At 70.5% G+C, this 55,875-nt stretch carries 54 protein-coding genes, 1 tRNA gene and 2 pseudogenes (1 of these 57 only partly in view); 29 read left to right on the top strand and 28 right to left on the bottom strand.

The genetic code is table 11. The features are described 5' to 3' along the window. From C7474_RS15515 to C7474_RS15340, 3 genes and pseudogenes are all read left to right on the top strand, one after another. A pseudogene (locus C7474_RS15515) lies at positions 1 to 217 on the top strand (hypothetical protein) (its annotated part extends 407 nt beyond the left edge of the window); the annotation flags it as partial. Between the two features lie 136 nt (positions 218 to 353). Further along, positions 354 to 620 (top strand): annotated as a pseudogene (locus C7474_RS15345) (phospholipase D-like domain-containing protein); the annotation flags it as partial. A gap of 113 nt (positions 621 to 733) precedes the next feature. Beyond that, positions 734 to 1,114: a phospholipase D-like domain-containing protein gene (locus C7474_RS15340; protein ID WP_241965292.1), complete on the top strand. Its 381-nt coding sequence runs from the start codon at positions 734 to 736 to the stop codon at positions 1,112 to 1,114. Positions 1,115 to 1,138: 24 nt separating this feature from the next. On the opposite strand, the gene C7474_RS13735 is transcribed toward C7474_RS15340, so the two are convergent. After that, positions 1,139 to 1,882 (bottom strand): FadR/GntR family transcriptional regulator, encoded by a 744-nt coding sequence (locus C7474_RS13735; protein ID WP_121060887.1) that lies wholly within the window; start codon positions 1,880 to 1,882, stop codon positions 1,139 to 1,141. Positions 1,883 to 1,993: 111 nt separating this feature from the next. Here C7474_RS13735 and C7474_RS13730 point away from each other — a divergent pair, with 111 nt between their 5' ends. The 8 genes from C7474_RS13730 to C7474_RS13695 are packed head-to-tail and all read left to right on the top strand — an operon-like array spanning position 1,994 to position 11,072. Continuing rightward, positions 1,994 to 3,148 (top strand): mandelate racemase/muconate lactonizing enzyme family protein, encoded by a 1,155-nt coding sequence (locus C7474_RS13730; protein ID WP_121060885.1) that lies wholly within the window; start codon positions 1,994 to 1,996, stop codon positions 3,146 to 3,148. After that, a complete protein-coding gene (locus tag C7474_RS13725; protein ID WP_147436727.1) occupies positions 3,148 to 4,107 on the top strand; it encodes an MBL fold metallo-hydrolase in 960 nt (319 codons plus the stop codon). Before C7474_RS13730 ends, C7474_RS13725 begins: the two co-directional genes overlap by 1 nt. After that, positions 4,104 to 5,153: a Gfo/Idh/MocA family protein gene (locus tag C7474_RS13720; RefSeq protein ID WP_121060881.1), complete on the top strand. Its 1,050-nt coding sequence runs from the start codon at positions 4,104 to 4,106 to the stop codon at positions 5,151 to 5,153. The genes C7474_RS13725 and C7474_RS13720 overlap by 4 nt, the downstream gene beginning before the upstream one ends. A 40-nt stretch (positions 5,154 to 5,193) precedes the next feature. Next, positions 5,194 to 6,414 (top strand): CaiB/BaiF CoA transferase family protein, encoded by a 1,221-nt coding sequence (locus C7474_RS13715; protein ID WP_121060879.1) that lies wholly within the window; start codon positions 5,194 to 5,196, stop codon positions 6,412 to 6,414. After that, positions 6,411 to 7,541 carry a type 2 periplasmic-binding domain-containing protein gene (locus C7474_RS13710; RefSeq protein ID WP_121060877.1) on the top strand — a complete coding sequence of 377 codons (1,131 nt, stop codon included), beginning with the start codon at positions 6,411 to 6,413 and terminating at the stop codon, positions 7,539 to 7,541. Before C7474_RS13715 ends, C7474_RS13710 begins: the two co-directional genes overlap by 4 nt. Continuing rightward, positions 7,538 to 8,320 (top strand): enoyl-CoA hydratase/isomerase family protein, encoded by a 783-nt coding sequence (locus C7474_RS13705; protein ID WP_121060875.1) that lies wholly within the window; start codon positions 7,538 to 7,540, stop codon positions 8,318 to 8,320. Before C7474_RS13710 ends, C7474_RS13705 begins: the two co-directional genes overlap by 4 nt. A 47-nt stretch (positions 8,321 to 8,367) precedes the next feature. Next, complete coding sequence (locus C7474_RS13700) at positions 8,368 to 9,570, top strand: fumarylacetoacetate hydrolase family protein (protein WP_121060873.1); 1,203 nt, start codon at positions 8,368 to 8,370, stop codon at positions 9,568 to 9,570. Then, positions 9,567 to 11,072 (top strand): aldehyde dehydrogenase (NADP(+)), encoded by a 1,506-nt coding sequence (locus C7474_RS13695; RefSeq protein ID WP_121060871.1) that lies wholly within the window; start codon positions 9,567 to 9,569, stop codon positions 11,070 to 11,072. The genes C7474_RS13700 and C7474_RS13695 overlap by 4 nt, the downstream gene beginning before the upstream one ends. 116 nt (positions 11,073 to 11,188) lie before the next feature. Here C7474_RS13695 and C7474_RS13690 read toward each other — a convergent pair whose 3' ends face one another. From C7474_RS13690 to C7474_RS13640, 11 genes are all read right to left on the bottom strand, one after another. Beyond that, complete coding sequence (locus C7474_RS13690) at positions 11,189 to 12,142, bottom strand: carbohydrate ABC transporter permease (RefSeq protein WP_241965268.1); 954 nt, start codon at positions 12,140 to 12,142, stop codon at positions 11,189 to 11,191. Further along, entirely contained in the window at positions 12,129 to 13,028 is a 900-nt protein-coding gene (locus tag C7474_RS13685) for a carbohydrate ABC transporter permease (protein WP_241965267.1), read from the bottom strand. The genes C7474_RS13690 and C7474_RS13685 overlap by 14 nt, the downstream gene beginning before the upstream one ends. An 87-nt stretch (positions 13,029 to 13,115) precedes the next feature. Next, the gene (locus tag C7474_RS13680; RefSeq protein WP_121060868.1) at positions 13,116 to 14,474 is read right to left on the bottom strand and encodes an ABC transporter substrate-binding protein; all 1,359 of its coding nucleotides are present in this window, start codon (positions 14,472 to 14,474) and stop codon (positions 13,116 to 13,118) included. A gap of 131 nt (positions 14,475 to 14,605) precedes the next feature. Next, positions 14,606 to 14,929, bottom strand: a complete 324-nt coding sequence (locus C7474_RS13675; protein ID WP_121060866.1) for an L-rhamnose mutarotase — start codon at positions 14,927 to 14,929, stop codon at positions 14,606 to 14,608. Next, positions 14,926 to 16,038, bottom strand: coding sequence for a Gfo/Idh/MocA family protein (locus C7474_RS13670; protein WP_121060865.1), 1,113 nt, complete (start codon positions 16,036 to 16,038; stop codon positions 14,926 to 14,928). Before C7474_RS13670 ends, C7474_RS13675 begins: the two co-directional genes overlap by 4 nt. Next, entirely contained in the window at positions 16,035 to 16,973 is a 939-nt protein-coding gene (locus C7474_RS13665) for a carbohydrate ABC transporter permease (RefSeq protein WP_121060863.1), read from the bottom strand. The genes C7474_RS13670 and C7474_RS13665 overlap by 4 nt, the downstream gene beginning before the upstream one ends. Continuing rightward, positions 16,970 to 17,944: a carbohydrate ABC transporter permease gene (locus C7474_RS13660; RefSeq protein ID WP_121060861.1), complete on the bottom strand. Its 975-nt coding sequence runs from the start codon at positions 17,942 to 17,944 to the stop codon at positions 16,970 to 16,972. Before C7474_RS13660 ends, C7474_RS13665 begins: the two co-directional genes overlap by 4 nt. A 64-nt stretch (positions 17,945 to 18,008) precedes the next feature. Next, positions 18,009 to 19,325, bottom strand: coding sequence for an ABC transporter substrate-binding protein (locus C7474_RS13655; RefSeq protein WP_121060859.1), 1,317 nt, complete (start codon positions 19,323 to 19,325; stop codon positions 18,009 to 18,011). Between the two features lie 238 nt (positions 19,326 to 19,563). Further along, positions 19,564 to 20,448, bottom strand: coding sequence for an amidohydrolase family protein (locus tag C7474_RS13650; RefSeq protein WP_121060857.1), 885 nt, complete (start codon positions 20,446 to 20,448; stop codon positions 19,564 to 19,566). Positions 20,449 to 20,504: 56 nt separating this feature from the next. Further along, positions 20,505 to 21,170, bottom strand: a complete 666-nt coding sequence (locus tag C7474_RS13645; RefSeq protein ID WP_121060855.1) for an RraA family protein — start codon at positions 21,168 to 21,170, stop codon at positions 20,505 to 20,507. After that, a complete protein-coding gene (locus C7474_RS13640) occupies positions 21,157 to 22,338 on the bottom strand; it encodes a mandelate racemase/muconate lactonizing enzyme family protein (protein ID WP_121060853.1) in 1,182 nt (393 codons plus the stop codon). Before C7474_RS13640 ends, C7474_RS13645 begins: the two co-directional genes overlap by 14 nt. A 97-nt stretch (positions 22,339 to 22,435) precedes the next feature. Here C7474_RS13640 and C7474_RS13635 point away from each other — a divergent pair, with 97 nt between their 5' ends. Continuing rightward, positions 22,436 to 23,176 carry a FadR/GntR family transcriptional regulator gene (locus C7474_RS13635; RefSeq protein ID WP_241965266.1) on the top strand — a complete coding sequence of 247 codons (741 nt, stop codon included), beginning with the start codon at positions 22,436 to 22,438 and terminating at the stop codon, positions 23,174 to 23,176. A gap of 11 nt (positions 23,177 to 23,187) precedes the next feature. Here the strand turns inward: C7474_RS13635 and C7474_RS13630 are convergent, their stop codons facing one another. The 6 genes from C7474_RS13630 to C7474_RS13605 form a co-directional block, all read right to left on the bottom strand. Beyond that, positions 23,188 to 24,495, bottom strand: coding sequence for an enolase C-terminal domain-like protein (locus C7474_RS13630; RefSeq protein ID WP_121060851.1), 1,308 nt, complete (start codon positions 24,493 to 24,495; stop codon positions 23,188 to 23,190). After that, positions 24,492 to 25,490, bottom strand: coding sequence for an aldo/keto reductase (locus tag C7474_RS13625; RefSeq protein WP_121060849.1), 999 nt, complete (start codon positions 25,488 to 25,490; stop codon positions 24,492 to 24,494). Before C7474_RS13625 ends, C7474_RS13630 begins: the two co-directional genes overlap by 4 nt. A 124-nt stretch (positions 25,491 to 25,614) precedes the next feature. Further along, complete coding sequence (locus C7474_RS13620; RefSeq protein WP_121060847.1) at positions 25,615 to 26,628, bottom strand: LacI family DNA-binding transcriptional regulator; 1,014 nt, start codon at positions 26,626 to 26,628, stop codon at positions 25,615 to 25,617. A 22-nt stretch (positions 26,629 to 26,650) separates the two neighbouring features. Continuing rightward, the gene (locus tag C7474_RS13615; protein ID WP_241965265.1) at positions 26,651 to 27,103 is read right to left on the bottom strand and encodes a MaoC family dehydratase; all 453 of its coding nucleotides are present in this window, start codon (positions 27,101 to 27,103) and stop codon (positions 26,651 to 26,653) included. Beyond that, positions 27,100 to 28,233 carry an extracellular solute-binding protein gene (locus C7474_RS13610; RefSeq protein ID WP_121060843.1) on the bottom strand — a complete coding sequence of 378 codons (1,134 nt, stop codon included), beginning with the start codon at positions 28,231 to 28,233 and terminating at the stop codon, positions 27,100 to 27,102. The genes C7474_RS13615 and C7474_RS13610 overlap by 4 nt, the downstream gene beginning before the upstream one ends. Then, positions 28,230 to 29,480, bottom strand: a complete 1,251-nt coding sequence (locus C7474_RS13605; RefSeq protein WP_241965264.1) for a CaiB/BaiF CoA transferase family protein — start codon at positions 29,478 to 29,480, stop codon at positions 28,230 to 28,232. The genes C7474_RS13610 and C7474_RS13605 overlap by 4 nt, the downstream gene beginning before the upstream one ends. A 117-nt stretch (positions 29,481 to 29,597) precedes the next feature. Between C7474_RS13605 and C7474_RS13600 the strand changes: the two genes are divergently transcribed. Genes C7474_RS13600 through C7474_RS13585 form a run of 4 tightly spaced genes read left to right on the top strand, consistent with a single transcriptional unit; the run spans position 29,598 to position 33,007 of the window. Further along, entirely contained in the window at positions 29,598 to 30,620 is a 1,023-nt protein-coding gene (locus C7474_RS13600) for a zinc-dependent alcohol dehydrogenase (RefSeq protein WP_121060841.1), read from the top strand. Next, entirely contained in the window at positions 30,617 to 31,375 is a 759-nt protein-coding gene (locus C7474_RS13595) for an SDR family oxidoreductase (protein ID WP_121060839.1), read from the top strand. Before C7474_RS13600 ends, C7474_RS13595 begins: the two co-directional genes overlap by 4 nt. Before the next feature lie 28 nt (positions 31,376 to 31,403). Then, positions 31,404 to 32,255, top strand: coding sequence for a fumarylacetoacetate hydrolase family protein (locus tag C7474_RS13590; protein ID WP_121060837.1), 852 nt, complete (start codon positions 31,404 to 31,406; stop codon positions 32,253 to 32,255). Beyond that, positions 32,252 to 33,007 carry an SDR family NAD(P)-dependent oxidoreductase gene (locus tag C7474_RS13585; RefSeq protein WP_121060835.1) on the top strand — a complete coding sequence of 252 codons (756 nt, stop codon included), beginning with the start codon at positions 32,252 to 32,254 and terminating at the stop codon, positions 33,005 to 33,007. Before C7474_RS13590 ends, C7474_RS13585 begins: the two co-directional genes overlap by 4 nt. 115 nt (positions 33,008 to 33,122) lie before the next feature. On the opposite strand, the gene C7474_RS13580 is transcribed toward C7474_RS13585, so the two are convergent. From C7474_RS13580 to dnaK, 4 genes are read right to left on the bottom strand one after another with little or no spacing between them, the layout of a single operon-like run. Beyond that, a complete protein-coding gene (locus C7474_RS13580) occupies positions 33,123 to 33,542 on the bottom strand; it encodes a heat shock protein transcriptional repressor HspR (RefSeq protein ID WP_121061198.1) in 420 nt (139 codons plus the stop codon). Between the two features lie 50 nt (positions 33,543 to 33,592). Continuing rightward, positions 33,593 to 34,585, bottom strand: a complete 993-nt coding sequence (locus C7474_RS13575) for a DnaJ C-terminal domain-containing protein (RefSeq protein ID WP_121060833.1) — start codon at positions 34,583 to 34,585, stop codon at positions 33,593 to 33,595. 12 nt (positions 34,586 to 34,597) lie between these two features. Continuing rightward, entirely contained in the window at positions 34,598 to 35,179 is a 582-nt protein-coding gene (locus C7474_RS13570) for a nucleotide exchange factor GrpE (protein WP_121060831.1), read from the bottom strand. 10 nt (positions 35,180 to 35,189) lie between these two features. Continuing rightward, positions 35,190 to 37,064, bottom strand: coding sequence for a molecular chaperone DnaK (dnaK, locus tag C7474_RS13565; RefSeq protein ID WP_121060829.1), 1,875 nt, complete (start codon positions 37,062 to 37,064; stop codon positions 35,190 to 35,192). 384 nt (positions 37,065 to 37,448) lie between these two features. Here dnaK and C7474_RS13560 point away from each other — a divergent pair, with 384 nt between their 5' ends. Next, the gene (locus C7474_RS13560) at positions 37,449 to 38,846 is read left to right on the top strand and encodes an MFS transporter (protein WP_121061196.1); all 1,398 of its coding nucleotides are present in this window, start codon (positions 37,449 to 37,451) and stop codon (positions 38,844 to 38,846) included. Between the two features lie 195 nt (positions 38,847 to 39,041). On the opposite strand, the gene C7474_RS13555 is transcribed toward C7474_RS13560, so the two are convergent. Next, positions 39,042 to 40,718, bottom strand: a complete 1,677-nt coding sequence (locus C7474_RS13555) for a BCCT family transporter (RefSeq protein ID WP_199692473.1) — start codon at positions 40,716 to 40,718, stop codon at positions 39,042 to 39,044. 71 nt (positions 40,719 to 40,789) lie between these two features. Here C7474_RS13555 and C7474_RS13550 point away from each other — a divergent pair, with 71 nt between their 5' ends. After that, entirely contained in the window at positions 40,790 to 41,209 is a 420-nt protein-coding gene (locus C7474_RS13550) for a hypothetical protein (protein ID WP_121060827.1), read from the top strand. Positions 41,210 to 41,236: 27 nt separating this feature from the next. Here C7474_RS13550 and C7474_RS15335 read toward each other — a convergent pair whose 3' ends face one another. Continuing rightward, positions 41,237 to 41,827, bottom strand: a complete 591-nt coding sequence (locus C7474_RS15335) for a MarR family winged helix-turn-helix transcriptional regulator (protein ID WP_241965263.1) — start codon at positions 41,825 to 41,827, stop codon at positions 41,237 to 41,239. 115 nt (positions 41,828 to 41,942) lie between these two features. Between C7474_RS15335 and C7474_RS13540 the strand changes: the two genes are divergently transcribed. The 10 genes from C7474_RS13540 to C7474_RS13500 all read left to right on the top strand — a co-directional run bounded on the left by C7474_RS13540 (position 41,943) and on the right by C7474_RS13500 (position 52,838). Beyond that, complete coding sequence (locus C7474_RS13540) at positions 41,943 to 42,650, top strand: hypothetical protein (protein ID WP_121060825.1); 708 nt, start codon at positions 41,943 to 41,945, stop codon at positions 42,648 to 42,650. A 363-nt stretch (positions 42,651 to 43,013) separates the two neighbouring features. Continuing rightward, a complete protein-coding gene (locus C7474_RS13535; protein ID WP_121060823.1) occupies positions 43,014 to 44,741 on the top strand; it encodes a nitrite/sulfite reductase in 1,728 nt (575 codons plus the stop codon). Next, complete coding sequence (locus C7474_RS13530; RefSeq protein ID WP_121060821.1) at positions 44,738 to 45,481, top strand: phosphoadenylyl-sulfate reductase; 744 nt, start codon at positions 44,738 to 44,740, stop codon at positions 45,479 to 45,481. Before C7474_RS13535 ends, C7474_RS13530 begins: the two co-directional genes overlap by 4 nt. Further along, on the top strand, positions 45,478 to 46,395 hold the full coding sequence (cysD, locus tag C7474_RS13525; protein ID WP_121060819.1) for a sulfate adenylyltransferase subunit CysD: 918 nt from the start codon (positions 45,478 to 45,480) through the stop codon (positions 46,393 to 46,395). Before C7474_RS13530 ends, cysD begins: the two co-directional genes overlap by 4 nt. Next, positions 46,395 to 47,708 carry a sulfate adenylyltransferase subunit 1 gene (locus C7474_RS13520; RefSeq protein ID WP_121060817.1) on the top strand — a complete coding sequence of 438 codons (1,314 nt, stop codon included), beginning with the start codon at positions 46,395 to 46,397 and terminating at the stop codon, positions 47,706 to 47,708. The genes cysD and C7474_RS13520 overlap by 1 nt, the downstream gene beginning before the upstream one ends. 48 nt (positions 47,709 to 47,756) lie before the next feature. Further along, complete coding sequence (locus C7474_RS13515; protein ID WP_121060815.1) at positions 47,757 to 48,842, top strand: ABC transporter substrate-binding protein; 1,086 nt, start codon at positions 47,757 to 47,759, stop codon at positions 48,840 to 48,842. Then, positions 48,839 to 49,696: an ABC transporter ATP-binding protein gene (locus C7474_RS13510; protein ID WP_121060813.1), complete on the top strand. Its 858-nt coding sequence runs from the start codon at positions 48,839 to 48,841 to the stop codon at positions 49,694 to 49,696. Before C7474_RS13515 ends, C7474_RS13510 begins: the two co-directional genes overlap by 4 nt. Continuing rightward, positions 49,686 to 50,603: an ABC transporter permease gene (locus tag C7474_RS15190; RefSeq protein WP_199692472.1), complete on the top strand. Its 918-nt coding sequence runs from the start codon at positions 49,686 to 49,688 to the stop codon at positions 50,601 to 50,603. Before C7474_RS13510 ends, C7474_RS15190 begins: the two co-directional genes overlap by 11 nt. Then, positions 50,600 to 51,400: a uroporphyrinogen-III C-methyltransferase gene (gene cobA, locus C7474_RS15185; protein ID WP_199692471.1), complete on the top strand. Its 801-nt coding sequence runs from the start codon at positions 50,600 to 50,602 to the stop codon at positions 51,398 to 51,400. The genes C7474_RS15190 and cobA overlap by 4 nt, the downstream gene beginning before the upstream one ends. Before the next feature lie 64 nt (positions 51,401 to 51,464). Then, positions 51,465 to 52,838, top strand: coding sequence for an FAD-dependent oxidoreductase (locus C7474_RS13500; protein WP_121060811.1), 1,374 nt, complete (start codon positions 51,465 to 51,467; stop codon positions 52,836 to 52,838). Between the two features lie 157 nt (positions 52,839 to 52,995). Here C7474_RS13500 and C7474_RS13495 read toward each other — a convergent pair whose 3' ends face one another. From C7474_RS13495 to C7474_RS13480, 4 genes are all read right to left on the bottom strand, one after another. Then, a complete protein-coding gene (locus tag C7474_RS13495) occupies positions 52,996 to 53,418 on the bottom strand; it encodes an organic hydroperoxide resistance protein (protein WP_121060809.1) in 423 nt (140 codons plus the stop codon). A 71-nt stretch (positions 53,419 to 53,489) separates the two neighbouring features. Then, positions 53,490 to 53,915 (bottom strand): MarR family winged helix-turn-helix transcriptional regulator, encoded by a 426-nt coding sequence (locus C7474_RS13490; protein WP_121060807.1) that lies wholly within the window; start codon positions 53,913 to 53,915, stop codon positions 53,490 to 53,492. 186 nt (positions 53,916 to 54,101) lie between these two features. Beyond that, positions 54,102 to 54,707 carry a dCTP deaminase gene (gene dcd, locus C7474_RS13485; protein WP_121060805.1) on the bottom strand — a complete coding sequence of 202 codons (606 nt, stop codon included), beginning with the start codon at positions 54,705 to 54,707 and terminating at the stop codon, positions 54,102 to 54,104. A gap of 70 nt (positions 54,708 to 54,777) precedes the next feature. Next, positions 54,778 to 55,479 (bottom strand): lysophospholipid acyltransferase family protein, encoded by a 702-nt coding sequence (locus tag C7474_RS13480; protein WP_241965262.1) that lies wholly within the window; start codon positions 55,477 to 55,479, stop codon positions 54,778 to 54,780. A 78-nt stretch (positions 55,480 to 55,557) separates the two neighbouring features. Here C7474_RS13480 and C7474_RS13475 point away from each other — a divergent pair. Beyond that, positions 55,558 to 55,631: transfer RNA gene (locus C7474_RS13475), tRNA-Gly, on the top strand. Positions 55,632 to 55,875: the final 244 nt, after the last annotated feature.

Raw genomic sequence — 55,875 nt, 5'->3', positions numbered from 1 at the left:
GGTCGAGACGGGCTCGTTCCAGATCCCGGCCGACGGCACGCCGACCGGTCCGGGGCGCACCTTCCCCGTCGGCACCTTCATCCAGGCCACCGAAGTGACCCCGGATCCTGCGAGCCTGCCGCCCGGCTACGAGTGGGCAGGCACCACCTGGAGCCCGCGGTCCTACGGGTTCATCCGCGATTACACCGATCCGACGTTCGTCCCCACTGTCACGGTGATCAACTCGGTCGAGCAGTTCACCCGGTACGCCGTGACCAAGACTGTCGCGGGCAACGCCGCCTCGACGGTCCCCGCCGGCACCGTCTTCTCCGGCCACGCCTGGCTCGACGGCGATCGACACGGCCACCGACTACGTGCACGTTGCGTTCTACATCGTGGGCTGGGACGACACGACCCGCGGGTTCTTCGCCGCGATGGAGCGCGCGGTCGCGCGCGGTGTCACGGTGCGCCTGCTCGCCGACCACATCGCGTCGCGCAAGATCCCCGGCGCCGACGCCACCTTCGCCGAGCTCGACCGCATCGGCGTCGCGTGGGCCTGGATGCTGCCGGTGCAGCCTCTGAAGGGCAAGTACCAGCGCCCTGACCTGCGCAACCACCGCAAGCTCGTCGTCGTCGACGGCCGCGTCGCCTTCATGGGCTCGCAGAACCTCATCGCCCGCGACTACGACTCGGAGAAGAACCGCAAGCGCAGCCTCATGTGGCAGGAACTCGTCACGCGCATCGAGGGCCGGCGGTGGCACAGGTCGACGTCGTCTTCCTCTCCGACTGGCTCATCGAGACCGGCGAGGAGCTGCTCGGCGAGCACCGGCCCCCGGCGGCGACCCCGGCATCCGGCGACCTTCTCTGCCAGCTCGTCCCCAGCGGTCCCGCGTACACGACCGAGAACAACCTGCGGCTGTTCTTGTCACTCATCCACGGCGCGACCGAGCGCGTGATCATCAACGCCGAGATGTCGATGATGGTGCGCGGCCGCAGCTTCGTCGCCGCGATGCGCGAGGTCGAGCAGCACTACCGCGATGCCGGCCGTGAACTGACACTCGAGGAGTGGCGGCGGGGGCCCGCGAAGGCGACGTTCCTCGACGGTGTCGCCCGGCTCACGTCCGCGCTGAACTGAACGACGACGCGCCTGCCCGGCCTCTCAGTCCTTGACGGTGGGCAGGCGTCGACGCGTCCACGAACCGAGGATGTGCGCGGCCATCGCGGCTCGGGCACGCGCGGCATCGCCGTCGACGATCGCCGCGAGGATCTCGTCATGCTCGGCGAGTGTCGTCTCGAAGGCGTGCTCGGGATCGATCCCCTGGTAGCGCGCGCTCTCGACGGCGCGCTCGAGCAGCACGAGCGCGATGTTCTGGGCGAGCAGATTGCCCGACATCTCCATCACGACGTGGTGGAAGGCCACATCGGCTTCACGAAACGCGTCGCCGTCGTCGATCACCTCGCGCTGGCGGTCGAGACTCGAACGCAGCCGCGCACCGCTTTCATCGGTGGCGGCGGATGCAGCTGCAGCGGCCATCTCGGCCTCGACGGCGCTGCGCACGACCGACAGGTCGTCGAGGATGCCGAGCGTGTCGTCGTGGCCGATAAGTGAGCGCAGCACCATCGGGTCGAGCAGGTTCCAGGAGGTCATGGGGTTGACGTGCGTCCCCCGCCCCTGCGCGACCGTGACCATGCCCTTCTCCTGGAGTCGCTTCATCGACTCGCGGATGACCGTCCGACTCACGCCGAACTGCGTGCTCAGCACGGCTTCGGGCGGCAGCACCTCACCCGGGGTGACGCGGCCCGAGACGATCGACTCGACCAGTTCGGCGAGCACGGCGGCACCGATCCGATCGATCGGCGCTCGTGCGATCGACCGCTCGGCGGCAGCGCTGGCATCCGTCATGGACGCCACTCTAGGTGCTGTCGTCGCGGAGGTAGTAGCAACCCTCGCAAATCGGCATACATGTGATGTATGCTGTTTCTGTTTCACCAGGCTTCGACGATCAAGGGCGATATGAAGATCACTGGATACCGCACCGTGCGGACCTCCCACGACTGGGGGCGACCCGTCGGTGACGCCAACGGGTTCATCGGCTCCGGCGTGACCGAGCTCACCGTCGTCATCCTCGAGACCGACGCCGGCATCGAGGGGATCGGCATGGGGATGGCGCACGATCTCGACCGCCTCTTCCCCGCACTCGAAGGTCGCGACCCGCGATCGGTCACCGCGCTGTACGACGCGATGCTCGCGCGGGTCTTCAAGTCGGGGCACGGCGGGGCCACGTTCGGTGGCATCGCCGCGTTCGACAGCGCCCTCTGGGACATCAAGGCCAAGGCTGCGGGCGAGCCGCTGTGGCGTCTGCTCGGTGCCGCCGACCGCTTCGTCCCCGGCTATGCCTCCGGCCTCGACATCGCCCTCGACGATACCCAGCTCGCCGCCTTCTACGACACCATGGCCGCTCGCGGTTTCACGAGCGGCAAGCTCAAGGGCGGCCGCGACCTCGTGACCGACCTGCGTCGCCTCGATGTGCTCGAGGGCGCCCTGGCGGTCAACACGCCCCGCCCCGCCCTCATGCTCGACGTCAACGAATCCTGGAACCTCAAGCAGGCCGTGCGGTATATCAGCGCGATCGAGGAGAAGCGCGATCTCACCTGGATCGAGGAGCCTCTCCGGCGCTGGGACGCCGCCGGCCACGCGCGCCTGTCCGCCGCGGTGCGCGCCGCCGTCGCCACCGGCGAGAACCTCACCGGCCTGGAGCAGTACACCCCCCTGCTCGACGCCCACGCGGTGGACATCGTGCAGGCCGGAGCGGTGTGGGGCATCACACACTTCCTCCGCCTCGCCACCGTCGCCCACAGTCACGCGCTTCCCGTCAGCCCGGTGGGCCTCACCGCGAACTACGCCGTCGCCGCGGCGGCCGCGGCCGTGCCGAATCACCTCTCCGCCGAGATCCAAGACCTGGGCGCTCCCCTCGGCGTCGTCCTCGACCAGGAGATCGCCGACGGGGGCGTCGTGCTCGGCGACGAGCCGGGTGCCGGCATCCGGCTCGACGAAGCCGCCATCGACGCGGCGCGCAGCAGTGACGACTGGCAGACCCCGGCCGGCCCGCACGTGCGCTCGGCGCGTGCCGGGCTGCGCCTGGTCTCCGACGACGCCTGGGAGGCGTGATGCAGATCCGGCCCGGGCTCCACCGCATCCAAGCGCCGCTGGGCGAGCGGTTCATCGCGATGTACCTGCTCGAGGGGCCGGCGGGAGCCGTGCTGTTCGACACCGGCGTCGCCGAGAGCGTCCCCGGCACCCTGCTGCCTTACCTCGAGCAGATCGGGTTCAACCTCTCGCGGCTGCGCTGGGTCGTCAGCTCGCACTGCGACTTCGACCACACCGGCGGCAACGCCGCGCTGGCCGCCGCCGCTCCGCACGTCGAGTTCCTCGCCGGCGCGGCCGACGTCGCGATGACCGAGGATGTCGAGACGCTCATCCGCGGGCGCTACGGCGAGTTCGCCGACGACGACGGATTCGACGACCCTGCGGAGACGACGGCGCTCGTGCGCGCGTCGACCGCGCTCGTCGCCGTCGACCGGGCCCTGCACGGCGGAGAGCGGTTCGACCTCGGGGATCGCGTCGTGCACGTGCTCGCCGTGCCCGGACACTCTCCCGGTCATCTCGCCCTGTGGGACCCGCGGAATCGTGCTCTCGTGATCTCCGATGCCGTCCTCGGGGTGACCGTCCCGACCGCGGAAGGCGACCCCGCTTTCCCCCCGACCTACCGGGACACGAACGCCTACGTCGAGTCGATCGCGGCGCTGCGCGCTCTGGATGCGGAGCTGCTCCTCACCGCGCACTACCCGGTCTATGAAGGTGAGGCCGTCGCCGCCTTCCTCGACGAGTCGCTCGGCTACACACTGCGGATCGACACCGTCATCGAGGCGGCGCTGCGGGCCGCCGCCGCTCCGCTGACGACCCTCGACGTGATCGATCGCACCCACGCCGAGCTCGGCCCGTGGGGCGAGGGCGCGCGCGAGTACCTGATCTTCCCGATGACGGGCAACCTCGAACGGTTCGTCGAGGCGGGCAGCGTCGCCGTCGGTCGCCGCGACGGTCGGCGCACCTGGGAGTGGGTCCGATGAGCCGCGTCCGCCTCGGCGCGATCGGCGCCGGCTGGTGGGCCACCAGCAACCACTTCCCCCTCTTCGCCGCACGCGACGACGTCGAGATGGTGGGCGTGTGCGGACTGGGACCCGACCTTCCCGGCATCCGTGACCGGTTCGGGTTCGGATTCGCGACCGAGGACGCCGACGAGCTGCTGGACGCCGGACTCGATGCCGTCGTCATCTCCACGCCGCACGACCTGCACCATCCCCTCGCGGCAAAGGCGCTCGAGCGGGGCCTCCACGTGCTGTGCGAGAAGCCGATGACCCTGCGGGCCGACGAGGCGTGGGACCTCGCCGCGCGGGTCGAGCAGGCCGGCACCGTCTTCCTCGTGCCCTACGGCTGGAACTACAAGCCGTTCACCGTGGCGGCCAAGCGGATGCTGGATGCCGGCCGCATCGGCGAGATCCAGTACGCGCTGTGCCACATGGCCTCCCCCACCCGCGGGCTGTTCGGCAGCGACCCCACCCACATGCTCGAGCGGTGGAACTCGGCGACCGCGCCGAACCCCACCACCTGGTCGAGCCCCGCGCACGGCGGCGGGTACGCGCACGGGCAGATCACGCACTCCTCCGCGCTGCTGTTCTGGCTGACCGGGCTGCGCGCGGCATCCGTCTCCGGCCGCGTCATCGGAGCCGGGTCGCCGGTCGACCTGTTCGACGCGGGCGTCATCCGGTTCGACGGCGGCGCACTCGGCTCGCTGTCGGGCGCGGCGACCCTCGCCGACGGCGACAAGTACCAGGTCGACATCCGCCTCTTCGGCACGGAGGGCGTGCTGATGATCGACGTCGAACGCGAACGCGTGAGCCTCAGCCGATACGACGGCGAGCGCGAGGACGTCGCCATCACGCCGGGCGAGGGCGAGTACGAATGCCTCATCCCGCCGGCACGTTTCATCGACCTCATCACCGGCGCGTGCGCCGAGAACAACTCGACCGTCGACGTCGCCGCCCGCTCCGTCGAACTCATCGACGCCCTGCTGCGCTCCTCGGCGCAGGACGGCGTCGAGGTCGCCGTCCACTGATCGTCCCCACGACCGCACGACCCGAACGAGAGCCCCGCGCATGACCACGACACCCCGCATCCTCGACGGCTTCCGCGTCATCGACTGCTCCATCGCGATGGCGGGCCCTTTCGCGGCGCAGCGCCTCGGCGACCTCGGCGCCGACGTCGTCAAAGTCGAGCCGACGGCCGGCGAGTGGCAGCGCTTCGCCGCCGCCGGCGGCGCGCAGGGCAACGAGATCAACGTCTCGTTCCTCTCCCTCAACCGCAACAAGCGCTCGCTCGCCGTCGACCTGAAATCCCCCGAGGGCACGCAGATCGTGCGGGACCTCGTCGCCACGGGCGACGTGTTCCTGCAGAACTACCGGCCCGGCGTGGCCGCGCGGCTCGGCCTGGACTACGAGACCCTCCGCGAGATCAACCCGTCGCTCGTGTACGTGTCGATGTCGGGTTACGGCGAGGACGGACCCTACCGCGACCGTCCCGGTCAGGACCTGCTGCTGCAGGCGATGAGCGGCGCGATGCTCTCCACCGGCCGCGCCGGGGAGCCGCCCGTGCCCGCAGGCCAGTACCTCGCCGACGCCGTCACCGCCTCGACGGCCTTCGAAGCGGTGCTCGCGGCGCTGCTGCACCGCGAGCGCACCGGCGAAGGGCAGCTCGTGACGGTCAACATGCTCGACGCCCTGACGACGCTGCAGATGCAGGAGCTGTCGGTGCACACCGTCGGCGGCGTGCCGCAGGAACGCGGCACCCAGCCGAACGCCCACGTCTACATCCGCGCGCCGTACGGCGTGTTCGCGACCTCCGACGGGTTCATCGCGCTCGGCTTCGCCGACCTGAACGTGCTCGGCCGCGTCATCGGCGAGCCGAGCTTCGAGGGCCTCGACGCCGAGGAGCACGGCTGGACCCACCGCGACGAGCTGTACGAGAAGACCGCCGCACGCCTGGTGGCGCGCACGTCGGCGCAGTGGCTCGACGAGCTGCTGACCGCCGGCATCTGGGCAGGCCCCGTCTACGGCTACGCCGACCTGGTGGAAGACCCGCAGATCATCCACAACGGCACGTTCGTCGAGTACGACCACCCCACCGAGGGCCACGTGAAGACCCCCGGATTCCCGTACCGGTTCTCACGCACCCCCGCGACGATCGAGCGCGGCGCGCCCCTGGTCGGCGAGCACACCCGCGAGATCCTCGCCGAGCTCGGCCGCAGCGATGCCGACGTCGCCGAGCTGCTCGCCGCCGGCTCGGTGGCCGAGACGGTTCTGGCGGACGCCGCGCGATGACCGACTACGTCGGGCTCACCTGGGATCACCCCCGGGGTCGCCACGCGCTCGAGCGCCACGCCCACCGCGTCGGCGGAGGCGACACGCTGCGCTGGGAGGTGCAGCCCCTCGAAGGCTTCGAGTCGGCGCCCATCGCGGAGCTCGCCACCCGCTACGACCTGCTCGTCCTCGACCACCCGCATCTCGGCGACGCCCTCGCCGCGGGCGCGCTCACTCCGATCGACCGCCTTTACCCGGCCGACCAGGTCGCGGCGTGGCGGAGCGGCGCCGTCGGACCGTCCGTCGCCTCCTACGAGTTGGCCGGACACCTGTGGGCGTTGCCGCTGGATGCCGCCACCCAGGTCTCGGCCCGGAACCTCGCCCTCGTGGCCGAGTCTCCGGCCACGTGGGACGACGCGATCGCCCTGGCCGAGCGCGGCCTGGTCGCGACGAGTCTGGCAGGACCGCACGCCTTCCTCAGCCTCTGCTCGATCGCGGTCTCGCTCGGCGACGACGAGGCCGGCGGCGAGCGACTGTTCGACCCCGCCGCCGCGACTGAAGCCCTCGACATCCTCCTCCGGCTGTCGGCGCACGCCCCGGCCGGCACCGCGCGGCTGAATCCGATCGGCTTGCTCGACAGGATGCGGGACCGCCGCGACATCGGCTACATCCCGCTCGTGTACGGCTACGTCACCTACAGCTCGCCGACCCTCGCGTTCGGGCCGCCACCGACCGCGGGCGGCCGCATCGGCTCGACGATCGGCGGCACCGGCATCGCGGTGACCGGCCGCATCGCGCCCTCGCCGGCGCTCCTGCAGCACCTGTCGTGGCTGCTCGATGCGCGCGTGCAGCGCACGGTCATCCCCGCCGACGACGGTCAGCCCAGCGCCCGCGAAGCCTGGACGGATGCCGCCGTCGACGGCGACGCGCACGGGTTCTACTCCGCGACCCTCCGCACCATCGAGCAGTCCTGGGTGCGCCCGCGCCTTCCCGGTTACATCCCGTTCCAGTCCGAGGCGTCGCGCCTCGTGCGCGGCGCCGTCCTCGGTGAGCGCGCACCGCACGCCGTGCTCGCCGAGCTCGAGGACCGCTTCCGGCTGCTGCGTGAGGCAGCAGCATCCGCCCGCGTCACGGAGGTCTCCGCATGACCCACATCTCTCCGCTGGATCAGGTCGTCGTCGAGGTCGAGGGCGCCGTCGCCACGGTGCGCCTGAACCGCCCCGAGAAGCTCAACGCCGTCACCCAGGAGATGTCCGACGCACTCGAGACGATCGTCGCGGGCCTCAACGAGGACCCCGCGATCCGCGCCGTCGTCTACACCGGCACCGGGCGGGCCTTCAGCGCCGGCTCCGACATCCGCACGCTCGACCGGTACGCGACGCCGTGGGAGTTCCGCAACCGACGCGACTACTGCGACGCGCTGCGGGCCCTGCGCAAGCCTGTCGTCGCGGCCGTCAACGGCTACGCGTTCGGCGGGGGCCTGGAGACGGCGCTGACGTGCGACATCCGCATCGCCGCCGAGTCGGCGACCTTCGCCGCGCCCGAGATCACGCTCGGGTGGATCGGCGGGGGCGGCATGTCGGCACTGCTGGCGACCTCGATCGGGGCGAGCAACGCCGCCCTCATGACGATGACGGGCGAGCCGATCGACGCCGCCCGCGCGCTCGCGTGGGGCCTGGTCAGCGAGGTCGTCGCCGCCGACGACCTGCTGCCGCGCGCGCAGGCGATCGCGGCGACCATCGCCTCGCGCCCGCCCGTCGCCGCCGAGACGGCCAAGGCAAACCTCCGCGCCGCCTTCAACCTGCCGCTGGACCAGGCGATCGCCTACGAGCGCGAACTGCAGGGCATCACCTTCGCGACCGAGGATGCCGCCGAGGGACGCGCCGCCTTCGCCGAGCGCCGCCCCGGCGTCTTCCACGGCCGCTGACCCGACTCCCGCCCGCGCTTCCGACCTCGACCACCCAGGAGACCCGCATGAGCACCGACTGGACCGGCGGCATCGCCGCAGCCCTCCCCGCCGACCCCGCCGCACTCCTCGTCGGCCGCGTGTGGGACCCCGCCGCCGGCGGGCCGTCGGTCGTGACGCTGCGCGGCGGCGAGGTGATCGACGTGTCGGCCGCCTTCCCCACGATGCGCGCCCTCACCGAGACCGCCGACCCGGCGGCAGCCGTCGCGGCGGCATCCGGCCCCGTCCTCGGCACCGTCGCCGAGCTGCTCGCGAGCACCGCGGCGGGCGACTCGGGCCGGCCGCGGCTGCTGTCGCCCATCGACCTGCAGGTCGTGAAGGCCGCCGGCGTCACCTTCCCCGTGTCGATGCTGGAACGCGTCATCGAGGAGCGCGCCCGCGGCGAGGCGAGCGAGGCGGATGCCGCACGGCAGGCGATCCTCGGCACGATCGGCAGCGAGCTGCGCGAGCTCGTCCCCGGCTCGGAGCAGGCCGCCCGGCTGAAGGAGTACCTCATCGCCGAGGGGCTGTGGAGCCAGTACCTCGAGGTCGGCATCGGCCCCGACGCGGAGGTGTTCACCAAGGCACCCGTGCTCGCGACCGTCGGCACCGCCGTCGAGGTCGGCATCCGCGAAGACTCGCAGTGGAACAACCCTGAGCCGGAGGTCGTGCTCGTCGTGGCCTCGACGGGGGCGATCGTGGGGGCGACGCTCGGCAACGACGTCAACCTGCGCGACATCGAGGGGCGCTCGGCGCTGCTGCTCGGCCACGCCAAGGACAACAACGCCTCGGCATCCGTCGGACCGTTCATCCGCCTGTTCGACGCCGGATTCTCCCTCGACGACGTGCGCGAGGCGACCGTGACGCTCACCGTCAGCGGCGCGGACGGCTTCACGATGGGCGCGCAGTCGCACATGACCCAGATCAGCCGCGACCCCGCCGACCTCGTCGGGCAGGCGATCGGCCCCCACCACCGCTACCCCGACGGCTTCGTCCTGTACCTCGGCACGATGTTCGCGCCGATCGACGACCGCGACGAGCCCGGCCGCGGCTTCACGCACCACGTCGGCGACGTCGTGACGATCTCCACGCCCGCCCTCGGGGCGCTCGTGAACCGGGTGCAGCTCGCCGAGCGCACCGAGCCGTGGGACTACGGCATCGCCGACCTGTTCGCGGGCCTTGCCCGACGTGGGCTGTTGGACGCCGCGCCGATCGCGGAGGTCGTGCGATGAGCCTCCTCACGACCGACCCGCGCACCGGCGCTCGCACCGACACGGGGATCGCCGAGACGACGGATGCCGGGGTCTCGGCGATCACGGCGGCCTCCGGCCGCGCCTTCGCCGCCCTGCGGCGCGAACCGCGCGCCTGGCGGGCGGGACTCCTGCGGGCTCTGGCCGACGGCATCGAGGCCGATCGCGCACTGCTCGTGTCGACCGCGATGGCCGAGACCGGCCTGCCCGAGACGCGCCTGAACGGCGAGCTGTCGCGCAGCGCCTTCCAGCTGCGCCTGTTCGCCGACGCCGTCGACGACGGCGGATACCTCGAGGCCGTGATCGACCATGCCGGGCAGACGCCGCTCGGTCCCGGCCCCGATGTGCGCCGGATGCTCGTGCCGCTCGGCCCCGTCGCCGTGTTCGGCGCCAGCAACTTCCCGTTCGCGTTCTCGGTGCTCGGCGGCGACACCGCGTCCGCGATCGCGGCGGGGTGCCCCGTCGTCGTGAAGGCGCACTCGTCGCACCTGCTCACCTCGCAGCGCTCGTTCGACGCGCTCGAGCGGGCCGCCCGCGCCTACGGCGCCCCCGAGGGCACGTTCGGCATCGTGTACGGGCAGCGCGCGGGGGCGGCGCTGGTCGCCGACCCCGCGATCACCGCGGTCGGGTTCACGGGGTCGTTGTCGACGGGCCGCATCCTGCAGGGCATCATCGACGCCCGCGAGACGCCCATCCCGTTCTACGGCGAACTGTCGAGCCTCAACCCGCTCGTGGTCACCGACGCCGCCGTCGCCGCGCGCGGCACCGCGATCGCGGAGGGCCTCACCGGGTCGGTCACCGGATCGGCGGGGCAGCTGTGCACCAAGCCCGGCGTCGCCTTCGTCCCGGCCGACGCGGACGCGCTCGTCGACGACCTCGTCGCACGGTTCTCGGCCGCGGGCGGGCAGGCGCTGCTCAACGAGCGCATCCACACGTCTTTCGACGAGATCCGCCGGCGACTCATCGACGAGGGTCGCGCGCGGTCGCTCGTGGCCCCCACCGTCGGCGACGAGGGGTTCACGACGACCCCCGCGCTGTTGGAGATCGACGCCGCCGAGCTCACGCCCGCCGCGACCGAAGAGGCCTTCGGACCGCTGCTGGTCGTCGTGCGCTACCGCAAGCTCGCCGAGGTCGTGGCCGCACTCGACGCCGTCCCCGCGTCCCTCACCGCCACGATCCACAGCGAACCGTCGGATGCCGGCGCGGTCACCGCCTTCGTCGACGAGGTCGCCCCCCGGGTCGGCCGCATCGTGTTCGACGGCTACCCGACCGGCGTGCGCGTGTCGTGGGGTATGCACCACGGCGGGCCGTGGCCGGCGACGAACACCCAGCACACCTCCGTGGGCGTCACCGCGATCCGCCGGTTCCTGCGCCCCCTCGCGTGGCAGGACGCCCCCGCCGCGATCCTGCCCCCCGAGCTGCGCGACGGCCCCGTCGACGTCCCCCGCCGCGTCGACGGCATCCTGCACCTCGCCGGCGCCTGAACCCCGGCACCCGCGTCTCGACGAACCCACAGTCACAGGCCGAACCCACATCCCCCAGCCGCGCTGGAGGTGTGGGTTCGGCCTGGAGGTGTGGGTTCGGCGCCGACCGGGCGCGGTTACTCCTTGGTGCCGCCGGCGGTCAGGCCGCTCACCAGGAAGCGCTGCGAGAACAGGAAGATGATCAGCACGGGCGCCACCGACAGGATCGTCGCCATCGCGAGCACGGGCAGGTCGATCGTCACCGAGCCGGCGGTCGTCGGGTTGAAGAGGGGCACGTTCGACAGCAGCTCCGCCAGTCCCACCTGGATCGGCGCGCGACGGCCAGGCACCATCACGAACGGCAGGAAGTAGTTGTTCCAGTTGCCGATGAGGTTGAAGAACCCGACGAGCGCGATGACCGGAGTTGCGAGCGGCATCGCGACCTGGGCGAACACGCGCAGCTCCCCGGCGCCGTCGATGCGCGCCGCGTTCAGCAGGTCGCGCGAGACGGCGGTCGAGAAGTAGATGTAGGTCAGGTACACGCCGAACGGATAGAACGAGAACGGCAGGATCACCGACAGCGGGGTCCCGACCAGTTTGAGGGCGCTGAGCTCGAGGAAGATCGGAAGCACGAGCGCCGTGTTCGGGATCAGCATGATGATGAGCGTCACCGCGAGGAGCGTCTTGCGGAATCGGAACTCCACGAGCGCCAGCGCGTAGCCGGCGGGGATGCTCACGACGAGCGCCAGGATCAGCGCGGCGCCGGAGTACAGGGCCGCGTTGCCGAGCCACGTCCACACGATGCCGTTCTGGAACGCCATGAGTTCGTTCCAGTTCGACAGCAGCGTGTCGAATGCGCCGAAGCTGAACGGGTTGTCCAGCAGCAGCTGCCGGGGCGTCTTCGTCGGCGCCAGCAGCAGCCAGAGCATCGGCACGACGAAGAAGAGCAGGAAGAAGCCGATGACGCTCCACGAGAGCACACGGCCGATCCACCGGGCGGGGCTCGGATGCACGGTCGCCACGTCCGACCGCCCGCGGTACATGCGCGGCTTGCGGCCGGTCGGCTGGACGATGAGCTCAGTCGCGCTCAAAGAGTCCTCCTCGGAAGACGAACAGCGCCGACAGCACGACGGCGACCGTCAGCAGCAGCAGCGAGATGGCGGCCGACCCGTTGAAGTCGTTCTGGCGGAACGCGTACAGGTAGGCGAGCTGGTTGAGGGAGTAGTCCTGCGGCACGACGCCCTTCGACGCCTGCGAGAGCACGCGCGGCTCGACGAACAGCTGCGTGCCCGCGGCCAGCGACATGACGACCATGTACGAGATCCATTTGCGCATCAGCGGGATCTGGATGTGCCATGCGGTCGCGATCGGTCCGGCACCGTCGATGCGGGCGGCCTCCATCACCTCTTCGGGGATGTTGTTCAGGGCGCCGTACAGGATGATGATCCACCCGCCGGCGCCCGCCCAGAACGCGATGAGGGTGAAGATGACGGGCAGGTTGTCGACGGAGACGACCTGCACGAAGGTCTCGAACCCGAACGCGCGCAGCACGCCGGCGACGGGGCTGACGGTGGGGTCGAGCAGGAACAGCCACAGCATCACGCTGGACGCGCCGGCGAGGGCGCCGGGGATGTAGTAGAGGAAGCGGACGGATGCCGACACCCACCGCCGACGCACCGCGTGGACGATGAGGGCCAGCAGCACGACGAAGAGGGTCAGCGAGACGAGCCACACCACGAGGTAGACCGCCACGTGCTGCACGGCCGGCCAGAACCGGTAGTCGCCGAACACCTTGACGAAGTTGTCGATGCCGGCGAAGGCGCCGTTCTTCGTGAAGGCCAGGAAGACCGCGTACAGCGTCGGGACGAGGCCGAACGCGAGGAGGAGGATCGTGTACCCGCTGACGAAGACGTAGCCGATGCGGGCCTGGCTGCGGTCGGGTCGGGTGCGACGGGTCTCCCGCCGTCGGCCCTTCAAAGGACCGACGGCGGGGGCCGTCAGCTGCGCTGTCGTGGCGATGATCGTGCCCTGTCTGTGCGGCTGGGAGCGGCGGATGCCACTCGATTACTCGGCGGTCTCGTACCCCTGCACCTGCGCCTCGTTGAGGATCTGCGTGTGCCAGTCGGGGACGACGTCGGCGATCGACTTGCCCGCGGCGAGTCCGGGGACGACGACCGCGGCGTACGCGGTCTCAGGGCTGAAGCTGGGGAAGCCCCAACCGCTCCAGACGCTGCCGGCGGCCTTCTCGACCGCCGCCTTGAAGTCGCCGTCGTAGTATCCGCTCGAGGCCTGCGTGTCGAGCCACTGCGAGGCGGCGTCGGCGTACGCGGGCAGACCCGAAGCGAGCTCGACCGCCTTCTCGGAAGAGATGACGTACTCGAGGAAGGTCTTCACGGCCTCGAGGTTGGCGGAGTGGCTGGAGGCGTACCAGACGCCGCCGCCGACGTTGCCGGTGACCTCGTCCTGGCCGTCCCAGTAGAGCGGGTCGGCGGCGCCGATCTCACCGGCGGGGATGTTCAGGCTGTCGGGGTTCTGGAACAGCGCCCCCGAGTACCAGGCCGGGCCGGGCATCGCGACGATCTTGTCGGCGTAGTTCTCGACGAACCCGGCGCTGAAGACGCTGTCCTGCACGAGGGTGCCGTTGCCGACCATGTGGTCGAGCATGTCGGTCATCGCGACGGAGTGCTCGTCGTCGAAGTCGGAGCTGAACGTGTTGCCGTCGAGCTGGAAGATCGGAGCCTGCGCCCCCCAGTAGTAGACGTAGGTGCCGACGAACGAGTCGCCGACCGAGCCGAGGATGTAGCCCGGGTGCTCGGCGGCGAGCTTGTCGCCGAGGGCCTGGTAGTCCTCCCACGTCTGCGGGATGTCGTAGCCGAACTCGTCGAGCAGCTTCTGGTTGTACCAGAGCACGACGGGCGCGAGGTCGTTGCGCAGGCCGTACACGGAGCCGTCGACGGTCATCGGGTCGTTGGCGCCGGAGGTGAAGCCGTCGAGGAAGTCCTGGTCGAGGAAGCCCTTGTCGAGCGGGGCGGCGAACGCCTGCACGCCGTTGGTCTCCTTCGCCGCCCACGACGCGTCGTTGGTCTGCGTCGAGAAGACGACATCGGGCCAGCCCTCGCCGGACTGGTCGAACAGGGCGACCTTGGTCTGGAACGACCCGGAGCCTCCGGCGTTGCCGTCGTAGGTCTCGATGTTGATCTTCACGTCGGGGTTGTCGGCCTCGAACGCCTTCGCGATCGGTTCGCGCGCGGCGTCCACCCACACCGTGATGGCGCTGTCGGCGGTCTGCTCGGCGGTGGCGAACCCGTAGTCGCTGTTGACCTCCCCACCGCCTCCGGAGCACGCGGTGAGGGCGATGAGCCCGATGAGGGCGATGCCGGCACCCAGTGTGCGGGTGACGTGTCTGCGCTGCTGTGCGGCCATGGACAGAGCCTTTCTCGGTCGACTTCGTTGACGACGAGCCGCCTCCCCGGGCGACCCTGAACTCATTAGATCATACATGTGACCTATGAGCAATCGTTTGATCGACGCGGGCGGATTTGCGCAGGCAGTACTCAGCCGTGGTGGAAGATCTCCGGGATCTCCGACCACCACTCCCCGTCGGCGCGATCGTCGAACGGACGCTGCAGAGGCTCCTGCACGGCCCACCACCGCTGGGTCTCGGGGTCCGCGGCGATCGCGGCCATGTCGGCTTCGTAATCGTCCCCGACGTACTCGAAGTACGAGAAGAGCAGCTCCCCGAACCGATAGATGGAGTAGTTGCGGATGTTGCTCGCCGTCAGTCGTGCGAGTACTCCGGGCCAGACCGCGGCGTGATACCGCTCGTACTCGTCACGGTTCTCGGCCGGCAGGCCGATGACGGATGCAACACGCTTCATTCGCTCATCTCCGGGATGCGGACAGGCACGCCCTCGACGTCCTGCGAGGTGTAGGCGGCCTCGACGACCGCCATCGTGTGCAGCACGTCCTCGACGGCGATCGGGAGGTCGGGCACCGATCCGTCGAGGAACCGCTGGACGGCGCCCATCGACCCGATGAAGGCGTCGGGGAACCACGTCCCCTCGAACGGGACGTCCCGCCACCCCAGCTCCTTCTCATCGAGGCGCACGATCTCGAGCGCGTCCGCCCCGCCGGTCGGATAGTCCAGCAGGAGACCCATCTGGGCGCGGAGCGCACCCTCCGTGCCCTGCCACATGATGGAGCTCTCCTCGTGCCCGGGCCCGAACGCGTGGTCGTGATCGGTGTCGATCGTGACCCGCAGCGGGCGGTCGCGGTAGCGCAGCAGGATCGTCGACCGGGTGCTCGCGATCTCGGGCTTGAGCGGGTGGGGCAGCGTCACGGCGCTGACGGCATCCGGGTCACCGAAGAACGAGCGCACGAGGTCGAGGTAGTGGACGCTGTGCATCGTGATCTCGAGTCGCTCGAGGCCGACGACGGGGAACAGGTGCCAGGGGGTGTCGACGCGCACGCGGATCGCCATGTCGTACACGTCGCCGATGGCGCCGGCCGCGATGAGTCGACGCGCCTCCGCGACGTACGGCGCGAAGCGCAGCTGTGTATTGACGGCGGCGGCGAGCCCCTTCCGTCGGCACAAGTCGCGCAACGCGACGCCTTCGGCGAGCGTGCGCCCGAGCGGCTTCTGGATCAGCGCGCCGGCACCGTCGGGCAGCGCGGCGAGCACGGCGGGGAACTGCTCGGGCATGATCGCGATGTCGTAGACGGCGTCGGACGGCGCCGCGGCGACCGCCGACGCGACGTCTTCGAACACGTGCTCGATCCCGTACTCGGCGGCCAGCGCGTCTGCGCGCGGACGCGCCCTGTCGACGATCCCCCACACCGGGAAGCCGGCCTTGCGGTAGGCCGGCAGGTGCGCATCCCGGACGATGCCGCCGGCGCCGATGACGACGATCGGGCGCGGGGCGACCGGCGGGGCGATCGTGTACGCCGCCGCGGGATGCCGTTCGGGACGGTCGGGCGCCCCGCTCAACCCTTCACCGCCCCGACCGTCTGCCCCCGGATCAGGAACCGTTGGGCGCCCAGGAAGACGATGAGCAGCGGGATCATCGAGATCACGGTCGCGAGAGCCAGCTGCGGCATGTACAGCTTGACGTCGAGCCCGGCGGCGACGGTCGCGTTGAACAGCGGGCTCGCGCCGATGAGCTCCTGGATGCCGATGGAGATGGTCTTGTTCTGCTGGTTGGAGGTCAGCAGCGCCAGCGGCAGGAAGAAGTTCGTCCAGTTCGCGACGAACGAGAAGAACGCCACGAGCGCGACCGCCTGCTTCGAGATCGGGAGGGCGACCTGCAGGAACGTCTGGATCTCTCCGAGCCCGTCGATGCGGGCGGCTTCGACCAGCTCGGGCGGCATCGTCGTCATGAAGTGGATGTAGGCGAGGTAGACCCCGAAGGGGAAGAACCCCATGATCACCGCGACGGGCCAGAGCTGACCCACGGCGCCGATCGCGTTGACCTCGAGGAACAGCGGGATGACGAGCACGGTGTTCGGCATGACCATCGCGAGCAGCGTCGCGAAGAGCCAGAACCGGCGCGAGCCGAACCGCAATCGCGCCAACGCGTAGCCGGCCGGCATCGCGGCGACGAGGGCGAGCACGCCCCCGACGATCGCGAGGATGAGGGAGTTGAGGATCCAGCGCTGGAAGAGTCCACCGCCACCGGGACCGAATCCCGTGATCTGGCTCCAGCTGTAGACGACGTTGTCCCACGACAATCCGCCCAGGCCGAGCCAGCCGTCCGACCCGGCGGCGACGGCATCCTGATCGCGGAACGCCATGGCGATGAACCCGACGATCGGGATGATGAACATGCCGGCGACGACGAGCATCACCGTGACGCGCGCGATGCGCCCCATGCCCCAGCGGCGGGATCCGACGGGACGGAGCGTCTCGACGTTGGTGGTGCTCATCGCGCCTTCTCCTTCTCGTCGCCGAACAGGCCGCTGCGGAAGACGATGATCATGCCGATCACGAGGGTGATCACGAGCAGGATGACCGACATCGCCGCGGCCGCCGGGAAGTTGCGGTTGGTGAACGCGAACGCGTAGCCCAGCTGGGTCGGCGCCCATTCGGCATCCACCGATCCCGCCGAGATCTGTCGCAGCAGATACGGCTCGAGGAAGAGCTGGAACCCGTAGGCGACGTTCATCAGCGCGGCGTAGCCGATCCACGGACGGATGAGGGGGAGCTTGACGTGCCAGGCGAGCTGCCACGCGTTCGCGCCGTCGAGCGACGCGGCCTCGAAGATCTCGTCGGGGATGCCGTTGAGTCCGCCGTTGACGACGACGATCCAGGTGCCGACACCCTGGAAGAACAGCATCGCGGTGAGGATCCACGGAAGGTTCTCGGTGGTCGTCACCTCTTTGAGGGTGTCCAGTCCGGCGCCGCGCCACAGGAACGCGATGGGCGACTGGCTCGGGTTGAGCAGGTACACCCACAGCACGAAGTTCGCGATGCCGGCCAACGCGCCGGGGATGAAGTAGACGAAGCGCATGGCTCCGCCGAACCGGCCGGGGCTGGCGTGGATGAGGAGGGCGAGGCCGACGATGACGAGGATCATCAGCGGCAGCCAGACGATCATGACCGTGAAGATGTTCACGAACGTGTCGACGAATCGGTAGTCCGTGACGGCCGTGATGTACGCGTCGAAGCCTCCGAAGCCGGACTGCGGGTTCACCAGCGTCGCGGGCTTCTGGAACGAGATGTAGAGCGCGTAGACGATCGGAATCGCCGCGGCCACGAGGAACAGCAGGATGTAGGGCGCCATGAGCACCCAGGCACCGCGGACCTCGGCGCGGTGCGGCGCGCGGCGCCGAGGAGGCTTGTGATGGGAGCCCCGCCGGGGGGCGGTGATGACCGCTTCGGTCAGCGTCGTCGACATGTCTTCTTCCTCGAAGTGGGACGGGGGACGCCGCGGCCTGCGCGACGTCCCCCGTGCGGCGTGGTCAGTTGACGGTGTATCCGACCGACTTCGCCTGGTTGGTGAGCTCTTCGCCGAACTTGGCGATCGCGTCTTCGACCGTGCCGCCGCCGATGAGGGTCGGGCTGACGGTCTCGGTCCAGACCGAGCCCGTGTCGTACAGCATGTACGAGTACGGGTTCACGGCGGAAGCGGCGTCCTTGAAGGCCTGCTGCACGGCGGGGATGTCGGCGAAGTAGGCGTCCGCCTCGATCTTGGCGAGCCAGGCATCCTGCACCGGGCCGTAGCCGGGAAGACCCGTCGACAGGTCGACCTGCCAGCGAGGGTCGGTGGCGACGAACGTCGCGAACGTGAGCGTGTTCTCGAGCTGCTTGCCGGTGATGTGCGACGAGACACCCCACAGACCGCCACCCTCGTTCCCGGTGGACGGGTCGGACTCGCCGTCCCAGGCCAGCGGGGCGACGGCGCTCATCTGACCGGCGGGGATCTGCCAGGTGTCACGGAAGAGGTAGTTGCCCCACCACACCGCTCCGGGGCTCATGACGAGGTTCTTGCCCGCATCGGCGGCGTCGCCGTCGAAGATGCCCTGGGTGCTCAGTGCACCCGCGTCGTACATCTTCGACATCAGTTCGGTCGCGCGCACGCACGTCGGGTCGCTCATGTCGATGTGCGCCTCGGTCTCGGACACCCGGTCGTTGGTCGGGCAGCCCGAGCCCTGCAGGTAGCGGTTGATCGCGTACGCGTCACCGAGGAAACCGCTGATCTTTCCGGGGTGCTCGGTCGCGATCGTGACGGCGAGGTCGCCGTACTCCTCCCACGTCGTCGGCAGGGTGTAGCCGTTCTCGTCGAAGAACGCCTTGTTGTACCAGAAGACGTCGGGCGCGGCGTCGTTGCGCAGGCATCGGATCTTGCCGTCGATGTCGCAGAACGAGAGCACCGCGGGGTCGTATCCCTCGATGACGTCGGGGAGGAGGTCGGTCAGGTCGGCCGCGTAGTTGCTGGTCGAGTTGGTCGCCCACGCGATGTCGTCGTTCGACGGGAAGAAGATCGCATCGGGCCAGCCCGAGCCGGCGGCGTCGAAGTTCGCGAACGACTGCTTGACGGTCTTGCCGCCGACGGTGCCGTCGATCTGGACGATGTCGATCTCGATGTCGGGGTAGGCCTCCTTGAAGGCTTCCGCGGCGGGCACGCGGGGCGGATCGACCCACACCGTGATCTTCCCGCCCGAGTCCGTCTGGGCGGAACCGGTGCTGTCGCCCGACCCACCACCGGAACATCCGGCGAGCGCGAGTGCGGCGACGATGACGCCTGCCCCCGCCGCGAGGATGCGCTTGGTCTTCATTGACACTCCTTCGTGTGTGGCGTTCAGATCTCACGCCGTCGTGATCTGCAGTGATGCCGGGAGGCCCGCCCCGGGGCATTGCTCAAACGTTATCCCTTGACTGCGACCCAGTCAAACGTTTGCTCACCACCCCAAGACAGCAGGCTGACCCGCTGGATGACGACGATACATCGGATGATTAGACGAGGGAAGAGCAGAATGTGGCGGGAATAGGCGGCGATACGGAAGAGTTATCTGATCACTCGCGGCGCGCGCACGCCGCGGCCACCCGGTCGTCGTCCAGGCGATAGAACCGCGACGCCGTTCCCCCCAGCACATCCCGTCGCGTGCCCTCGTCCCAATCGTCGAACAGCGGTCGCAACCCGTTCCAAACCCGCGTGTAGCCGCCGGCGAGTATCGAGATCGGCCAGTCTCCGCCGTACATGAGGCGGTGCGACCCGAACAGTTCCAGCGCGATGTCGGTGAACGGCCGGATCGCCTCCGTGGTCCACGAGCCGATGTCGGACGTCGCGGAGTAGAGACCGCTGACCTTCCCGTGGACGAGGGGGTTCTCGGCCGCCCGCGCGAGCAGGTCGCGCCAGGGCTGGACGGAGTCCAGACCGATCGGGGGCTTCGCCAGGTGATCGATGACCATCCGGAGGTCCGGGTGACGCTCGGAGAGGATCGGGACGAGCTCGAGATGCCGCGGCAGCACGGCGACCACGTCGAGCGCGAGGCCGCTCTGTTCGAGAACGGTCAACGCGGCGTCTACCTCGGGACGCAGCAGCCAGTCCGGGTCCGGCTTGTTGTGGATGAGGTTGCGCACGCCCACCATGAGCGGGTCTCCGGCCCAGGAATCGAGCGTCGCCGCGGTGCCGTCCGCGTCATCGAGCGGGGCGAAGCCGACGACGCCGACGACTTCGGGATGCTGCGCCGCCGAGTCGCGCATGAGCGCGGTGTCTTCGGGGTTGTCGGCCGACTGCACCTGCACCGTGGCGTCGACTCCCGCGGCGCGCAGCTCGGGGGCGAGCTGCGCGAAGGTCATCGCCCCGTCGATGGGGGCCATGTCGGGGCCGAGCCAGTCGTACTCGGCCTGCCGGGGGTCCCACACATGCTGGTGGGCGTCGATCACGGGAAAGCTCATCTCATCACTCCGTCGTGGGTCGTGGGTGTCGGGGATCGTGGTTCCGGCCGGCCGGGTCACAGTATGCCGTGGCGCGTCCACACCGCGCGCAGGGAGTCGCCGGCCAGCAACTCGGCGAGCACCGTCGTCTCTGCCGAGGCCCGCGCGCGAGCCCGGGCGAGGACGTCGGACTCCGCGGCGCGCGGCACGACGACGATGCCGTCGTCGTCGGCGATGACCAGGTCGCCGGATTCGATACGCACTCCTCCCACCTCGACAGGGGCATCGACGTCGACGACCCTCATCCGGGCGCGGAAGTCGATCGGTCGCCGCGAGCGCGAGAAGGCCGGGAAGCCGAGCGCCGCGATCTTGTCGGTGTCGCGCAGAGGACCGTCGGTGACCACGCCGACGGCCCCGGCGCCGAGTGCCGCCGCGCTGAACAGCTCCCCCCAGAACGCGGAGTCGTCGCTCTCGCCGGTGGCGATGACGGCGATCTGACCCGCGCCGATGCCGTCGATCATGTCGATCGCCGCCCCATACGGGTCGGCGGGATCATCCACCAAGGAGGGGGCGAAGCGCACCGTACGCGCCCGGCCGATCGTGCGGGTGCCGGCGACGAGGGGGGCGAGTCGACCGCGTAGCACCTGATGACGCATCCCCGCCGCATCGCACGAGTCGCTGACGATCGCGCTCGTGAGGCGCTCGTCGCCCGGCTCGGGGCGAAAGCCGTCAGCGGATGACATGGCCGCCTCCCGACTGGAAGGGGAAGTCGCGCTCGATCTGCGCCGTGAGCACGACGCCGAGGCCGGGCGCGGTCGGGGCGGAGATGCGCCCGTCTCGGAAGTCGATCGGCTCGGTGCGCATCGCATCACGCAGCGGGTTGGGGAGAGTGCAGAACTCGAAGAGCTCGACGTGCGGGTCGGCGAACACGGCATGCAGGTTCGCCGCGAAGGTCACGGCGCTCCCCCACACGTGGGGGACGCACGCGATCCCGGCGTCGCGAGCCCTGCGGGAGACGCGCGCGACCGCGACCGGGCCGCCGACGAAGGTGACATCCGGCTGGGCCACGTCGACACCCCCGGCGTCGATCAGTTCGGCGAACGCATGCTCGCTCCCGTGCGACTCGACGCCCGACACCGGCACGTCCACGGCGGCACGCACGGCGGCGAAGCCCGCGACGTCGTCGGCCTGGCAGGGTTCCTCGTACCATCGCGCACCGAGCTGGGCGGCACGGTGACCGACCCGGATCGCGTCCTCGATCCGCCACGGCTGCGAGGCGCACGCCTGCACCGCGTCGATGATGAACCGCACCCCGTCGGGGAGCGCGGCCGTGACATGGTCCAGAAGAGCCAGCGTCGTGTCGGGATCGGTCATCGCGCGGAACTTCACCGTGCCGAACCCGGCGGCCACCTGCGTCTGCGCCCAGTCCGACACCTCGTCGAACGTCGTCCCCAGCCCGCCACTCGCGTACGCCTCGACGTCGGCGCGACGCAATCCGCCGAGGATCTCGTACGCCGGCACGCCCTCGCGCCGCGCGACGGCGTCGAGCACGGCCGTCTCGATCGCGCCGGCGACGCCGGACGCGATGCCACCGCGCGACCAGAACGCCGTGTAAGCCCGCAGGTGGTCGCCCACGTCGAGCGGGGAGCCGAACCCGACACCCTCGACGTAGGGGCGGTACGCCTCGACGAGTCCCGGCACCGCCGCGGCTGCCATGATGCCGGCGCCCGCTTCGCCCACCCCCGTCGTGCCGTCCGCGAGCGTGACCTCGACGAGCGCCGCGTCCCACGAGCGGATGACTCCGCCGACCCAGGTGAGCTCCTCCCCCGGCGCGTACCGATGCGACAGGAGGACGGCACGCAGGGAGGTGACGGTGAGGCTGGTCTGGACGGAGATCTGAGTGTTCGTCATCGAACCCTCCTTAGATCGGATGATTGATCCTTTCAATGCTAGATCAAACGATTGAGCAACCGCCAGTCCTCGGATGAGACGCCCTACACTGGCACGCATGATCCCGGATGACCGCACCGCCGCGACCCGCTCGCAGACCGACGTCGTCATCCAGGGGATCAAGGACATGCTCACGCGCGGGGAACTGCATCCGGGGTCTCGGCTCCCCGTCGAGAAAGACCTGGCCGCACAGCTCGGGGTCTCCCGCGGATCGCTGCGCGAAGGGGTGCGGGCCCTGGCGACCCTCGGCGTCCTCGAGACACGACAGGGCGACGGCACCTACGTCACCTCGCTCGACCCGCGTCGCCTGCTCAGCCCGCTCGGCTTCCTCGCCGACCTGCAGCAGCCCGCGCACGCGGCCGATCTGCTCGCCGTGCGACGGGTTCTCGAGGCCGAGAGCGCGGCGCTGGCCGCCCCCCGGCTCGCCGATGACGACCTCGCCGAACTCGACCGCATCCTCGGCGTCGTCGACGGCATCCTCGCCGACGACCCCGACATGGACCTCGAAGCGTTCATCGACGCCGACACCGAGTTCCACCGGATCATCGCACGCGCGAGCGGCAACCCAGCCCTCGCGGCCGTCATCGACACCCTCGTCGGCCGCACGTTCCGCGCGCGCCTCTGGCGCGCGATCTCGCATCGAGGCTCTGTTCGAGAGACCCAGGCCGAGCATCGCGCGATCCTCGCCGAACTCGTCGCCCGCGATCCCGAGCGCGCGCGCCTGCGCATGTCGGTGCACCTGCTGGGGGTCGAGGAGTTCAGTGCCGCGCACGCCGACGAGGACCCGCACGCCGGCTGAGGCGCGCCGCGTCAGCCGGCGCGACCCGCCCAGTACCCGCCGTCGGGGAACGCGTACTCGGCGACCGACGCGTCGTGCATCTGCGCGCTGTAGCCCGGCAGCGACGGCAGCGTGTAGTGGCCGTTCTCCACGATGCAGGGATCGGTGAAGTGCTCGTGCAGGTGGTCGACGAACTCTGTGACCCGATTCTCGAGCGATCCCGAGACGCACACGTAGTCGAAGATCGACAGGTGCTGCACGAGCTCGCATAGCCCCACGCCGCCGGCATGGGGACACACGGGCACCCCGAACTTCGCCGCCATGAGATAGACCGCGATGATCTCGTTGACGCTTGCGAGGCGTGCCGAGTCGAGCTGACAGAAGTCGATCGCCTCGGCTTGGAACATCTGCTTGAACAGCACACGGTTCATGCCGTGCTCGCCCGTCGCGACACCGATCGGCGCCACGGCCGCACGGACGGCCGCGTGGCCGAGCACGTCGTCGGGACTCGTGGGCTCCTCGATCCACAGCGGCCGGAACTCGGCGAGGTGCCCCATCCACTCGATCGCCTCGGGGACGTCCCAGACCTGGTTCGCGTCGATCATGAGGTTCGCGTCCCAGCCGATCACCTCGCGGGCGATCCGCAGGCGACGGATGTCGTCGTCGAGGCTCGCGCCGACCTTGAGCTTGACGTGGCGATACCCCTCATCGACGGCCTCCTGCAGGAGGCGCCGCAGCTTGTCGTCGCTGTATCCGAGCCATCCGGCGCTCGTCGTGTAGCAGGGGTAGCCTCCGCGCGCCTCGAGATCACGGATGCGTGCCGCCCGCGTGGGCGCCTGTGCCTCCAGCAGGGCGATCGCCTCATCCCGGGTCAACGCGTCGGAGAGGTAGCGAAGGTCGGCGACGTCGACAAGCTGTTCGGGCGTCATGTCGGCCAGCACGCGCCACAGCGGCTTCTGCGCCACGCGGGCCGCGAGATCCCACATGGCGTTCATGGCCGCGGCCATCGCCAGGTGGACCACGCCCTTCTCCGGACCGAGCCACCGCAGCTGGGAGTCGGATGCCAGGTCCCGATACACGCCGCCGAGGTCGGCGACAGCCTCTTCGACCGAGCGGCCGATCAGCGGCAGCCCGCGTTGACGGGCCGCCTCGACGCAGAGGTCGTTGCCGCGCCCGATCGTGAAGGTGAAGCCGTACCCCTTCAGGTCGGGGTCGTCGGTGTGGACGACGACGTAGGCGGCGGAGTAGTCGCCGTCCTTGTTCATCGCATCCGAGCCGTCCATGCTCAGCGACGTCGGGAACCGGACGTCGTGGGCGGTCACAGCGGTGATGGTCGTCATGACGACTCCTTCGAGAAAGTGTCGGCGGGAATGATGCCCGCTGCGGCGAGGTCAGCCCAGAGGGCCTCGGGGACGACGGTGCGTGCGCGCTGCGCATTCTGCTCCACCTGATCGCGTCCGCGTGCGCCGACGACGACCGACACCACGGCGGGGTGACGGCGCACGTAGGCCAGCGCCGCATCCGGCAGCGTGACCCCGTGGGCCTCGGCGATGTCGGCCGCACGTTCGGCCCGTGCGCGGATCTCCGGAGAAGCCGGCAGATAGTCGAACGTGGCGTTCGGTGCGGGCCGCGCCGTGCTGAGAAGTCCGGAGTTGTAGACGCCGGCGATCACGACCCCGACGCCCCGATCGAGGGCGAGCGGCAGCAACTCGGCGGCCGCGCGGTCGTCCAGGAGGGTGTAGCGGCCGGCACACATGACGACGTCGACGTCGGCGCGGCGGATGAGCTCGGCGAGCGGTGCGGCGTCGTTCATCCCGGCACCGACGGCGGCGACCACTCCCTGGTCGCGCAGCTCGATGAGCGCGCCGATCCCCTCGGTCGAGGCCTGGGCGAAATGGTCGTCGGGATCGTGCAGATACAGGATGTCGATGCGGTCCAGCCCCAGGCGCTCAAGGGACTGCTCGACCGAGCGCAGGATGCCGTCCCTGCTGAAATCCCATGCGCGCACGGGGTCGGCCGGAACGTCGAACCCGTGCGCGTCGCGCTCGTCGGCCGTGTCGGGGCTGGGGACGAGAAGACGCCCCACCTTCGTGGAGAGCACGTACTCGTCACGCGGGCGCGCGGCCAGCTGCGCGCCGAGTCGTCGCTCGGAGAGCCCGACGCCGTAGTGGGGGGCGGTGTCGAAGTAGCGGATGCCGGCCTCCCAGGCCGCCTCGACGGTCGCGACGGTCTCCGCGTCGGTCGTCTCCCGGTAGAGATTGCCGAGCTGGGCGGCACCGAGTCCGAGCTCGGTGAGCTCGAGAGGGCGTCCGCGCCGCACTGCGCGAGTTCGCATGGTGGAGGTCCTTCCATCGGAGAGCCGGACCCCAGTGTAGGGGATTCATTCGATGAATGCGCACGAGAGTTCACTCTACGACGCAAATGCACGCGCTAGGCGCGTGAATCATCGGGTGTTTCGGTCAGTCGCGCGGCGCTGCGGTCGACTCGCGCACGATGAGCAGAGGCGCCGGGTCCCGCACGACGAGGTCCGAAACGGTGCCCTCGGTGATGCGGTCGAAGATCGCGGCCATGCTGGCCCGACCCAGTTCGTACAGCGGCATCCGCACCGTCGTCAACGGCGGCCACGTGTTCTCGGCCGTCCAGGCATCGTGCATGGCGACGATCGAGACGTCCTCGGGCACCCGCAGCCCGAGGCGCCGCGCTTCCAGCAACGCCCCGTGCGCGGCGTTCACATTGGCGACGACGAGCGCGGTGGCCGGTGGCGTCACGCCCGACACCGCCGTCATCGCCGCGCGTCCGCTCTCGGCGGTGTAGCCGAGGTGGGTGACGAGCTGCTCGTCGATCGGGACGCCGGCAGCGTTCATCGCCGCTCGGAACCCGTCCTCCCGGCGACGCCCCGTGTCCGAGGCGGGGAGACCGCCGAAGAAGGCCACGCGGGTGTGCCCCAACTCCAGCAGATGCTCGGTCGCCAGGCGCATGCCCCGCTCGTCTTCGAGCAGCACCGCCCCCACTCCGGCGGGGTGGATGGAGTTGATGAACACGACGGGGAGGCTCGATTCCACGAGCCGCTGGATGTCACCCTGGCGCATGTCGTCACCGACCTGCACCAGGGCACCGTCGACGCGGCCTTCGCCGATCAGCCGCGGGATCGCATTCTCCCCCTCCGGCATCCCCTCGGCTCGTGCGAGCAGCACCATGTAGCCGTGGCGGTTGGCCTCGACCTCGACACCGCGCATCACTTCGGAGAAGAAGGCGTTGGTCAGTTCGGGGACGACGAGGCCGATCACGTTCGTGCGCGCGAACTTCAGCGCCCGCGCCGCGAAGTTCGGGCGATAACCGAGTTCGTCGGCGGCGTCGTGGATGCGCTGCCGGGTCTGCGCGCTGACGCGCGCGCTCGCGGCGCCGCTGAGCACACGCGACACTGCGGACACCGACACGCCCGCCCGCGCGGCGACATCGCTCAACGTGGCCATCTGAACAGTGTAGGAGTGAGCGTCAGGCCGTCCGCCGACGGTTGACCAGGTAGAGATGGGTGAGCACCATCACGGTCTCCCCGTGCTGGTTCACGACCGACACCAGTTCGTGCACGTAGCCGGCATCCGGGCGCTGGGGATGATCGGCCCACTCGGTGATCTCGGCGGTCACGCGGATGGTGTCGCCGATGAAGACCGGGCGGATGAAGCGGATGCGGTCGTACCCGTAGCTCATGGCCTGCGGATTGATGTCCCCCGCGGTCATGCCGACGGCGACCGACAGGATGAGCGTGCCGTGCGCGATGCGTCGGCCCGCGGGCTGCGTCGCCATCCACTCGGCATCCATGTGATGCGGGAAGAAGTCGCCGGTCTGCCCCGCGTGCAGCACGATGTCGGCCTCGGTGATCGTGCGCCCGACGGTCTCCCGGCGCTCCCCGACCTCGATGTCCTCGAACCAGCGGTCGATCGTCTTCATGTGAGCTCCAGCCATTGCTCGACGCCCTCGTCCAATCGGGCGCGGAGTTCGTCGTCGGTGAGTCGTCCGACCAGGGCGTCGGTGACGTGCTCGGAGAGCGCGTTCTGCAGCTCTATGTAGCGCGCGAAGCGGGGCCGCACGTAGGCGCCCTCGAGAGTGGCGCGGGTGCCGCGGAAGAAGTCGAGACTGTCGGCGTTCGTGCGTTCGCTCTCCCACGCGACCGCATTGCCCGGTTGGCCTCCGCCGTCGTAGTAGACGCCTTCCTGCACGGCGGCGGAGTCGAGCCAGAACGCGTAGTCGATCGCCTCGGGCAGGGCGCGACTGCGCGCCGAGACGGCGATGCCGGCGCCGCCCAGCAACGAGCCGGAGACTCCGCGACGCGAGGCCGGGATGTCGATGTATCTGAGGCGGTGCGGGCGGAAGCCGCCCCTGCTGTAGTTCGTGTAGCCGAACAGCAGGGGACAGTAGGCGTAGCGATCCGAGGTGCTCAACGCGTCGGCGGTCTGGATCGGATTCCACGCGCGGTTGTCGTCGGGCACGAGACGGGCGAGGCGGCGCAGCAGATCCATCGCCTCGGCGAGGGCGTCGGCGGTGAGGAAGCACCCCGGTGCGCGCATCGCCTCCTCGCCGTATCCTGCGGCGACCGTCACGAGGCTCGAGAACGCGTCGACGGGCTTGTAGGGCCACAGCACCCGCCCCTGCTCGGCAAGTGCGATGACCCCGGCCCAGTCGCGCGGCGGCTCGGGGAGCAGGTCGGGGCGGTACGCCGCGACCTGGGCGGCGGCATCCGTCGCGAGTCCCCACTGCCCTCCGGCGTGGGCGTAGGTCGCATGGGAGGCGCCCACCGACTGGGCCTGGAGGAGGGCGAGCTCGTCGTCGTGACCGACGCCGTCGAGGCGGGCGAGCAGGCCGTGTTCGGCGGCATGCGGGATGTGCGGATGGTCGATCACGAGCAGGTCGTACTGCTCGACGAGGTCTTCGAGGGCCTGATCGGCGAACGACTGCAGCGAGCGCTGCTCCCACCTCACCTCCACCCCGGGCGCGACCTCGCGGTAGGCCCGCGCGGAGGCCGCGACGCTGCCGTATCCACGGGCATGCTCCCAGGTGATGCCCCGCAGCGTGACGCTCATGCGCGCACTCCGGCGGGAGGGAACTCGGCGCGCACGGCGGCGTCGTCCTCGCCGAGGGTGGGCGCGGACTTCGCGCTGCGGAGCACCTGCCCGTCCACTCGGAGCGGGCTCCGGGTGGTGCGGATGGACGTCCCGCCCCGCTGCACCTCCTGGGTCATGTCGATCGCAGCGAACCCGTCCGAGGCCAGCAGCTCGTCGAGGGTGAGCACCGGAGCGCACCAGACGTCGGCGGCATCGAGGATCGACAGCCAGTGGGCGGTGGTATCGGTCGCGAACGTCGCCGCGAGGATCGCCTCGATCTGCTCCTGCTTCTCCCACGCCTCACGGGGATCGGTCATCACGACGAGGGCGTCGACACCGAGCAGCTCGCCGAGCCGGGGGATCGGGTTCATCGCCAGGGCGAGGTAGCCGTCACTCGTCGGGTACGTGCCGTACGGTGCCGCCAGGAAGGCGTGGGCCGAGTGGACCCCGTGCCGCTCGACCGCGATCGAGTCGTCGTTGAGTCGGGTGCTGAGCAGCTCGAACTGCAGATCGAGCATCGCCTCCAGCAGGCTCGATTCGACATGGCCTCCCTGACCAGTGCGGAAGCGCCGCACGAGCAGGGCGGTCACTCCCTGAGCGATGTGGCAGCTGAGCAGATGGTCGGCGATCGACAGCCCCACGGGCACCGGCCCGTCGGACTTCGAGCCGCTGAGCCAGGGCAGTCCGGAGATCGACTGGGCGAGCAGGTCCTGCCCCGGACGGTCGCGCCACGGACCTTCGTTGCCGTACCCCGTCGCGCTCGCGTAGACGATCGTCGGGTTGATCTCGGCCACCGAGGCGTAGTCGAGACCGATGCGCTCCATGACCCCGGGGCGGAAGTTCTGGACGATCACATCGGCGCGGGCCACGAGCTGCTTCACGTACGCGAGATCGTCGGGATCCTTGAGGTCGGCGGTGATGGACTGCTTGTTGCGGTTCATCGCGTGGAACGAGACCGTGTCGCCGTCGATCTCGCGCCCGGCGAAGGCGAGGGTGCGCCCGATGTCGCCGGTCCCGGGTCGCTCGATCTTGATCACCCGCGCACCCAGGTCGGCGAGACGGAGTGCGGCGACCGGCCCCGCGAGGAACTGGCTGAAGTCGAGCACGAGGATCCCCTCGAGCGGCTGGGGGGTGGTGGCGGGCATCGGGCCGTCGCTTCCTTCATGCGGGTCGTCGGCGGTGAGCGACCCGGCGGTTCGATGATCGGCATCCGGAGTGTCGGCCATCCGAGTGCTCAATCGTTTGCTCATCGTAGTCATCGGAGAGATCGGGCGCAAGATTCCCGGATCGCCCGCGATCGTGCACAATGGACGAGGATTCATCAGATGTTTGAGAGGCCGTCAGTGAAGACTGCAGCGTACGCGGGAGACCGCACCATCCAGATCGCGGATGCCGAACCCACCGCTCCCGAAGCGGGCCAGGTTCAGGTGGCCGTCGCCTATACCGGCCTGTGCGGCACGGATCTGCACATCCTCCACGGGAACATGGACGCGCGGGTGGCGCGGCCGCTCGTGTTCGGTCACGAGATGAGCGGCACGATCGCCGCCGTCGGCGACGGCGTCGACGGCTGGACCGTGGGCGACGCTGTGACGGTCATGCCGCTCGCATGGGACGGCACCTGTCCCGCCTGCCTCGCCGGCAACAGCCACATCTGCCAGAACCTCGACTTCATCGGCATCGACTCGCCCGGTTCTCTGCAGGGGCTGTGGAACGTCCCCGCGGAGACCCTGGTGCGCCTGCCGGCGGGTATCCGCCTGGACCACGCGGCGCTCGTGGAGCCCGTGGCCGTCGCGGTGCACGACGTGCGACGCTCCGAACTGCAACCGGGTCAGAAGGCCGTCGTCATCGGAGGCGGGCCCATCGGGGTGCTCATCGCGACGGTCGCCCGTCACTTCGGGGGCGACGTCGTCGTGATCGAGCTCGATCCGCAGCGGCGCGCCCAGGTGCAGGAGCTCGGCTTCGCGACGCTCGATCCGCGCGCCGTCGACCAGGTCGCCTGGGTCGAGCAGTGGTCGGGTGGAGCAGGTGCCGACGTGGTCTTCGAGGTGTCGGGCGCGGCGGTGGCCGTGCTCGGCGCGACCGCCCTGGCGAAGGTGCGCGGCACGATCGTCGTCGTCGCGATCCACCCCACGCCGCGGGAGGTCGACCTGCAGCGCGTGTTCTGGCGCGAGCTGCGGCTGCTCGGTGCGCGCGTGTACCAGCGCGTCGACTTCGAGACGGCCGTCGAGCTCGTCGCGGACGGCGTCGTCCCCGCCGACGCGCTCATCACCCGCATCGTCGCGCTCGCCGACACGCAGGACGCCTTCGCCGACCTCGAGGCCGGACGCGCGATGAAGATCCTCGTCGATGTGGCGGGTGCGCGATGACCGGGATGTTCGACCTCACCGGCACCACCGCGGTCGTCACCGGCGCGCGCCGCGGCATCGGCTTCGCGATGGCCGTGGCCCTCGCGGATGCCGGCGCGGACATCATCGGGGTGAGCGCGTCGCAGTCCGCATCCGGCAGCGACATCGAGCGGGCCGTCACCGGAACCGGGCGTTCGTTCGAGGGTCTCGCCTGCGACTTCGCCGACCCCGTCGCGGTCGAGGCACTGGGCGCCGAGCTGGCGGGCCGGGGTGTCGACATCCTCGTCAACAACGCCGGCACGATCGAACGCGCACCGGCCGCCGAGCACCCGTTGGCCCTGTGGGACCGCGTCATCGACGTGAACCTGTCGAGCCAGTTCCGCCTCACCCAGGCCCTCGCCCGCCCCATGCTCGAGCGCGGACGCGGCAAGGTGATCTTCACGGCGTCGCTGCTGAGCTTCCAGGGGGGTATCAACGTGCCCGGCTACGCCGCCGCGAAGTCGGGCATCGCCGGGCTCACCCGGGCCCTCTCCAACGAATGGGTCTCGCGCGGCGTCACGGTCAACGCGATCGCGCCGGGATACATCGCGACCGACAACACCCAGGCGCTGCGCGCCGACTCCGACCGCTCCCGCGCCATCCTCGACCGCATCCCCGCCGGCCGCTGGGGAGAGGCATCCGACCTCGCCGGCGCGACCGTGTTCCTCGCCTCGCCGGCATCCGACTACGTGTCGGGCGTCGTGCTGCCCGTCGACGGCGGCTGGCTCGGCCGCTGACCCCGCTTTCCACCCCTCAAGGAGAACCATGACACTCGGACGCCTCGGCCCGCTCGGCCACGAGATCCCCGTCCTGCACCACCGCGACGCCGTGTACGACCTGCGCAGCCTCACGGTGGACATCGACGGCCCGTTCCTCGCCGCGGGTGGCGCGGCGCGCGCACGAGCGGCGGCGGATGCCGGCGAGCTGCCGGTCCTGGAGAACGCCGCAGACCTCCGCGTCGGCGCACCGATCGCGCAACCCACGAAGATCGTGTGCGTCGGACTGAACTACCGCGACCACGCCGAGGAGACGGGGGCCGCGATCCCCGCCGAGCCGGTCGTGTTCATGAAGGACCCGTCGACGATCGTCGGCCCCTTCGACGAGGTGCTCGTGCCGAGAGGCTCCACGAAGACCGACTGGGAGGTGGAGCTCGGCGTCGTCATCTCGGAGACCGCGCGTTACCTCGACTCGCCCGATGAGGCCGCACGGCACATCGCCGGATACGTGCTCTCGCACGACGTGTCGGAGCGGGAGTTCCAGCTCGAACGCGGCGGCCAGTGGGACAAAGGCAAGAGCTGCGAAACGTTCAACCCGCTCGGCCCCGTGCTGGTGCCGGCATCCGACGTCGACGACGTGCAGCAGCTCGGCCTGCGCCTCTGGGTCAACGGCGAGCTGCGTCAGGACGGCTCGACCGCCACGCAGATCTTCCCCGTCGCTTACGTGATCTGGTACCTGTCGCAGTTCATGGTGCTGCGCCCCGGAGACCTCATCAACACCGGGACCCCCGCCGGCGTCGCACTCGGCCTCCCCGACGCGCCGTATCTGAAGGCGGGCGATGTCGTCGAGCTCGAGATCGACGGCCTCGGCCGCTCGCGCCAGGAAGTGGGCCAGGCATGACCGGCGCGTTCGATGGGCTCGTCGCCGCCGTCACCGGGGGCGCCTCGGGGATCGGGCTGGCCACCGCGAAGGCGTTCGCGGATGCGGGGGCGACGGCGGTCGTGCTCGACCTCAACGCGGGCGATGTGCCCGCGCCGCTGCACGGCATCACCGCCGACGTGCGCGACCGCGCGTCGCTGGTCGCGGCGATGGCGGAGATCGAGCGGCGCTTCGGCGGCCTCGACGTTCTCGTGAACAATGCCGGTGTCAGCGCCATCGGCACCGTCGAGGATCAGGGCGACGAGGACTGGGCGCGCGTGCTCGACATCAACGTGACGGGCATGGCGCGCGCGACCGCCGCGGCCTTGCCGCTGCTGCGCGCCTCGGAGAACGCGGCCATCGTGAACCTCTGCTCGATCGCCGCCCTCAACGGCCTGCCGCAGCGCGCGCTGTACTCCGCGACCAAGGGCGCCGTGATGGCGCTGACCTATGCGATGGCCACCGACCACGTCCGCGAGGGCGTACGGGTCAACGCCGTCAGCCCGGGTACCGTCTTCACGCCGTTCGTCGAGAAGTTCCTGACGCAGTTCGACGATCCGGTGGCCGAGCGCGGCGCGCTCGACGCGCGACAGGCGACCGGCCGCATGGTCTCGCCCGAAGAGGTCGCCGGTGCGATCCTCTACCTCGCGTCGCCGCTGTCGCGCTCGACGACGGGCACCGTGCTGGAGGTCGACGGCGGCGTGACGCACGTCCGCGTCCGCCCCCAGTCCTGACCCACCGCCCGCGCCACCGGCCCCGCCACCGTCACCGAACGCGAAAGGTCGCGACACGCCGCATCCGGAGTCCCCGGTAGCGCGTGTCGCGACCTTTCGCGTGAGAAGAGAGGGGTCAGTCGGACGGTGGGCGCCAGACGACGACCTCCGTCGCGCGGCGCACGCGCGTGCCCTGGCGCAGCGTCACGACCGAGCCGGAGGCGCCCGCGGCGAACACCCGGGAGCGGCTGTCGACCTCGTCGCGCAGGCGCAGCTCGAGGTCGCGCACCTGACCGCGCAGCGCGCGGACGGTGTTCTCGAGCTCGATGATGCGGGAGATCGCGGGCAGGCTCATCCCGTCGGCCGACAGGGCCGAGACCTCGCGCAGCTGCTTCACGTGCCGCAGCGAGTATCGCCGTGACCCGCCCTGCGTGCGAGCGGGCACGACGAGGCCCAGTCGGTCGTACTGGCGGAGGGTCTGCGGATGCATGCCGGCGAGCTCGGCGGCGACCGCGATCGCGAAGATCGGGGCCTCCTCGTCGACCTCATCGGACATGACGTTCACCTCGTTTCGACTCGTTGCGCTCGCTCAACGACCGGACACGGTCACTCGCGTGCCTTGGCCATCATCTCGGCGCGCGGGTTCTCTTTGGGTTCGAGCTCCTGGAAGCGCTCCAGCGCCTCCTTCGCCCGCTCGTCGAGGTGCGTCGGCACGGCGACCTGCACCTCGGCGAGCAGGTCGCCGGTGCCCTTGGCCGTCTCGACGCCGCGCCCCTTGACGCGCAGCACGCGCCCCGACGGGGTGCCGGGGGCCACGCGCAGCTTCACGACGTCGCCGCCGAGAGTGGGCACCTCGATCGTCGCGCCCAGCGCCGCCTCGGTGAAGGTGACCGGCACCGTCACGCGCAGGTTCAGCCCGTCCCGCGTGAATACGGGGTGGGGCCGCACCGTCACCGACACCACGATGTCGCCCGCCTCGCCGCCGTCCGGCGACGGGCGGCCGCGACCGCGCAGCCGGATCTTCTGCCCGTCCGAGACGCCCGCGGGGATCTTCACCTTGAACGGTTTGCCGTCCTCGCCGGCGAGCGTGATCGTGTCACCGCGCACCGCCGTCTGGAAGTCCAGCGTCGTGCGCGCCGTGACGTCGGCGCCGCGCTGCGGACCGCCGTATCCCTGGAAGCCGCCCGAGGGCTGACCGAACCGACCCGAGCCGAACCGGCCGCCGCCGGACTGCTGACCGAACATCGCGAAGATGTCGTCGAAGTCGGCGCCCTGCGCGCCGCGCGCGCCACTGGAGCCGAACCGGCTGAACACGTCCTCGAAGCCGCCGCCGGCGCCCGGCGCGGTGAAGCGCGCGTTGCCGGCGCCCATCGCGCGCAGCTGGTCGTACTCGGCGCGCTGCTCCTTGTCGTTCAGCACGGCGTACGCCTCGCTGATCTCCTTGAACTTCGCCTCCTTCGCAGGGTCGCCCTGCGTGGAGTCGGGGTGGTAGGTGCGCGCGAGCTTGCGATAGGTCTTCTTCAGGTCGGCCTCGGAGACGTCCTTCGAGACGCCGAGCACCTTGTAGAAGTCCTTGTCGAACCAGTCTTGGCTGGCCATCTTCTCCTCCGCTTACTCTGCCGGCACGGCGACCACGACCTTCGCCGGACGCAGCTCGATCGCGCCCAGGCGGTAGCCCACCTCGACCACCTCGATGATCGCGGCGGCCTCGACGCCGGGTGTCGGCACCTGGAAGATCGCCTCGTGCTGCTGCGGGTCGAAGACGTCGCCGGCCGCGCCGTACGACTCCACACCCATCCGGGTCACGACGCCGCGCAGCTTCTCGGCGATGGCCGCCAGGGGCGAGCCCTCGGCGAGATCGCCGTGCTTGTCGGCGCGGTCGAGGTCGTCGAGCACCGGCAGCAGACCCTTCGCGACCGAGCCCTTGGCCCGGTCGATCTCGGCCTCGCGCTGCTCTTCGGTGCGGCGGCGGTAGTTCGCGTACTCGGCCTGCAGACGCTTGAGGTCGAGCAGCAGGTCGTGCTCCTCGGCGGGCGCCTCGGCCACGGCGGCCTCGTCGGACTGCTCGGTGCCGAGGATGTCCTCGATCGTCAGGGAGTCCTCCTGCGAGTCGGGGCCGGAAGCGTTCGCCTCCGACCCCTCCTCACCGAGGACCTCGTCGCCGTCTTCGGGCTGGAAGTCCTTGTCGCTCATGTGTCGATTCTTACTTCTTCTCGTCCTCGTCGTCGACGACCTCGGCGTCGATGACGTCTTCGTCGGAGGATGCCGTACCCTCGGCACCCGGCTCGGCGCCGGCACCGGCACCGGCATCCGCGGCCTGCTCGGCCTGCGACGACGCGTAGATCGCCTCGCCGAGCTTGCCCTGCGACTGGTTGAGCTTGTCGAACGCGTTCTTCACGGCGTCTTCGTCCTCGCCCGCCAGAGCGGTCTTGAGGGCGTCGACGTCGGCCTGGACCTCGCTCTTGACGTCCTCGGGCAGCTTGTCCTCGTTGTCCTTGATCAGCTTGTCGATCGAGTACGAGAGGGTCTCGGCCTGGTTGCGCACCTCGGCGGCCTCACGGCGCTTCTTGTCCTCGGCAGCGTGCTCCTCGGCCTCGCGCACCATGCGCTCGATGTCCTCCTTGGGAAGCGACGAGCCACCCGAGATGGTCATCGACTGCTCCTTGCCGGTGCCCTTGTCCTTGGCGGACACGTGCACGATGCCGTTGGCGTCGATGTCGAAGGTGACCTCGACCTGCGGCACGCCGCGAGGCGCCGGCGCGATGCCGGTCAGCTCGAAGGTGCCCAGGGGCTTGTTGTCGCGCGTGAAGTCGCGCTCGCCCTGGAAGACCTGGATCGCGACCGACGGCTGGTTGTCGTCGGCGGTCGTGAAGGTCTCGCTGCGCTTGGTCGGGATTGCCGTGTTGCGCTCGATGAGCTTGGTCATGATGCCGCCCTTGGTCTCGATGCCGAGGCTCAGGGGGGTGACGTCGATGAGCAGCACGTCCTTGCGCTCACCCTTGAGGACACCGGCCTGCAGGGCGGCGCCGACGGCGACGACCTCGTCCGGGTTCACGCCCTTGTTGGGCTCCTTGCCGGCTTCCTTCTTCACGAGCTCGCTCACGGCGGGCATGCGGGTGGAACCGCCGACGAGCACGACGTGGTCGATGTCGCCGACCTTGATGCCGGCCTCGCGGATGACGTCCTCGAACGGCTTCTTGGTGCGGTCGAGCAGGTCCTTGGTGAGGTCCTCGAACTTCGCACGGGTCAGCGTCTCGGACAGCGACACGGGGCCGGAGTCGGTCAGCGACAGGTAGGGCAGGTTGATCGAGGTCGACTGCGAGCTGGAGAGCTCCTTCTTCGCCTGCTCGGCGGCCTCCTTGAGGCGCTGGAGCGCGATCTTGTCGCCCGAGACGTCGACACCGGTGGTGTCCTTGAACTGCTTGATCAGGTAGTCGACGATGCGCTGGTCCCAGTCGTCGCCGCCGAGGCGGTTGTCACCGGCGGTGGCGCGCACCTGGATCGTGGAGAAGTCGTCGTCCTTGCCCACCTCGAGCAGGGAGACGTCGAACGTTCCACCACCGAGGTCGAAGACGAGGATGAGCTCGTCCTCCTTGCCCTTGTCGAGACCGTAGGCGAGCGCGGCGGCGGTCGGCTCGTTGATGATGCGGAGCACGTTGAGGCCTGCGATCTCACCGGCCTCCTTCGTGGCCTGGCGCTCCGCGTCGTTGAAGTAGGCCGGGACGGTGATGACGGCATCCGTCACGGTGTCGCCGAGGTACTGCTCCGCGTCGCGCTTGAGCTTCTGCAGGATGCGCGCCGAGATCTCCTGCGGCGTGTAGTTCTTGCCGTCGATCGCCTGGGTCTTCCAGTCGGTGCCCATGTGGCGCTTGACCGACGTGAGGGTGCGGTCGACGTTCGTCACGGCCTGGCGCTTGGCGGTCTCGCCGACGAGCACCTCGCCGTCCTTCGTGAACGCGACGACCGAGGGGGTCGTGCGCAGACCCTCGGCGTTGGCGATGACCTTCGGCTCGCCGCCTTCGAGGACCGAGACGACCGAGTTGGTCGTTCCGAGGTCGATACCCACTGCACGTGCCATGTGTTTCTCCTTCTGTGGTGTGCGTGATGTTGTGAAAACTCCGAGCCGCGAAGTTGAGTCCCAAAGGCTCAAGGTGGCTCCTGGAACACGATAACGACATCCGTCCGCCATGTCAAACGAACTTGATACGACTCATATCAAGTTTTCAGGCGGATGCTGTGACCGCCCGTTCGTGTCAGGCACGCGACGCGGCTCGCCGGCGACGACGACTACCTGCAGCCGGCGATCCGCGACGAACACGGGCGCTTCATCGGGACGATGTAGCTCGAGCTGAAGAGCCGGGAGCACCGCGTCGACCGGGAATGGGCCGCGCGCCAGTAGCCTGACGGCAGGCCGCTGTGGTGCGGCACCGCCCGTTCACCGAAGGCTCCTACCGTGACGCACATGTCGCTACCCGAACAGCCGTCTCCCGAATCCGCGCACGCCGCGGCCGTCATCGGAACCACCGACCGCACCCGCAAGCGCGCCGTGCGGGCGTGGGCGCTCTGGGATTGGGGCTCCGCGTCGTTCAACGCGGTCGTTACGACGTTCGTGTTCAGCACCTACCTGTCGAGCAACTACTTCGTCGACCCCGCGATCGTGGCGGCGGCGAACGGCGAGGCGTCGGACCCGGCACTCATGGCCGCCAAGGCCGACAACGCGTCGCTCATCGGCGTCGCGCTCATGATCGCCGGCATCATGATTGCCGCCCTCGCCCCCGTCCTGGGCCAGCGCTCCGACGGATCGGGGCGCCGCAAGCTCTGGCTCGGCGTGAACACCGGCATCGTCGTGCTCGCCATGGCGGCGATGGTCTTCGTCGAAGGCACCCCCGGCTACCTCATCCTCGGTGCGACACTTCTCGCGGTCGGCAACGTCTTCTTCGAGTTCGCGAGCGTCAACTACAACGCCATGCTCGTGCAGGTCTCCACGCGCGAGAACATGGGCCGCGTCTCCGGATTCGGCTGGGGCATGGGCTACGTCGGCGGCATCGTGCTGCTGCTGATCCTGCTGGTCGGCTTCATCGGCCTCGCCGACGACCCCGGCCCGCTCGGGGTGACCGAGGACGGCGGCCTCAACATCCGCCTCGCCGTTCTGGCCTCGGCCGTCTGGTTCGGGATCTTCGCGATCCCGGTGCTCGTGCGCGTGCCCGAGATCCCGGCGCAGGAGCGCCGCGTGCGAGTCGGGTTCTTCCGCTCCTACGCGGTGCTGTGGGGCACGCTCACCAAGCTCTGGCACGGCAACCGCCAGGTGCTGCAGTTCCTGCTCGCCAGCGCCGTGTTCCGCGACGGCCTGGCGGGCGTGTTCACCTTCGGCGCGATCATCGCCGCGCAGGTGTTCGGGTTCACCTCGTCGGAGGTGCTCTACTTCGCGGTCGGCGCGAACGTCGTTGCGGGCATCTCGACGATCCTCGCCGGGCGGCTCGACGACCGGTTCGGGTCCAAGACGGTCATCATGGTGTCCCTCATCGGACTCGTCGTCGCCGGAACGGTCGTGCTCTTCATCGGCACCGCGAAGGTCGGCTTCTGGATCGTCGGGCTCATCTTGTGCATGTTCGTCGGGCCGATCCAGTCGGCATCGCGCTCGTTCCTGGCCCGCATCACCCCCGAGAGGCGCGAGGGCGAGATCTTCGGGCTCTACGCCACGACCGGCCGCGCCGTCTCGTTCCTGGCCCCCGGCCTGTTCGCCCTGTTCGTCGGCCTCACCCACGACACGCGGTTCGGCATCCTCGGCATCGTGCTGATCCTGCTCGCGGGCCTGCTGCTGATGCTGCCCGTCAAGCCCCGGCAGGCCGTCATCGACTGAGCCGGCTCCTCGGCCTGCGCCTGGGCCTGCGCCTGGGCGGGCATGTCCCACGAAACGCCGGTGCGGAGCAGCACACGTGGCACATCGCGTGACATGCGCGAGAACCATGTCACACGAGTGGCTGGATGCCGCATCCTCCGGCAGCAGGCCGCGTGACACGCCCTCATCGACCGCAGAAGCGGGCACGGACGACAGCTAGGGCCGGCGGCGCAGCCACGGGATGCGGACCCCGCGCTCGTTCTCCTCTTCGACGTCGAGTCCGTAGTGGTCGCCGATGTACTCGACGAACTGGGCGCGCTGCGCGCCGTCGTACACCTTGCGCTCGCGCCGGAAGGCGATCACGGTCGCCCAGCAGATGAGCAGCATCACGACGCTGAACGGCAGCGCGATCGTGATCGCCGCCGTCTGCAGCGCGGTGAGTCCGCCCGCGACGAGCAATGCGGTCGCGAGCACGGCGGTCGCGAGGGTGAAGAACACGCGCAGCCAGCGGCGCGGCTCCTGATCGCCGCCGGTCGCGATCATGCCCATCACGAGGGCACCGGAATCCGACGAGGTGATGAAGAACACCGCGATCAGGATGATCGCGCCGATCGTGAGCACGGGGGTGCCGGGGAGATGCGTGAACAGTTGGAACAGGGCGCCCTGCAGGTCGACCGTGCCGTCGGCGGCGGTCATCGAGCCGGGCTGGGTGAGCTCGAGGTAGATCGCCGAGCCGCCGAGCACCGCGAACCACAGGATGCCGACGAGCGTCGGCACGATGAGCACGCCCAGCACGAACTGGCGCACGGTGCGCCCCTTGCTGACGCGCGCGATGAAGATGCCGACGAAGGGGGCCCACGAGATCCACCAGCCCCAGTAGAACGAGGTCCACGCCGCCTGCCACTGCTCGCCGGCCTCGCCCTGGAACGCCGAGACGTTGAAGCTCAGACCGACGAAGTTCTGGATGTAGCCGCCGATCGACTGCACCCATTCGCGCAGCAGGTACTCGGTGTTGCCGAAGATCAGGGTGAAGGCCAGCAGTGCGGCGGCGATGATGAGGTTCGTGGACGACAGCCACTTCATCCCCTTGCCGACGCCCGACAGCACCGAAGCGAGCACGAACACGGTGATGACGGCGATGATCGCGATCTCGCCGAGCATCCCCGGGTCGGGGAGCCCGGCCGCGGTCAGGCCCGACCCGATCTGCATGACGCCGAGTCCGAGCGAGGTCGCCACACCGAAGACGGTGCCCACGAGCGCGACGACGTCGATGACGTTGCCCCAGACACCGCGCACGGCCTTGCCGAGCAACGGCTCCAGTGCCCAGCGGATCGAGATCGGACGCCGCCGCCGGTGGATGGCATACGCGAGCGCGAGGCCCAGGACGACATAGATCGCCCACGCCTGCACCCCCCAGTGCAGGTAGGTCTGGGTGAGCGCCGACTGCGCGAGCATCGCCGGGGTTCCCTCGACGCCCGGCCGCGGCGAGACGAAGTGGCTGAGCGGCTCGCTCACGCCGTAGAAGACGAGACCGATGCCCATGCCGGCGGCGAACAGCAGCGAGAACCAGGCCCCGAGCGAGAACTCGGGCTCGTCGTCGTCTTTGCCGAGCTTGATGTCGCCGAAGCGGCTGAACCCCATCGCGAGGGCGAAGACCACGAAGAACGCGGCGATGAGCACGTAGTACCAGTTGAAGCCGCGGATGATCGTGTCCTGCACGGCCGCGAACGTCGCGTCGGCGGCATCCGGGAACAGGATCGCGAAGCCCGCGACGAGCACGATGACCGCGGATGCGGGCCAGAAGACCCATCGCGCGATCGGACGGTGGGCGGTCGGATCGACCGTCGTGGTGGGTTCGCCGGGCCTGTCGATGGGATGGGTCTCGTCGCTCACCCGGCCAGGGTACCGACCGGCCGCATCCGTGGTCAGGGGGTTCGCAGGCGACCGATGCGTACGGTAAGGGGATGGATGCCTGCGCCGCCCTGGCCGACGCGATCGACGAGCTCGCGGCTCGCGGACGGTCGGATCGGCACTTCCTGCGCGACATCGGCCGGCTCGGCGGGGTGCGGCGCGGACCGCTGTGGCTGACCGATGCGGCCTCCGGCGGCAGCAACCGGCTGCGCGGGCGGGGGTTCCGCGACGCGCTCGACGACGACACCGACGGGCAGGCGCGCCATTTCGCGGGCACCGTCGCCGTCACGGCGCGGGTCGGCGGACGCCTGTCGCGCTGGCTCACGACCGTCGTGCTGCGCGACGCGCCCGACACCGCCGACGGCAGGCTCAGCGGCGAGGCCATCGCGTTCGTCCGCGGCATCCGGTCGGGGGAGATCAGCCAGGCGGATGCGGGAGCATGGGTGCGGCGCCGGCTCTGCGGCTGCGCCTGAGCGCGGCGGTTCTGAGGGCTGCGCTGTTCAGCTCCCGGGCCACGACTGCGCGAGTTTGGCGAGCAGCCGGGCGAGTTCGGCCCGCTCCGCCGGGGTGAAGTCCTCGAGCGCCGTCGCGACCGCGTTGCGACGGTCGCCGCGGAAACCCCGCACGATCGCGCGCCCCTGATCGGTCAGCGCGATGCGCGTGCGCCGGGCGTCTTCGGGGTCGGCCTCGCGTCCGACAAACCCCATCTCGACGGACTGCTGCACGAGTCGTGACGCCCTTGGCTGGTCGACTCCGACCGCGTCGGCGAGCTCGGTCACGGTGAGCGGGCCGGATGCCGCGGCGAGCGCCTCGAGCAGACGCAGGCGAGCCGGACCCGCGAACCGCGCGGCGCCGCCACCCCAGCCGGGGCCGGGACCCCAACCGCCGCGATGGTGTCCCGGATGGTGACCGCCGTGGCCGTGCGGGCCGCCGAACCGCTCGTCCTGGCCCGGCTCGCCGGGAGCGCCGGGCGCGCCAGCCCAGGGCGGACGCGGGCCACGCCGCCCGCGCAGCCGGGCGAGCGCCTGGGCGATCTGCTCCGCGGCCTCGGCGGGAGTGGGCGAGTCGGGGGGCGTCGGCGAGGTCGGCACGTCACCCGATTTTACATGCGACTTGACATGTATCGGGATTGCATGTCACACTGCATGTAGTTGTCATATGACATGTAAACCGGCGACCGTGACGTCGCCCACGAAAGGACTCCCCATGGACACCCCACAGAACATCCCCACCCCCGACCGCCCGCTCGGCTACTGGCTGCGCACCGTCGACGCCCTCATCGCCGCCGAGTTCGCCCGCGCCCTCGACTCCGACGACCTCGACCGCCGCGACTGGATGCTGCTGAGCGCCGTCTCCGGCGAACTGCCGGGGCCGCTCGCCTCGGTCGGCGCCGACCGGATCGCCGCACTCCTGGCGCGCAAGGGCAAGCGCCTGCGCCGTCTCGAAGAGCGCGGCTGGGTCAGCCCGGCCGGCGACGGCACCTGGACACTGACCGACGACGGCGCGGCCGTGAAGGAGCGCCTCGGCACGATCGTCGACGGCGTGCGCACCCGCGTCGCCGGCGCCGTCTCGCCCGAGGACTTCACCACGACGGTCACCTCGCTCGCGGCCATCGCCCGCGAACTCGGCTGGGACGAGAACGCGCCCGCCTTTCCGCGCGGCGGACGATTCCGTCGTCACGGCTTCGGCCCCGGCCACGGCTTCGGTCCGCACCCGGGCGCCGGCCACCGCTTCGGTCCCGGCCACGGCTTCGGTCCGCGTCCCGGCCGCGATGAGGCAGACCCGGACGCGATGGGCGCCGAGGGCCGCGGATGCCGCGACCACCGCGGCCACGACCACCACCGCCGCGGCGCGGAGCACGCCTACGAGCGCGGCTTCGACGCCGGCTTCGCCCGCGGTCGCGCCGCCGGCTGACCCATCCCTCCCCGGTGGTTGAGCAACGCGCGCAGCGCGCGTATCGAAACCCGCGCGCCCACCACCGATACCGAGCCCCACGCGTTTCGACTCGTCGCCGCGCTCCTCGCTCAACGACCGGAAGAGCACCACCCGCACTCCCGGTCGTTGAGCGAGCGCAGCGAGTCGAAACGCCCCGAACCGAGCCCCCTGCCGGGGAAGGGAAGCCTTCGCAAGCGAATATGACCCCGTGTGACGGGACGTGACGCAATCTGACGCCCTCTCCGACCCCGTACGGAGCCCACGTTTAGCCTCACTGAAGCAGGCCGACGACCCGCCTGCCCACCGGCGGCATCCTCCGATGCGCCGGATCGAGGAGGACCCGTGAGCACCGAAACCGGCACCGAGACGGCCCCCCGTCCCGCCGACGGGTCGCGCGCACGCCCGCCGCGGCCCTCGAACCGCCCGAACGGGCAATGGAAGATCGACGGCAAGACGCCGCTGAACGGCAACGAGGAGTGGAAGCAGGTCGACGACGGCCTCGCCGTCCGCGAACGCATCGAGACGAGCTACGCCCAGGGCGGCTTCGCCTCGATCGACCCCACCGACCTGCACGGACGCTTCCGCGTCTGGGGGCTCTACACCCAGCGCAAGCCCGGCATCGACGGTGGCCGCACCGCGACCCTCGAACCGCACGAGCTCGAAGACGCCTACTTCATGCTGCGCGTGCGCATCGACGGCGGGCAACTCACGACCGAGCAGCTGCGCGTCATCGCCGGCATCTCCACCGAGTTCGGCCGGGGAACCGCCGACCTCACCGACCGTCAGAACGTGCAGCTGCACTGGGTCGAGGTCGAGTCGATGCCGGAGATCTGGCGCCGCCTCGAAGCCGTCGGTCTCGGCACGACCGAGGCGTGCGGCGACGTGCCCCGCGTCATCCTGGGGTCGCCGGTCGCTGGCATCTCGGTCGACGAGCTCATCGATCCGACGCCGCAGATCGAGCAGATCCAGTCGCGGTTCATCGGCGACCCCACGCTGTCGAACCTGCCCCGCAAGTTCAAGTCGGCCATCACCGGCCACCCGAGCCACGACGTCGTGCACGAGATCAACGACGTCGCGTTCGTCGCCGTCGAGCACCCCGAGCTCGGTGTCGGCTACGACCTGTGGGTCGGCGGCGGCCTGTCGACGACGCCGCGCCTCGGCGAGCGCCTGGGCACCTTCGTCTCCCCCGACCGGGTGAGCGAGGTCTGGCACGGCGTCGCGCAGATCTTCCGCGACTACGGATACCGGCGTCTGCGCAACAAGGCACGGCTGAAGTTCCTGCTCGCCGAGTGGGGCACCGAGAAGTTCCGTCAGGTGCTGCAGGACGAGTACCTGGGCTACGCGCTGCCCGACGGCCCCGCCGCCTCGAAGCCCGCGACCCCCGGCGATCACGTCGGCGTGCACCGGCAGAAGGACGGCCGCTTCTACATCGGCGTCACCCCGATCGTCGGCCGCGTGTCCGGACCGCTCCTGGCCGAACTCGCCGACGTCATCGAGGCGCACGGTTCGTCGCGGCTGCGCACGACCCCGCACCAGAAGCTCGTCATCCTCGACATCCCCGAGGACCGCGTCGACTCGATCGTCGCCGAGCTCGACCGGCTCGGCCTGCAGTCGCGTCCGAGCCTCATCCGGCGGGGCACGATCGCGTGCACCGGCATCGAGTTCTGCAAGCTCGCGATCGTCGAGACGAAGGCCTACGCCACCGCCGCTGTGCTCGAACTGGAGGAGCGCATCGCGGGCCTCGACCTGCCGCATCCGATCAGCCTGCACGTCAACGGCTGCCCCAACTCGTGCGCGCGCATCCAGACCGCCGACATCGGCCTGAAGGGCCAGCTCGTCACGATCGACGGCGATCAGGTGCCCGGCTACCAGGTGCACCTCGGCGGCGGCCTCGCCTCGAAGGACCGCGACGAGGCCGGCCTCGGTCGCACGGTGCGCGGGCTGAAGGTCGCCGCCGACGGCATCGCCGACTACGCCGAGCGCGTGCTGCGCCGCTTCGCCGCCGACCGCATCGGCGACGAGACGTTCGCGGAGTGGGCCCACCGCGCGGATGAGGAGGCGCTCGTATGAGCGTCTCGCTCGCCCCCCGCACCACCGCGCACCGCTCGGCCGCCGAACTGCGCGCCCTCGCCGAGGCGGCGAACGAGGCGCTCGGCTCGCTCACCGACCACGAGGCCTCGCCGGCCGAGGTCGTCGCGTGGGTGGCCGCGAACTTCTCGATGGAATCGGCCGCGGTCGCGTGCTCGATGGCGGATGCCGCCCTGCCGCACCTGGTCGCCGAGCAGCTGCCGGGGGTCGACGTGCTCTTCCTCGACACCGGCTACCACTTCAGCGAGACCCGCGCGACGCGCGACGAGGTCGACCGCGTGCTCGACGTGCGCATCGTCGACATCACCCCCGAGCAGACCGTCGCCGAACAGGATGCCGAGTACGGCGCCGAGCTGTTCTCCCGCGACCCGGGCCTGTGCTGCGCGCGCCGCAAGGTCGCGCCCCTGCAGGCGGCGCTCGGCGGCTACGAGGTGTGGTTCACGGGCGTGCGCCGCGACGAAGCCCCCACCCGCACGAACACGCCGCTGGTCACCTGGGACGAGCGCAACGGCCTCGTCAAGGTGAACCCGGTCGCGGCGTGGAGCTTCGACGACCTCATGGGTTACGCCGCCGACCACAAGGCGCCCGTGAACCTGCTGCTCGGCTTCGGCTACCCGTCCATCGGGTGCGAGCCGTGCACGAAGCCGGTCGCCCCGGGCGACGACCCCCGGTCCGGCCGCTGGGCCGGCTCCGCCAAGATCGAATGCGGGTTGCACGAATGACCACCGGACTCGAGACCCGTACCGCCCTGTCGACCCTCGACCAGCTCGAGGCCGAGTCGATCCACATCATCCGCGAGGTGGTCGCCGAGTTCGAGCGCCCCGTGCTGCTGTTCTCGGGCGGCAAGGACTCCGTCGTCGTGCTGCACCTGGCCACGAAGGCGTTCTTCCCCGGCAGGGTGCCGTTCCCGGTGCTGCACGTCGACACGGGGCACAACTTCCCCGAGGTCCTCGCCTTCCGCGACGAGACCGTCGCCCGGCTGGGGCTGCGTCTCGAGGTCGCCCGCGTGCAGGACTACCTCGACGACGGCCGCCTCCACGAGCGCGCCGACGGCACCCGCAACCCGCTGCAGACCCAGCCGCTGCTCGACGCGATCGCCGCCGGACGCCACGACGCCGTCTTCGGCGGTGCCCGCCGCGACGAGGACAAGGCGCGGGCGAAGGAGCGCATCATCTCGCTGCGCGACGAGTTCGGCCAGTGGGACCCGCGCAACCAGCGGCCCGAGCTGTGGAGCCTGTACAACGGCCGCCACACGCCGGGTCAGCACGTGCGCGCGTTCCCGATCTCGAACTGGACCGAACTCGACGTCTGGCGCTACATCGAGCGCGAGCAGATCGCGCTGCCGCCGCTGTATTTCGCGCACGAACGCGATGTCTACGCCCGCGACGGGATGTGGCGCGCGGTGGGCGAGTTCTCCCCCGCGAAGCCGGGCGAGACGATCGAGCGCCGCACCGTGCGCTACCGAACCGTCGGCGACATGAGCTGCACCGGTGCGGTCGAATCCGACGCCGCCGACCTCGCCGCCGTCGTCGACGAGGTCGCGCGCACCACGGTGACCGAGCGCGGTGCGACCCGCGCCGACGACCGGCTGTCGGAGGCCGCGATGGAAGACCGAAAGAAGGACGGGTACTTCTGATGTCCGCACGCACCGACGAGCCCACGCTGTTCCGCTTCGCGACGGCGGGGTCGGTCGACGACGGCAAGTCCACGCTCGTCGGCCGGCTGCTGCACGACGCAAAGGCGATCCTCGTCGACCAGCTCGAACAGGTCGCGCGCACCTCGGCCGACCGAGGCTTCGCGCACGGCGCGTTCGACTTCGCACTGCTGACCGACGGCCTGCGCGCCGAACGCGAGCAGGGCATCACGATCGACGTCGCCTACCGGTACTTCTCGACCGGTGCGCGCTCGTTCATCCTCGCCGACTGCCCCGGGCACGTGCAGTACACCCGCAACATGGTCACCGGCGCGACGACCGCCGATGCCGTCGTCGTGCTCATCGACGGCCGCAAGGGCGTGCTCGAGCAGACCCGCCGCCACCTCGCCGTCGTCGCGCTGCTGCGCGTGCCGCACGTGATCGTCGCGGTCAACAAGATCGACCTGCTGGACTTCGCCGAAGACGCCTACGCCCCGGTCGACGCCGACGTGCGCGCGGTCGCGACCGAGCTCGGCATCGACGGAATCCACGTCCTCCCGGTCTCGGCGCTCGAGGGCGACAACATCGTCGAGCGCTCCGCCCGCACCCCCTGGTACTCGGGACCGGCGCTGCTCGAACTGCTCGAGACGCTCCCCGCCCGCGGCGAGCTGGATGCCGTCCTCGACGATTTCCGCCTGCCCGTGCAGCTCGTGCTGCGCCCGCAGGGCGGGCTGACGCCCGAGCTGGCCGCCGAACCCGGCGCCGCCGACGCATACCGCGACTACCGCGCGTTCGCGGGCCGCGTCTCATCGGGCACGGTGCGGGTCGGCGACGCCGTGACGGTGTTCCCGGCGGGCATCGAGACGACGGTCTCCGGCATCCAGGTCGCCGGCCGCGACGCCGACGAGGCGGTCGCCGGGCAGTCGGTGTCGCTGCAGCTGGCCGATGACGTCGATGCGGCGCGCGGCGCGGTCATCGCGGCATCCGGCACCCTGCCCCCCGCCCGCCGTGAGCTGCAGGCGGAGCTGTTCCAGCTCGACCCGCGCGCCCTCACCTCGGGGGCGCGGGTGCTCGTCAAACACGGCACCGCGACCGTGCAGGCCCTCGTCGCCTCGATCGACTCGCGCCGCGACCTCGACACGCTCGCCCACGAGCACGCCGACGCGCTGCAGGTCAACGACATCGGCCGCGCGACCCTGCGCCTGGCGTCCGAGCTTCCGGTCGACGCGTACGCGACCGACCGCGAGACGGGGTCGTTCCTCGTGATCGACCCCGCCGCCGGCCACACCCTGGCCGCCGGCATCGTGCGCGCCTGACGCGCACCGCACGACCCCACCAAGAAAGCCCGAAGGAGGCGAACAAAGATGAACACCCGCTCACTCACCATCTCCGCATTGGCCGTGGCCGCCATGATGCTCACCGGATGCGCCTCCGCAGCCGCGTCGGACGAGGCGACTCCGGCCGCGCTCGACGGCGGGTCGCCCGCCGAGGAGCTGCGCCTGGGCTACTTCGCGAACGTCACGCACGCCCCCGCACTCGTGGGGCTGTCGGAGGGACTGTTCGCCGACGCGCTGGGCGAAACCGAGCTGACGACCCAGATCTTCAACGCGGGCCCGGCCGCCATCGAAGCGCTGTCAGCCGGTGCGATCGATGCGACCTTCATCGGACCGAATCCGTCGATCAACACCTTCATCCAGTCCGGCGGCGAGTCGGCCCGCATCGTCGCGGGGGCGACGACCGGCGGCGCGGCCCTCGTCGTCCGCGACGGCATCGACTCGCCCGACGACCTGAAGGGCACGACCCTCGCCACCCCGCAGCTCGGCAACACGCAGGACGTGGCCCTGCGCAGCTGGCTCGGCGACGAAGGATTCCAGACCAGCACGACCGGCGGCGGCGACGTCACGATCACGCCGACCGAGAACGCGCAGACGCTCACGCTCTTCCAGAGCGGCGACATCGACGGCGCGTGGCTGCCCGAACCGTGGGTCTCGCGCCTCGTGGTGGATGCCGGGGCCCACGTCCTCGTCGACGAGGCCGACCTGTGGGACGGCGGCGCGTTCCCGACGACGGTGCTGCTCGTGCGCGCCGACTTCCTCGAGGAGCACCCCCAGACCGTCGACGCGCTGCTGCAGGGCGAGCTCGCCGCCATCGACTGGCTGAACGGGAACGCCGACCAGGCCGCCGACGTCATCAACGCGAAGCTCACCGAAGACACCGGCAAGCCGCTCGACGACGCGGTCATCGACCGGGCGCTCGAGAACGTCACCTTCTCGGCCGACCCGCACGCCGAGACGTTCACGACGCTCGTCGAGAACGGCCTGGCCGCCGGAACGCAGAAGAAGGGGTCGATCGAGGGACTGTTCGACCTGCGCCTGCTCAACGGTCTGCTGTCGGATGCCGGCGACGACACCGTCTCGGCGGGCGATCTCGGCGAGGACGGCACGTCATGACCGGCGCCCGCCCCGACGCGCCGGTCGTCACCGGCACCCCGGGCGCGACATCCGTGCCGGCGCGTCCGACGCCGCTGCTGCCGAGCTTCGACCTCGGCGCTCCGGCGCCGACCGTCGCGGCCCCGACGGCGCCGGCGATCCGGCTGCAGGGCGTCGCCAAGCGCTTCGGTGCGGGCCCGTCGGTGCTCGAGGACGTGTCGCTCGACGTGCGGCCCGGCGAGTTCGTGTGCCTGGTCGGGGCGTCCGGATGCGGCAAGTCGACGCTGCTGAACATCATCGCCGGGCTCGACCGCGCATCGGCGGGCACGGTCGAGACCCCCGCCGAGGGGTCGGCGCTGATGTTCCAGGAGTCCGCGCTGATGCCGTGGCTGACCGCATCCCGCAACATCGAGTTGGCGCTGCGCCTGCACGGCGTCTCCCGCGCGGCGCGCCGCGAGCGTGCGCGCGAGCTGCTCGACGTCGTGGGACTCGCCGACGCCGTCGACAAGCGCCCGCACGAACTCTCCGGCGGCATGCGCCAGCGCGTCGCCCTCGCGCGGGCGCTGGCCCAGAAGCGCCCCGTGCTGCTGATGGACGAGCCGTTCGCCGCCCTCGACGCCATCACGCGCGACATCCTCCACGACGAGCTCGACCGCGTGTGGCGCGCGACCGGCCGCACGATCGTGTTCGTCACCCACAACGTCGGCGAGGCGGTGCGCCTCGGCCAGCGGGTCGTGCTGCTCTCGAGCCGCCCCGGCCGGGTCGCGCACGAGTGGGAGGTCGGCGCCCGGCGCGGCGACGGAACCGAGGCCGCCGCGCTCGTGACCGAGATCACGACGCGTCTGCGGAAGGAGATCCGCCGCAATGCCGCCTGAAGCCACCGCCGCGCGCACCACGCTCGAGTCCATCGCCCCCGACGAGACCGCCCACCGCGACCTCGAGGCGGGCCTGGACCGCCTGCAGTCGCCGGTCGAGCAGCGTCCCAGCCGCCTGCGCGTGTTCTGGTCGAGCGTGCTGCCGCCGATCATCTTCCTCGCCGTGCTCATCGCGGCGTGGCAGCTCTACATCGTCATCGCCCAGCCGCGCCCCGACATCGCGCCGAGCCCGCTCGACGTGCTCACCGCGTTCCAGACCTCGTGGGAGACCGGGCGCCTGCAGACCGCCGTCGGCACGAGCCTCGAGCGCGGCATCCTGGGCTTCCTCATCGCGATCGTCGTGGGCACGCCGCTCGGCCTGCTGCTGGCCGAGGTGCGGATCCTGCGCCGCGCGATCGGCCCGATCGTGTCGGGCCTGCAGGTGCTGCCCTCCGTCGCGTGGGTGCCCGCCGCGATCATCTGGTTCGGCCTCACCGACGCGACCGCCTACTTCGTCATCCTCATGGGGGCGATCCCGTCGATCGTCAACGGTCTGATCGCCGGTGTCGACCAGGTGCCGCCGCAGCTGCGCCGCGTGGGCACCGTGCTCGGTGCGGGGCGCTTCGCGCTCGCGACGCGCGTCGTGCTGCCGGCCGCCCTCCCCGGCTACTTCGCGGGCCTCAAGCAGGGCTGGGCGTTCTCGTGGCGGTCACTGATGGCGGCCGAGATCATCACGGTCGGCGGCACGATCGGGTTCGGACTCGGCTCGATGCTGCAGCAGAACCGCGAACTCGCCGACCTCGCCGGTGTGCTCGCCACGATCATCCTGATCCTCGCGATCGGCATCCTGATCGAGCTCGTGTTCTTCGGTCCGATCGAGCGGCGGATGCTGCGCCGCCGCGGCCTGCTGGTGGGAGGCACCCGGTGACCGCCGCCGCATCCGCCGGGCTCGTGACCCTCGTGGGGGCGGGCCCCGGAGACGCCGGGCTGCTGACCGTGCGGGGACTGCGGGCGCTCGAACGCGCCGACGTCATCGTCGCCGACCGCCTCGGCGCCCGTGCGGTGCTCGACGGCCTCGCCGCCGACGGCGTGCGGCTGAGCGCCGACGTCGTCGACGTGGGCAAGCGCCCCGGTCACCACGCGGTGCCGCAGGATGCGATCAACGCCCTGCTCGTGCAGCTCGGCCGGGACGGCAAGCGCGTCGTCCGCCTCAAGGGCGGCGACCCGTACGTGTTCGGTCGCGGCGGCGAGGAGGTGGCGGCCTGCCAGGCCGCCGGCGTCGCCGTCGAGGTTGTGCCGGGCGTCACGAGCGCCGTCTCGGTGCCCGCCGTCGCCGGCATCCCGCTGACCCACCGCGGGCTCGCGACGACGTTCACCGTCGCCACCGCGCACGACCAGATCGACGACCTCGGCGGCGGCCGCGACCACACCCTCGTGTTGCTCATGGGCGTCGCGACCCTCGCGCACTCCGCGCATCTGCTCGTCCGCGGGGCGCGAGGCGCGCACTGCCCGGTGGCGATCGTCGAAGACGGCTACGGCGAGCGCCAGCGGGTCACGATCGGCACCCTGGCCACGATCGCCGAGCAGGCCGCCGACCGGCAGGTGCGCTCGCCCGCCGTCGTCGTCGTCGGCGACGTCGTCGGCCTCAGTCCCTACGCGCCCCCGGAGTTCCGCGACGAGGCCGCCCGCCTCCAGCGTGACTGGATCGCGCGGCTCCCCTCCTGACCACCCCTCTCCGTGCGGATGCCGTCGGCGCCCGCCCGGCATCCGCCCCTTGCGAAAGGCACCCATGAGCCAGCCCTTGAACCTGCGCGTCGCGATCGTCGGCGCGGGCCCCGCCGGCATCTACGCGGGCAACATCCTCTCCGGCGCGGTCGCCGAGCGCGGCGGAGAGGTCGCGATCGACCTGTTCGAGTCGCTTCCCGCGCCCTACGGCCTCATCCGGTACGGCGTCGCGCCCGACCACCCCCGCATCAAGGGCATCGTCACGTCGCTGCACGAGATGCTCGACGCGGGCAGCATCCGCTTCATCGGCAACGTCGAGGTCGGCCGCCACATCTCCCTCGACGAGCTGCAGGAGCGCTACGACGCCGTCATCCTCGCCACCGGCGCCATCCGCGACGCCGCCCTCGACATCCCGGGCGTCGACCTGCCGGGGTCGTTCGGTGCGGCCGACTTCGTCGCCTGGTACGACGGTCACCCCGACGTGCCGACCGACTGGGCGCTGGATGCCCCCGAAGTCGCCGTCATCGGCAACGGCAACGTCGCCCTCGACGTCGCGCGCGTGCTCGCCAAGCATGCCGTCGATCTGCGTTCCACCGAGATCCCCGACAACGTGCTCGCCGGGCTCGAGACCTCCGCCGTCACCGATGTGCACGTGTTCGGCCGGCGCGGCCCCGCCGACATCAAGTTCACCCCGATCGAGCTGCGCGAGCTCGGTGAGGTGCCGAACGTCGACATCGTCGTGCACGACGAGGACTTCGCCGATGCCGACCCCGCGAACGCGGCGAACAACCAGCTCAAGGTGATGCTGCGCGTGCTGAACAGCTGGCGCGGCCGCGAGTCCACCGGTGCGACGCGCCGGCTGCACCTGCACTTCTACCACCAGCCCGTCGCCGTGCTCGGCACCGACCGCGTCGAGGGCCTGCGCTTCGAGCGCACCCGTCCCGTCGGCGACGGCCGGGTGGAGGGCACCGGCGAGATCCGCGAGTATCCGGTGCAGCAGGTGTACCGCGCCGTCGGTTACTTCGGCAGCCCCGTCGTCGACGTGCCGTTCGACGCCGCCCGTGGCGTCATCCCGAACGTCGAGGGACGCGTGGTCGACGCGGGCGACGCGGTCGTGCCGGGCGTCTACGCGACCGGCTGGATCAAGCGCGGACCCGTGGGACTCATCGGCCACACGAAGTCCGACGCGATGGAGACCATCTCCCACCTCGTGGCGGATGCCGAGGCCGGCGCGCTGGCAGCCCCGGCGGTGGGCGGCGACGTGCTGACGCTGCTCGACGAGCGCGAGGTCGAGTACACGACGTGGGACGGCTGGCGCTCGCTCGACGCGCACGAGCGCGACCTGGGGGCCGGGCACCGGCACACCCGCGAACGCGTCAAGGTGGTGCCGCGCGACGAGCAGGTGGCGATCTCCCGCGCCGCGAGCCTCACCCGCTGACGGCTTCGGCGCGTTTCGACTCGTCGCTGCGCTCCTCGCTCAACGACCGGTGGCCTTCCGGTCGTTGAGCGAGCGAAGCGAGTCGAAACGCCCCGAGCCGCCCCGCCCTCCCCGGTCGTTGAGCGAGCGAAGCGAGTCGAAACGCCCCGAGCCGCTTTCAGTCCTCGACGACCCGCACAACGGTCTCGATGTTGCCGCGCGTCGCGTTGGAGTACGGGCACACCTTCTCGGCGGCCTCGGCGAGCGCCTGTGCCTCGTCGTGCGGCATGTCGGGGATGACGACCTCGAGCTCGACGCTCAGACCGAACCCGCCCTGGCCGTTCGGGCCGATCCCGACGCGCGTGCCGACGCTCGTCTCGCCGAGGGTGATCTTCTGCGCGCGGGCGACCGACTGCAGCGCGGAGTGGAAGCAGGCGGCGTAGCCCGCGGCGAACAGCAGCTCGGGGTTGGGAGCACCGCCGGCGCCGCCCATCTCCTTCGGGATGCGCACGTCGGTGTCGATGAGCCCATCGGCGGTGCGGACGTGCCCGTTGCGGCCGCCGCCCGTGGCGAGGGCCTCTGCGGTGTAGATGGTGTCCATGGTGTCCTCCTTGTCTCCACCGGAACGCCGGCGGGTCTGCGGGCACGACGCGTCGCCGCACCCGGTCGGGTTCAGCGTGCGGTGTGCAGGCTGTCGGTCAGTCGGTGCAGCGATTCGCGCAGGGCGACGGCCGAGTCGAGGGTGAAGCCGGTGCACCGCAGCAGCTCCTCCGAGACCTCCGCCATCTCGCTCTGCAGCGCGCGGCCGCGCTCGGTCAGGCGCACCGTGACGATGCGGGCGTCGCCCTCGCCGCGTTCGCGCACGAGGAGGTCCGCCCGCTCCATGCGACGCAGCAGCGGCGACAGCGTGCCGGAATCGAGGTCGAGGTCGTCACCGAGCTGCGACACGGTCGCCAGCCCGTCGATCCACAGCTGCACCAGCACGAGGTACTGCGGGTAGGTCAGGTTCCACGGCGCCAGCAGCCGCCGGTACACCTGCGTCGTGGCGCGACTGGCCTGGTAGAGCGAGAAGCACACGAGCTGATCGACGGCCGCCATGCGTCAACGGTTGCACACAATCGAGTTGTGCACAACTTATCTGCCCGCGAGGGCGCACCTGTTCACTTCTCAGGAACGAACGATTCCGAGCCGCCGTGCGCGCAGATTCTGCGCGGCACGCGCGCCGCCGCGCACGCAATCGTCCTGAGATGTGCGCGCGGTCGCCGCGCAGCCGCGCCGGCGGCGTCAGCCGCCGAGGGCTCCCGCATCCGTCGATCCGACGTCGGTGCGGTGGAAGTTCTGGAACGACCGCGACGCCGTGGGTCCCCGCTGCCCGTGGTACCGGTTGAGGTACGGACCGGTGCCGTAGGGGTTCTCGGCCGCCGACGACAGGCGGAAGAAGCAGAGCTGTCCGATCTTCATGCCGGGCCACAGCTTGATGGGCAGGGTCGCGACGTTCGACAGCTCGAGGGTCACGTGTCCCGAGAAGCCCGGGTCGATGAAACCGGCGGTCGAGTGCGTCAGGAGCCCGAGGCGACCGAGCGACGACTTCCCCTCGAGACGCGCCGCGATGTCGTCCGGAAGCGTGACCTGCTCGAAGGTCGATCCGAGGACGAACTCCCCCGGATGCAGGATGAACGGCTCGTCGGGCTTGACCTCGATCAGGCGGGTCAGCTCGGGCTGGTCCTCGGCGGGGTCGATGAACGGGTACTTGTGGTTGTCGAACAGCCGGAAGTAGCGGTCGAGGCGCACGTCGACGCTCGAGGGCTGGACCATCGCCGCGTCCCACGGGTCGAGACCGACCCGTCCCGTCGCGATCTCGGCCCGGATGTCGCGGTCACTGAGCAGCACGCGACCAGCGTAGTGCGGATGCCGACGCCCGCCGTCTCCGCCCGGTCACGGGAGGCAACCCGCGCCGGCCTCAGTCGCGCGAGGACGCGTTGACGTTGCCGGAACGCTCCTGCCCGGAGAGTTCGGCGATGGCCGCCATCATCCGCTCGGTGATCTCGCGGCGAGCCCTGCCGGCGGCGACGCCCGCGAGGTCGCGGAGATCGAGCGGGCTGCCGAAGCGCACTTCGAGGCGGGGACGGCCGCGCAGGTGCCCGAACGGTCGGACGGTGCCTGTGCCGATCAGGCCGACCGGCACCACCTGGGCTCCCGTGTCGAGTGCCATCCACGCGGCGCCGCCGTGTCCGGCGTGCAGGCGCCCGTCGCGTGACCGGGTGCCTTCGGGGAACACCGCGAAGACGCTGCCCGCACGCAGGATGGAGCTTCCCGCATCCAGCGCGGCGCGCGAGTCGCGTCCCGTCGTGCGGTGCACCGGGACGCCGCCGATCGACGTGAAGAACCAACGCCGGAAGCGCCCGAGCAGCCCTGGACCCGTGAAGAACGCCGACTTGATGAGGAACTGCACCGGGCGCGGCGCGGACGTCGGGATGATGACCGTGTCGAGCGCGGCGAGGTGGTTGCTCGCCAGCAGCACGGCGCCCGAATCGGGCACGTTCTCGCGCCCGACGATGCGCGGCCGGTAGATGAGCTGAAAGAGCGGACGCAGCACGGCCCGACCGATGAAGTACACGGCGCCGGGCCGCGGCGCGGGAGTCGGCACGGCGGGCACGGTCACCCCGCCACTTTATCCACCGCCCGATGCCGCGCCGCGCGGCGAGGGGCCGGCTGCCGCTCGGGGTATGCTGAAGGCCTCGGGGCTGTAGTTCAATGGCAGAACTTCTGCTTCCCAAGCAGACAGCGCGGGTTCGATTCCCGTCAGCCCCTCCACGACATCCGCTGTGCCCTATCACTGTGCTGCCGCCACTCGAGCTGGCCCGTAATCGAGCAGCCTCCGGTGATTGAGCAACCATCGCCTCCTCTTCCGGTGGTTGAGTAGCGCGCGCAGCGCGCGTATCGAAACCCGCCGGACCCGGCATCGGTTGCCGGCGCGCGACGCCGTCGAGTTCTCCGCAGCCCTCTCGGACTTTCGAATCAATGTCCGAGGCTAGTGGGAGAATCAGGGCATGTCGAA

It is taken from the genome of Microbacterium telephonicum (assembly GCF_003651225.1).
Taxonomy (GTDB): Bacteria; Actinomycetota; Actinomycetes; order Actinomycetales; family Microbacteriaceae; genus Microbacterium; species Microbacterium telephonicum.
The sequence above is the reverse complement of the archived record's forward strand: the minus strand, read 5'-3'. Positions and strand labels throughout refer to the sequence as shown.

Bases quoted from the DNA above. Each gene is read 5' to 3' on its own strand.
- C7474_RS13735 (WP_121060887.1), bottom strand. From the start codon at position 1,882: ATGACGGATGCCAGCGCTGCCGCCGAGCGGTCGATCGCACGAGCGCCG.
- C7474_RS13730 (WP_121060885.1), top strand. From the start codon at position 1,994: ATGAAGATCACTGGATACCGCACCGTGCGGACCTCCCACGACTGGGGG.
- C7474_RS13725 (WP_147436727.1), top strand. From the start codon at position 3,148: ATGCAGATCCGGCCCGGGCTCCACCGCATCCAAGCGCCGCTGGGCGAG.
- C7474_RS13720 (WP_121060881.1), top strand. From the start codon at position 4,104: ATGAGCCGCGTCCGCCTCGGCGCGATCGGCGCCGGCTGGTGGGCCACC.
- C7474_RS13715 (WP_121060879.1), top strand. From the start codon at position 5,194: ATGACCACGACACCCCGCATCCTCGACGGCTTCCGCGTCATCGACTGC.
- C7474_RS13710 (WP_121060877.1), top strand. From the start codon at position 6,411: ATGACCGACTACGTCGGGCTCACCTGGGATCACCCCCGGGGTCGCCAC.
- C7474_RS13705 (WP_121060875.1), top strand. From the start codon at position 7,538: ATGACCCACATCTCTCCGCTGGATCAGGTCGTCGTCGAGGTCGAGGGC.
- C7474_RS13700 (WP_121060873.1), top strand. From the start codon at position 8,368: ATGAGCACCGACTGGACCGGCGGCATCGCCGCAGCCCTCCCCGCCGAC.
- C7474_RS13695 (WP_121060871.1), top strand. From the start codon at position 9,567: ATGAGCCTCCTCACGACCGACCCGCGCACCGGCGCTCGCACCGACACG.
- C7474_RS13680 (WP_121060868.1), bottom strand. From the start codon at position 14,474: ATGGCCGCACAGCAGCGCAGACACGTCACCCGCACACTGGGTGCCGGC.
- C7474_RS13675 (WP_121060866.1), bottom strand. From the start codon at position 14,929: ATGAAGCGTGTTGCATCCGTCATCGGCCTGCCGGCCGAGAACCGTGAC.
- C7474_RS13665 (WP_121060863.1), bottom strand. From the start codon at position 16,973: ATGAGCACCACCAACGTCGAGACGCTCCGTCCCGTCGGATCCCGCCGC.
- C7474_RS13660 (WP_121060861.1), bottom strand. From the start codon at position 17,944: ATGTCGACGACGCTGACCGAAGCGGTCATCACCGCCCCCCGGCGGGGC.
- C7474_RS13655 (WP_121060859.1), bottom strand. From the start codon at position 19,325: ATGAAGACCAAGCGCATCCTCGCGGCGGGGGCAGGCGTCATCGTCGCC.
- C7474_RS13650 (WP_121060857.1), bottom strand. From the start codon at position 20,448: ATGAGCTTTCCCGTGATCGACGCCCACCAGCATGTGTGGGACCCCCGG.
- C7474_RS13645 (WP_121060855.1), bottom strand. From the start codon at position 21,170: ATGTCATCCGCTGACGGCTTTCGCCCCGAGCCGGGCGACGAGCGCCTC.
- C7474_RS13640 (WP_121060853.1), bottom strand. From the start codon at position 22,338: ATGACGAACACTCAGATCTCCGTCCAGACCAGCCTCACCGTCACCTCC.
- C7474_RS13635 (WP_241965266.1), top strand. From the start codon at position 22,436: ATGATCCCGGATGACCGCACCGCCGCGACCCGCTCGCAGACCGACGTC.
- C7474_RS13630 (WP_121060851.1), bottom strand. From the start codon at position 24,495: ATGACGACCATCACCGCTGTGACCGCCCACGACGTCCGGTTCCCGACG.
- C7474_RS13625 (WP_121060849.1), bottom strand. From the start codon at position 25,490: ATGCGAACTCGCGCAGTGCGGCGCGGACGCCCTCTCGAGCTCACCGAG.
- C7474_RS13620 (WP_121060847.1), bottom strand. From the start codon at position 26,628: ATGGCCACGTTGAGCGATGTCGCCGCGCGGGCGGGCGTGTCGGTGTCC.
- C7474_RS13615 (WP_241965265.1), bottom strand. From the start codon at position 27,103: ATGAAGACGATCGACCGCTGGTTCGAGGACATCGAGGTCGGGGAGCGC.
- C7474_RS13610 (WP_121060843.1), bottom strand. From the start codon at position 28,233: ATGAGCGTCACGCTGCGGGGCATCACCTGGGAGCATGCCCGTGGATAC.
- C7474_RS13605 (WP_241965264.1), bottom strand. From the start codon at position 29,480: ATGGCCGACACTCCGGATGCCGATCATCGAACCGCCGGGTCGCTCACC.
- C7474_RS13595 (WP_121060839.1), top strand. From the start codon at position 30,617: ATGACCGGGATGTTCGACCTCACCGGCACCACCGCGGTCGTCACCGGC.
- C7474_RS13590 (WP_121060837.1), top strand. From the start codon at position 31,404: ATGACACTCGGACGCCTCGGCCCGCTCGGCCACGAGATCCCCGTCCTG.
- C7474_RS13585 (WP_121060835.1), top strand. From the start codon at position 32,252: ATGACCGGCGCGTTCGATGGGCTCGTCGCCGCCGTCACCGGGGGCGCC.
- C7474_RS13580 (WP_121061198.1), bottom strand. From the start codon at position 33,542: ATGTCCGATGAGGTCGACGAGGAGGCCCCGATCTTCGCGATCGCGGTC.
- C7474_RS13575 (WP_121060833.1), bottom strand. From the start codon at position 34,585: ATGGCCAGCCAAGACTGGTTCGACAAGGACTTCTACAAGGTGCTCGGC.
- C7474_RS13570 (WP_121060831.1), bottom strand. From the start codon at position 35,179: ATGAGCGACAAGGACTTCCAGCCCGAAGACGGCGACGAGGTCCTCGGT.
- dnaK (WP_121060829.1), bottom strand. From the start codon at position 37,064: ATGGCACGTGCAGTGGGTATCGACCTCGGAACGACCAACTCGGTCGTC.
- C7474_RS13560 (WP_121061196.1), top strand. From the start codon at position 37,449: ATGTCGCTACCCGAACAGCCGTCTCCCGAATCCGCGCACGCCGCGGCC.
- C7474_RS13550 (WP_121060827.1), top strand. From the start codon at position 40,790: ATGGATGCCTGCGCCGCCCTGGCCGACGCGATCGACGAGCTCGCGGCT.
- C7474_RS13540 (WP_121060825.1), top strand. From the start codon at position 41,943: ATGGACACCCCACAGAACATCCCCACCCCCGACCGCCCGCTCGGCTAC.
- C7474_RS13530 (WP_121060821.1), top strand. From the start codon at position 44,738: ATGAGCGTCTCGCTCGCCCCCCGCACCACCGCGCACCGCTCGGCCGCC.
- cysD (WP_121060819.1), top strand. From the start codon at position 45,478: ATGACCACCGGACTCGAGACCCGTACCGCCCTGTCGACCCTCGACCAG.
- C7474_RS13520 (WP_121060817.1), top strand. From the start codon at position 46,395: ATGTCCGCACGCACCGACGAGCCCACGCTGTTCCGCTTCGCGACGGCG.
- C7474_RS13515 (WP_121060815.1), top strand. From the start codon at position 47,757: ATGAACACCCGCTCACTCACCATCTCCGCATTGGCCGTGGCCGCCATG.
- C7474_RS13510 (WP_121060813.1), top strand. From the start codon at position 48,839: ATGACCGGCGCCCGCCCCGACGCGCCGGTCGTCACCGGCACCCCGGGC.
- C7474_RS15190 (WP_199692472.1), top strand. From the start codon at position 49,686: ATGCCGCCTGAAGCCACCGCCGCGCGCACCACGCTCGAGTCCATCGCC.
- C7474_RS13500 (WP_121060811.1), top strand. From the start codon at position 51,465: ATGAGCCAGCCCTTGAACCTGCGCGTCGCGATCGTCGGCGCGGGCCCC.
- C7474_RS13495 (WP_121060809.1), bottom strand. From the start codon at position 53,418: ATGGACACCATCTACACCGCAGAGGCCCTCGCCACGGGCGGCGGCCGC.
- C7474_RS13490 (WP_121060807.1), bottom strand. From the start codon at position 53,915: ATGGCGGCCGTCGATCAGCTCGTGTGCTTCTCGCTCTACCAGGCCAGT.